Annotated in this window: 61 protein-coding genes and 5 tRNA genes (1 of these 66 cut by a window edge); 23 read left to right on the top strand and 43 right to left on the bottom strand. The window is 32.8% G+C overall.

The genetic code is table 11. The features are described 5' to 3' along the window. From cobC to ACHRV0_RS18595, 6 genes are all read right to left on the bottom strand, one after another. Positions 1–151: the beginning of an alpha-ribazole phosphatase gene (cobC, locus tag ACHRV0_RS18620; RefSeq protein ID WP_395442015.1), read on the bottom strand. 386 nt of this gene lie to the left of the window's left edge; only the first 151 of its 537 coding nucleotides appear in the window; it begins with the start codon at positions 149–151; its stop codon lies off the left edge, out of view. Next, entirely contained in the window at positions 136–927 is a 792-nt protein-coding gene (locus tag ACHRV0_RS18615; RefSeq protein ID WP_395442013.1) for an adenosylcobinamide-GDP ribazoletransferase, read from the bottom strand. Before ACHRV0_RS18615 ends, cobC begins: the two co-directional genes overlap by 16 nt. A gap of 24 nt (positions 928–951) precedes the next feature. Continuing rightward, the gene (cobT, locus tag ACHRV0_RS18610; protein ID WP_395442011.1) at positions 952–2,631 is read right to left on the bottom strand and encodes a nicotinate-nucleotide--dimethylbenzimidazole phosphoribosyltransferase; all 1,680 of its coding nucleotides are present in this window, start codon (positions 2,629–2,631) and stop codon (positions 952–954) included. Positions 2,632–2,757: 126 nt separating this feature from the next. After that, positions 2,758–3,267 carry a bifunctional adenosylcobinamide kinase/adenosylcobinamide-phosphate guanylyltransferase gene (gene cobU, locus ACHRV0_RS18605; protein ID WP_395442009.1) on the bottom strand — a complete coding sequence of 170 codons (510 nt, stop codon included), beginning with the start codon at positions 3,265–3,267 and terminating at the stop codon, positions 2,758–2,760. A 31-nt stretch (positions 3,268–3,298) separates the two neighbouring features. After that, positions 3,299–3,661: a four helix bundle protein gene (locus tag ACHRV0_RS18600; RefSeq protein WP_395442007.1), complete on the bottom strand. Its 363-nt coding sequence runs from the start codon at positions 3,659–3,661 to the stop codon at positions 3,299–3,301. Between the two features lie 23 nt (positions 3,662–3,684). Then, positions 3,685–4,047 (bottom strand): DUF5522 domain-containing protein, encoded by a 363-nt coding sequence (locus ACHRV0_RS18595; RefSeq protein WP_129023540.1) that lies wholly within the window; start codon positions 4,045–4,047, stop codon positions 3,685–3,687. A gap of 95 nt (positions 4,048–4,142) precedes the next feature. On the opposite strand from ACHRV0_RS18595, the gene ACHRV0_RS18590 reads away from it, so the two are divergent. From ACHRV0_RS18590 to ACHRV0_RS18580, 3 genes are all read left to right on the top strand, one after another. After that, on the top strand, positions 4,143–5,285 hold the full coding sequence (locus ACHRV0_RS18590; protein ID WP_395442005.1) for an ABC transporter substrate-binding protein: 1,143 nt from the start codon (positions 4,143–4,145) through the stop codon (positions 5,283–5,285). A 66-nt stretch (positions 5,286–5,351) separates the two neighbouring features. Further along, positions 5,352–6,320 carry an iron chelate uptake ABC transporter family permease subunit gene (locus ACHRV0_RS18585; RefSeq protein ID WP_395442003.1) on the top strand — a complete coding sequence of 323 codons (969 nt, stop codon included), beginning with the start codon at positions 5,352–5,354 and terminating at the stop codon, positions 6,318–6,320. 122 nt (positions 6,321–6,442) lie between these two features. After that, entirely contained in the window at positions 6,443–7,219 is a 777-nt protein-coding gene (locus tag ACHRV0_RS18580; RefSeq protein WP_395442001.1) for an ABC transporter ATP-binding protein, read from the top strand. A gap of 197 nt (positions 7,220–7,416) precedes the next feature. Here the strand turns inward: ACHRV0_RS18580 and ACHRV0_RS18575 are convergent, their stop codons facing one another. The 8 genes from ACHRV0_RS18575 to ACHRV0_RS18540 all read right to left on the bottom strand — a co-directional run bounded on the left by ACHRV0_RS18575 (position 7,417) and on the right by ACHRV0_RS18540 (position 12,908). Continuing rightward, positions 7,417–7,872 (bottom strand): tRNA (cytidine(34)-2'-O)-methyltransferase, encoded by a 456-nt coding sequence (locus ACHRV0_RS18575; RefSeq protein WP_395441999.1) that lies wholly within the window; start codon positions 7,870–7,872, stop codon positions 7,417–7,419. A gap of 62 nt (positions 7,873–7,934) precedes the next feature. Beyond that, positions 7,935–8,507, bottom strand: coding sequence for a pseudouridine synthase (locus ACHRV0_RS18570; RefSeq protein ID WP_395441997.1), 573 nt, complete (start codon positions 8,505–8,507; stop codon positions 7,935–7,937). Positions 8,508–8,561: 54 nt separating this feature from the next. Further along, on the bottom strand, positions 8,562–8,771 hold the full coding sequence (locus tag ACHRV0_RS18565) for a hypothetical protein (protein WP_395441993.1): 210 nt from the start codon (positions 8,769–8,771) through the stop codon (positions 8,562–8,564). Between the two features lie 100 nt (positions 8,772–8,871). Continuing rightward, positions 8,872–9,399, bottom strand: a complete 528-nt coding sequence (locus ACHRV0_RS18560) for a MepB family protein (RefSeq protein ID WP_395441991.1) — start codon at positions 9,397–9,399, stop codon at positions 8,872–8,874. 40 nt (positions 9,400–9,439) lie between these two features. Next, positions 9,440–11,035 carry a hypothetical protein gene (locus ACHRV0_RS18555; RefSeq protein WP_395441989.1) on the bottom strand — a complete coding sequence of 532 codons (1,596 nt, stop codon included), beginning with the start codon at positions 11,033–11,035 and terminating at the stop codon, positions 9,440–9,442. Beyond that, positions 11,032–11,508 (bottom strand): RNA polymerase sigma factor, encoded by a 477-nt coding sequence (locus ACHRV0_RS18550; RefSeq protein ID WP_256371693.1) that lies wholly within the window; start codon positions 11,506–11,508, stop codon positions 11,032–11,034. Before ACHRV0_RS18550 ends, ACHRV0_RS18555 begins: the two co-directional genes overlap by 4 nt. A 127-nt stretch (positions 11,509–11,635) precedes the next feature. Beyond that, positions 11,636–12,034, bottom strand: coding sequence for a hypothetical protein (locus ACHRV0_RS18545; RefSeq protein WP_395441987.1), 399 nt, complete (start codon positions 12,032–12,034; stop codon positions 11,636–11,638). Between the two features lie 10 nt (positions 12,035–12,044). After that, positions 12,045–12,908, bottom strand: coding sequence for a protease complex subunit PrcB family protein (locus ACHRV0_RS18540; RefSeq protein WP_395441985.1), 864 nt, complete (start codon positions 12,906–12,908; stop codon positions 12,045–12,047). A 204-nt stretch (positions 12,909–13,112) separates the two neighbouring features. Between ACHRV0_RS18540 and rmuC the strand changes: the two genes are divergently transcribed. The 4 genes from rmuC to ACHRV0_RS18520 all read left to right on the top strand — a co-directional run bounded on the left by rmuC (position 13,113) and on the right by ACHRV0_RS18520 (position 16,259). Continuing rightward, on the top strand, positions 13,113–14,486 hold the full coding sequence (rmuC, locus tag ACHRV0_RS18535; protein WP_395441984.1) for a DNA recombination protein RmuC: 1,374 nt from the start codon (positions 13,113–13,115) through the stop codon (positions 14,484–14,486). A 31-nt stretch (positions 14,487–14,517) separates the two neighbouring features. Continuing rightward, a complete protein-coding gene (locus tag ACHRV0_RS18530; protein WP_089054192.1) occupies positions 14,518–15,066 on the top strand; it encodes an acyl-CoA thioesterase in 549 nt (182 codons plus the stop codon). 30 nt (positions 15,067–15,096) lie between these two features. Further along, the gene (locus tag ACHRV0_RS18525) at positions 15,097–15,492 is read left to right on the top strand and encodes a VOC family protein (protein WP_395441982.1); all 396 of its coding nucleotides are present in this window, start codon (positions 15,097–15,099) and stop codon (positions 15,490–15,492) included. Positions 15,493–15,719: 227 nt separating this feature from the next. Continuing rightward, positions 15,720–16,259: a YceI family protein gene (locus tag ACHRV0_RS18520; RefSeq protein WP_129023525.1), complete on the top strand. Its 540-nt coding sequence runs from the start codon at positions 15,720–15,722 to the stop codon at positions 16,257–16,259. Between the two features lie 3 nt (positions 16,260–16,262). Here the strand turns inward: ACHRV0_RS18520 and ACHRV0_RS18515 are convergent, their stop codons facing one another. Then, on the bottom strand, positions 16,263–17,174 hold the full coding sequence (locus ACHRV0_RS18515) for a TIGR01777 family oxidoreductase (RefSeq protein WP_395441979.1): 912 nt from the start codon (positions 17,172–17,174) through the stop codon (positions 16,263–16,265). A 97-nt stretch (positions 17,175–17,271) separates the two neighbouring features. Between ACHRV0_RS18515 and ACHRV0_RS18510 the strand changes: the two genes are divergently transcribed. Next, positions 17,272–17,934 carry a TetR family transcriptional regulator C-terminal domain-containing protein gene (locus tag ACHRV0_RS18510; protein ID WP_129023523.1) on the top strand — a complete coding sequence of 221 codons (663 nt, stop codon included), beginning with the start codon at positions 17,272–17,274 and terminating at the stop codon, positions 17,932–17,934. Then, positions 17,931–19,235, top strand: coding sequence for an AarF/ABC1/UbiB kinase family protein (locus ACHRV0_RS18505; RefSeq protein WP_129023522.1), 1,305 nt, complete (start codon positions 17,931–17,933; stop codon positions 19,233–19,235). Before ACHRV0_RS18510 ends, ACHRV0_RS18505 begins: the two co-directional genes overlap by 4 nt. Before the next feature lie 164 nt (positions 19,236–19,399). On the opposite strand, the gene ACHRV0_RS18500 is transcribed toward ACHRV0_RS18505, so the two are convergent. From ACHRV0_RS18500 to ACHRV0_RS18475, 6 genes are all read right to left on the bottom strand, one after another. Next, the gene (locus tag ACHRV0_RS18500) at positions 19,400–20,695 is read right to left on the bottom strand and encodes a cryptochrome/photolyase family protein (RefSeq protein ID WP_395441977.1); all 1,296 of its coding nucleotides are present in this window, start codon (positions 20,693–20,695) and stop codon (positions 19,400–19,402) included. A gap of 36 nt (positions 20,696–20,731) precedes the next feature. Further along, on the bottom strand, positions 20,732–21,172 hold the full coding sequence (locus ACHRV0_RS18495) for a carotene hydroxylase (RefSeq protein WP_395441975.1): 441 nt from the start codon (positions 21,170–21,172) through the stop codon (positions 20,732–20,734). Between the two features lie 98 nt (positions 21,173–21,270). Next, the gene (locus ACHRV0_RS18490; RefSeq protein WP_129023519.1) at positions 21,271–22,110 is read right to left on the bottom strand and encodes a phytoene/squalene synthase family protein; all 840 of its coding nucleotides are present in this window, start codon (positions 22,108–22,110) and stop codon (positions 21,271–21,273) included. A 4-nt stretch (positions 22,111–22,114) separates the two neighbouring features. Next, positions 22,115–23,581: a phytoene desaturase family protein gene (locus tag ACHRV0_RS18485; protein WP_395441974.1), complete on the bottom strand. Its 1,467-nt coding sequence runs from the start codon at positions 23,579–23,581 to the stop codon at positions 22,115–22,117. 37 nt (positions 23,582–23,618) lie between these two features. Further along, positions 23,619–24,518: a MerR family transcriptional regulator gene (locus ACHRV0_RS18480; RefSeq protein WP_129023517.1), complete on the bottom strand. Its 900-nt coding sequence runs from the start codon at positions 24,516–24,518 to the stop codon at positions 23,619–23,621. A gap of 166 nt (positions 24,519–24,684) precedes the next feature. After that, entirely contained in the window at positions 24,685–25,185 is a 501-nt protein-coding gene (locus ACHRV0_RS18475; RefSeq protein WP_241687472.1) for a hypothetical protein, read from the bottom strand. Positions 25,186–25,432: 247 nt separating this feature from the next. Between ACHRV0_RS18475 and ACHRV0_RS18470 the strand changes: the two genes are divergently transcribed. Continuing rightward, positions 25,433–26,755: a serine hydrolase domain-containing protein gene (locus ACHRV0_RS18470; RefSeq protein WP_395441971.1), complete on the top strand. Its 1,323-nt coding sequence runs from the start codon at positions 25,433–25,435 to the stop codon at positions 26,753–26,755. Positions 26,756–26,767: 12 nt separating this feature from the next. Here the strand turns inward: ACHRV0_RS18470 and ACHRV0_RS18465 are convergent, their stop codons facing one another. The 6 genes from ACHRV0_RS18465 to ACHRV0_RS18440 form a co-directional block, all read right to left on the bottom strand. After that, positions 26,768–27,712, bottom strand: a complete 945-nt coding sequence (locus ACHRV0_RS18465; RefSeq protein ID WP_395441969.1) for a DUF4421 family protein — start codon at positions 27,710–27,712, stop codon at positions 26,768–26,770. Between the two features lie 115 nt (positions 27,713–27,827). After that, a tRNA-Leu gene (locus tag ACHRV0_RS18460) sits at positions 27,828–27,910 on the bottom strand. A gap of 41 nt (positions 27,911–27,951) precedes the next feature. Further along, positions 27,952–28,024: transfer RNA gene (locus ACHRV0_RS18455), tRNA-Lys, on the bottom strand. Between the two features lie 150 nt (positions 28,025–28,174). Further along, positions 28,175–28,257, bottom strand: a tRNA-Leu gene (locus ACHRV0_RS18450). A gap of 44 nt (positions 28,258–28,301) precedes the next feature. Continuing rightward, positions 28,302–28,374 (bottom strand) — tRNA-Lys (locus ACHRV0_RS18445). A gap of 40 nt (positions 28,375–28,414) precedes the next feature. After that, positions 28,415–28,487: transfer RNA gene (locus ACHRV0_RS18440), tRNA-Lys, on the bottom strand. A 127-nt stretch (positions 28,488–28,614) separates the two neighbouring features. Here ACHRV0_RS18440 and ACHRV0_RS18435 point away from each other — a divergent pair. Further along, a complete protein-coding gene (locus ACHRV0_RS18435; protein ID WP_129025728.1) occupies positions 28,615–29,133 on the top strand; it encodes a shikimate kinase in 519 nt (172 codons plus the stop codon). Here ACHRV0_RS18435 and ACHRV0_RS18430 read toward each other — a convergent pair. Beyond that, entirely contained in the window at positions 29,125–29,625 is a 501-nt protein-coding gene (locus ACHRV0_RS18430) for a phosphoribosyltransferase family protein (protein ID WP_089054206.1), read from the bottom strand. The two genes, ACHRV0_RS18435 and ACHRV0_RS18430, sit on opposite strands and share 9 nt — an antisense overlap. Before the next feature lie 73 nt (positions 29,626–29,698). Further along, positions 29,699–30,088: an RNA-binding S4 domain-containing protein gene (locus ACHRV0_RS18425; RefSeq protein ID WP_129025724.1), complete on the bottom strand. Its 390-nt coding sequence runs from the start codon at positions 30,086–30,088 to the stop codon at positions 29,699–29,701. Between the two features lie 79 nt (positions 30,089–30,167). On the opposite strand from ACHRV0_RS18425, the gene ACHRV0_RS18420 reads away from it, so the two are divergent. Together ACHRV0_RS18420 and ACHRV0_RS18415 are read left to right on the top strand one after the other, a co-directional pair. Beyond that, positions 30,168–31,337: an FKBP-type peptidyl-prolyl cis-trans isomerase gene (locus ACHRV0_RS18420; RefSeq protein ID WP_395441967.1), complete on the top strand. Its 1,170-nt coding sequence runs from the start codon at positions 30,168–30,170 to the stop codon at positions 31,335–31,337. Between the two features lie 251 nt (positions 31,338–31,588). Further along, entirely contained in the window at positions 31,589–32,539 is a 951-nt protein-coding gene (locus tag ACHRV0_RS18415; RefSeq protein ID WP_395441965.1) for a hypothetical protein, read from the top strand. Positions 32,540–32,610: 71 nt separating this feature from the next. Here ACHRV0_RS18415 and ACHRV0_RS18410 read toward each other — a convergent pair whose 3' ends face one another. The 3 genes from ACHRV0_RS18410 to ACHRV0_RS18400 all read right to left on the bottom strand — a co-directional run bounded on the left by ACHRV0_RS18410 (position 32,611) and on the right by ACHRV0_RS18400 (position 35,549). Continuing rightward, a complete protein-coding gene (locus ACHRV0_RS18410) occupies positions 32,611–33,564 on the bottom strand; it encodes a transketolase family protein (protein WP_395441963.1) in 954 nt (317 codons plus the stop codon). A 75-nt stretch (positions 33,565–33,639) separates the two neighbouring features. Further along, the gene (locus tag ACHRV0_RS18405; RefSeq protein ID WP_089054210.1) at positions 33,640–34,488 is read right to left on the bottom strand and encodes a transketolase; all 849 of its coding nucleotides are present in this window, start codon (positions 34,486–34,488) and stop codon (positions 33,640–33,642) included. Between the two features lie 200 nt (positions 34,489–34,688). Then, positions 34,689–35,549: a polysaccharide deacetylase family protein gene (locus ACHRV0_RS18400; protein ID WP_395441961.1), complete on the bottom strand. Its 861-nt coding sequence runs from the start codon at positions 35,547–35,549 to the stop codon at positions 34,689–34,691. Positions 35,550–35,696: 147 nt separating this feature from the next. On the opposite strand from ACHRV0_RS18400, the gene tgt reads away from it, so the two are divergent. From tgt to ACHRV0_RS18350, 10 genes are all read left to right on the top strand, one after another. Next, positions 35,697–36,827: a tRNA guanosine(34) transglycosylase Tgt gene (gene tgt, locus ACHRV0_RS18395; RefSeq protein ID WP_395441960.1), complete on the top strand. Its 1,131-nt coding sequence runs from the start codon at positions 35,697–35,699 to the stop codon at positions 36,825–36,827. A 104-nt stretch (positions 36,828–36,931) separates the two neighbouring features. Next, entirely contained in the window at positions 36,932–38,020 is a 1,089-nt protein-coding gene (locus ACHRV0_RS18390) for an LptF/LptG family permease (RefSeq protein ID WP_089054213.1), read from the top strand. Continuing rightward, positions 38,007–38,894, top strand: a complete 888-nt coding sequence (locus ACHRV0_RS18385) for a DMT family transporter (RefSeq protein WP_395441958.1) — start codon at positions 38,007–38,009, stop codon at positions 38,892–38,894. Before ACHRV0_RS18390 ends, ACHRV0_RS18385 begins: the two co-directional genes overlap by 14 nt. A 111-nt stretch (positions 38,895–39,005) precedes the next feature. Further along, on the top strand, positions 39,006–39,959 hold the full coding sequence (locus ACHRV0_RS18380) for an acetyl-CoA carboxylase carboxyltransferase subunit alpha (protein ID WP_089054215.1): 954 nt from the start codon (positions 39,006–39,008) through the stop codon (positions 39,957–39,959). Positions 39,960–40,099: 140 nt separating this feature from the next. Next, complete coding sequence (dnaB, locus tag ACHRV0_RS18375) at positions 40,100–41,644, top strand: replicative DNA helicase (RefSeq protein WP_089054216.1); 1,545 nt, start codon at positions 40,100–40,102, stop codon at positions 41,642–41,644. A gap of 190 nt (positions 41,645–41,834) precedes the next feature. Further along, entirely contained in the window at positions 41,835–42,197 is a 363-nt protein-coding gene (locus tag ACHRV0_RS18370) for a hypothetical protein (protein WP_129025718.1), read from the top strand. A gap of 159 nt (positions 42,198–42,356) precedes the next feature. Next, complete coding sequence (locus tag ACHRV0_RS18365; RefSeq protein WP_395441956.1) at positions 42,357–42,848, top strand: hypothetical protein; 492 nt, start codon at positions 42,357–42,359, stop codon at positions 42,846–42,848. A 31-nt stretch (positions 42,849–42,879) separates the two neighbouring features. Beyond that, positions 42,880–43,671, top strand: coding sequence for a sensor histidine kinase (locus ACHRV0_RS18360; RefSeq protein ID WP_395441954.1), 792 nt, complete (start codon positions 42,880–42,882; stop codon positions 43,669–43,671). A 110-nt stretch (positions 43,672–43,781) separates the two neighbouring features. After that, a complete protein-coding gene (locus ACHRV0_RS18355; RefSeq protein WP_129025712.1) occupies positions 43,782–44,447 on the top strand; it encodes a response regulator transcription factor in 666 nt (221 codons plus the stop codon). Positions 44,448–44,783: 336 nt separating this feature from the next. Next, a complete protein-coding gene (locus tag ACHRV0_RS18350; RefSeq protein ID WP_395441952.1) occupies positions 44,784–46,043 on the top strand; it encodes an asparagine synthetase B in 1,260 nt (419 codons plus the stop codon). On the opposite strand, the gene ACHRV0_RS18345 is transcribed toward ACHRV0_RS18350, so the two are convergent. The 11 genes from ACHRV0_RS18345 to thrS all read right to left on the bottom strand — a co-directional run bounded on the left by ACHRV0_RS18345 (position 46,040) and on the right by thrS (position 56,087). Continuing rightward, entirely contained in the window at positions 46,040–46,843 is an 804-nt protein-coding gene (locus ACHRV0_RS18345) for an endonuclease/exonuclease/phosphatase family protein (protein WP_395441950.1), read from the bottom strand. The genes ACHRV0_RS18350 and ACHRV0_RS18345 overlap by 4 nt on opposite strands. A 91-nt stretch (positions 46,844–46,934) precedes the next feature. Then, complete coding sequence (locus ACHRV0_RS18340) at positions 46,935–47,102, bottom strand: hypothetical protein (RefSeq protein WP_164975068.1); 168 nt, start codon at positions 47,100–47,102, stop codon at positions 46,935–46,937. Between the two features lie 143 nt (positions 47,103–47,245). Continuing rightward, complete coding sequence (locus tag ACHRV0_RS18335) at positions 47,246–47,914, bottom strand: response regulator transcription factor (protein ID WP_129025706.1); 669 nt, start codon at positions 47,912–47,914, stop codon at positions 47,246–47,248. Between the two features lie 11 nt (positions 47,915–47,925). Next, complete coding sequence (locus ACHRV0_RS18330) at positions 47,926–49,692, bottom strand: tetratricopeptide repeat protein (RefSeq protein ID WP_395441947.1); 1,767 nt, start codon at positions 49,690–49,692, stop codon at positions 47,926–47,928. Between the two features lie 11 nt (positions 49,693–49,703). Next, complete coding sequence (locus ACHRV0_RS18325) at positions 49,704–51,371, bottom strand: tetratricopeptide repeat protein (protein ID WP_395441945.1); 1,668 nt, start codon at positions 51,369–51,371, stop codon at positions 49,704–49,706. Between the two features lie 224 nt (positions 51,372–51,595). Beyond that, complete coding sequence (locus ACHRV0_RS18320; RefSeq protein WP_129026216.1) at positions 51,596–52,030, bottom strand: carboxymuconolactone decarboxylase family protein; 435 nt, start codon at positions 52,028–52,030, stop codon at positions 51,596–51,598. Positions 52,031–52,108: 78 nt separating this feature from the next. Further along, complete coding sequence (locus ACHRV0_RS18315; RefSeq protein WP_129026218.1) at positions 52,109–52,681, bottom strand: Crp/Fnr family transcriptional regulator; 573 nt, start codon at positions 52,679–52,681, stop codon at positions 52,109–52,111. A gap of 125 nt (positions 52,682–52,806) precedes the next feature. Beyond that, positions 52,807–53,151, bottom strand: a complete 345-nt coding sequence (gene rplT, locus ACHRV0_RS18310) for a 50S ribosomal protein L20 (RefSeq protein ID WP_007810721.1) — start codon at positions 53,149–53,151, stop codon at positions 52,807–52,809. 101 nt (positions 53,152–53,252) lie between these two features. Continuing rightward, complete coding sequence (gene rpmI, locus ACHRV0_RS18305) at positions 53,253–53,450, bottom strand: 50S ribosomal protein L35 (RefSeq protein WP_007810722.1); 198 nt, start codon at positions 53,448–53,450, stop codon at positions 53,253–53,255. A gap of 116 nt (positions 53,451–53,566) precedes the next feature. Continuing rightward, the gene (gene infC, locus ACHRV0_RS18300) at positions 53,567–54,118 is read right to left on the bottom strand and encodes a translation initiation factor IF-3 (protein WP_089054229.1); all 552 of its coding nucleotides are present in this window, start codon (positions 54,116–54,118) and stop codon (positions 53,567–53,569) included. A 22-nt stretch (positions 54,119–54,140) separates the two neighbouring features. After that, complete coding sequence (thrS, locus tag ACHRV0_RS18295) at positions 54,141–56,087, bottom strand: threonine--tRNA ligase (protein ID WP_089054230.1); 1,947 nt, start codon at positions 56,085–56,087, stop codon at positions 54,141–54,143. Between the last annotated feature and the right edge of the window lie 368 nt (positions 56,088–56,455).

Here is a 56,455-nt window from a genome sequence, read left to right as displayed (position 1 = left end):
GACTTGTAAAAATTTGAGCTTCTGAAGGTAATTGCGAGACAATGTTTTCGAATATTGTTTCAAAAGGTTCAGCAATATCAACATCAGATTGCCCGTAACAGATTCCTTTTTCGCAAACCGTTTCGGTATGACGAATTAAATAAATTTCCATATCAAAAGAAAGCTTAAGTAATAAACAACTTCACAAACTTGCTGCGTTGCGCCAAGACAGTCTCCGGTATAGCCATCTATCCATTTTTGGAAATATCTAGCGAGAAAATAACGCATAATAAAAACAGGAATTAAAGCTAAAAGGAATTTAGAATTGAAATAGGATAGTGCCAGTAAAGGAATTAATCCAAAGAAAAAAGATCCGAAAATTTCTTTCCAGCTATGTTGTTTAGCAATAGGTTTACTTTTGCTAGAAGCATCGTCTCGAGAATATTCATGCGTGAAAATAATACTAATAGCAGCCAAACGACTTACAGAATGAGCAGAAATGAATAACAGAAAAACTAATAAATAAGAATTACTGTTTGTAAAAAGCAAAATTGATTCTGTCAGCAATTTAAATTTTGCTAAAAAAAGTAAAACTAACCCAATTGCTCCATAGGCTCCAATTGCACTGTCTTTCATAATCATGAGGATTTTTTCTTTAGTCCATCCTCCGCCAAATCCATCGCAGACATCAGCAAATCCATCTTCGTGAAAAGCTCCAGTTGTCAGTACAGAAGCTATGATAGCAAAAATAACTGCCGTTTCTGTTGATAGGAAAAGTGAAAAAATATAGAAAAAAGCAAATGAAATTGTTCCTACAATCCAACCGATAAATGGAAAATATCGTGTTGCTTTATTTAAGTAATCGGGATCATGATTGATATTTTTTGGACAAGGAATTCTAGTGTAGAACATCAAACAGGTGAAGAAAATGTGTAGTTCTTTTTTCATTTAAAATAAATTTTTATTTGGAGTTTACTTGCGACTAACCCCAGCACTTTCAAAACTTGCCATTTCGTTTAAAAATGCTTCCGCCGATTTTAAAATCGGAAAAGCGACTGCGCAGCCGGTTCCTTCACCCAAGCGCAAATCTAGGTTTAAAATAGGTTTTGCATTTAGGTAATCTAGTAATTTTATATGTGCTTTTTCGGCAGAGCAATGGCAGAAAACAGCATTGTGTTTGATGTCAGGATTTATTTTTGAAGCAATTAAAAAAGCCGTGCTGCAAATAAAGCCATCAACCAGAATAAGCATTTTGTTTTCATAAGCTGCGAGCATTCCGCCGGCAATTTGTAAAATTTCAAAACCGCCAAAATAAGCCAGCTGCTGTTTTAAATCGGCTTGACCAGAATAATTTTGAATGGCACTTTTGAGCAAATTTTGTTTCTGAATTAACTTTTCGTCTTCAACACCAGTTCCTTTTCCAACACAATCTTCAATTGGTAAATTAGTTAAAAGACTCATTAATACAGATGCTGTCGAAGTATTTCCAATTCCCATTTCACCAAAACCAATACAGTTTGAACCCGTTTTGGCGATCGTATCAACAATCGATTTTCCCTTTTCAAGACACAATTGCAATTCGGTTTCACTCATTGCTGGAACATGAAGAAAAGATTGTGTTCCTTTTGCAATTTTAGCATTTATCAATTTTGCATTCGTTGGGAAATCATAATTTACACCTGAATCTACAATAGATAAATCAATATTATTTTGACTGCAGAAAACATTGATTGCGGCTCCGCCTTCTAGAAAATTAGTCACCATTTGGCGGGTAACATCTTGCGGATAAGCACTAACTCCATGATTCGCAATACCGTGATCAGCTGCAAAAACTACTATGGCAGGATTTGTTATTTTTGGATTTAAGGTTTCAAAAACGGTTGCCATTTGAAAAGCTAAAGTTTCTAAAGTCCCTAAAGCGCCAATAGGTTTTGTTTTTGAATCTATTTTATCTTGAAGAAGTGCGCTGAAATCTGTTTTGATCTCAGTACCATTTTGTTGTTTTAAATCTAAATCAAGAAAATTTGATTTTTGTATTTTATCGATTTCAGTACAAATCGGAGTTTCAGATTTTTGTTTCCAATGTAATTGCTGCAACATTGGCTGATTGTTATAATTTGTTGCTGGTTTTCCAATACAGAAATAACCAAGCGGTTCTATATTATCTGGTAAATCAAGAATTTTTTTAAATTGATAATAATTGATAATCGAAACCCAGCCCATTCCATAACCTTGTTCAGTAAGCGAAAGCCAAATGTTTTGAGCTGCACAAACTGAGCTGAATTTTACGGCTTCGTTACTTCCAATTGTTCCAATCGTAAACTGATTAAGAACGGAACGATCATAAGCTATAATAAGTCCTAGAGGAGCTTCTTCAATTGTTTCTAGTTTTAAGGATCTGTAAAGTTCTTTTTGTTCTGGATTATCCGTTAGTTCTTCCGCTTTTTTATTATAATCTAAAAAAAGTTCTTTTACTGCGGTTTTAACTTCTTTAGATTTTATGATATAATATCTTGTTGCATCGGTCAGCCCAACAGAAGGCGCCCAATGTCCAGCTTGTAAAGCTTTCTGAATTACTTCATCAGGAACTTCGTCTGTTGTAAAATGCCTTGTATCACGACGTGACTTTAAAATATCATCTAAATTGCTCATTTTTAAATTCCAGTTTTTAAACTCCAAATTCCAATACAACTGAAATTTGAATATATAAGTAAAGGTAGGGTATAGTGTTGGAATTTGGAATTTTAATTTTGGAATTCCCTTTTAAGCATTAGAATTTTATCCTTTGATTTTGACAGGAATTCCAGAAACCATTAAAACAACTTCATCAGCTTTAGATGCCAAAAATTGATTCATCCAGCCTTGCAGTTCCGTAAATTTTCGTCCAATTTCGGTAGAAGCATGAACGCCCATTCCGATCTCGTTTGTTACAATAATAAGTGATGTGTTTTTTTGTTCGGCTAACGAAAGAAATTCTTTTTTAGCTTCTTCTAAACTTAAATTGACATCATTTTTATGATCTACAAAAAAATTGGTCAGCCAAAGTGTTACGCAGTCAATTAGAGCAACTTTACCCGAAAAATCAATTTTACTTAAGTATTTTTCTTCTTCAATATTAGTCCATCGTTCGTCACGATCCTTTTGATGGCGGTCTATCCGATTTTGAAAATCTGAATCCCATTTTCGGGCTGTAGCCACATAAATAGGATTGTTTGTAAGTTGTAAAGCCAGAGATTGGGCATATCCGCTTTTTCCTGAGCGTTCGCCGCCGGTTATCAAGTAAATCATTAGTTAATTATAAATTGTTAATTATGAATTGTTAATTAGTTAGTTGTTGATTTTTGGTGGTTTTAATAATGCTCGTTATTAATTTTAAAATTTCTATCGCATCATTAGAAATATTTTCAAACTCTTTTTCATTTAGAAAATTAGTCGATTTTAATAATTCTAACCAATAAATTGTTTCATTAGCTTCTTTCTGTGCAATTGCGAATTTATGAATGAAATCACTTTTACTTTCAGCATGTTCAGCTTCACGTATCATTGCGCCAATGCTTGTTCCAGATCTTATAAGTTGTTTAGAAAGTATAAATTCCTTTTTGTCATTACTTAAATATTGATATAGTTTAACTACTCTGATTGCAAAGTCAAAAGTTTTGTTTTTCACAATATTTTCTTTCATAATTAACAATTTATAATTAACAATTAATAGGGGCAGTGTCTGCAGTCGTTTCCGCAACAGCTCCCTCTTTTGAGATGAAACCAAGGCTTGAAAACATAATTTCCATCTTCGATATAATAATCGATACCTTCAATTAGGTTTTCTGTTTTAGGCAGGGTTGCAGCTTTATTTTTAAGTGCTCTTTCAGGAGTCAATGTTTCAATATAAGCGTCGATTTTATCTTCGCATGCTTCTTTAAAACAAACTGGGCATAGACAATCTCCTCCTTCAGAAAGATTGAAAATAGGCGGAAAGTCATTGCACCAGCACTTGTTTTCAACCGAAATATCTCCACAGCTGAATTGAGTTTCACAGCTCGAGCAAACTTTTGTTTTTGTGGTATTCATAGTGTAAAGATACAGTTTGTTGAATTTTGTAGGAATAAAAATAAACAAAAAAAATAGAAAATGGTTTACCTTTGTTCCTATCCAAAACGTAAAACATGAAATATTTATTCCCTAAGTTAATTTTTATTTTCTCTTTTTTTATCCTTACAGGATGTAAGAAGTCTGAAACAGTTGAGGTTGCAAAATCTGAAAGTGCAAAAAATAGTATTGAGTTTGCTTCAGGGCTTTCGATCATTAAATATGATGGATATTCAGTTGTTACGGTTATGGAACCATGGCCTGATGCCAATAAAAATTTCAAATACATTTTAAAAGAAAAAGATGCAAAGGTTCCGGATAGTTTGGCAACTTATACAACTATAAAAGTGCCTTTAGAGTCTATTGTGGTTACCTCAACTACTAATGTACCATTTTTAGAGATGCTTGAGGTCGAAAATAAACTGGTTGGTTTTCCACACACAGATTATGTTTCGTCAGAAAAAACACGAGCCTTAATCGATAAAGGTTCAGTAAAAAATGTAGGTCAAAATGAAAAATTAAATATTGAGCAGTTAATCGAATTAGCACCAAATTTGATCGTAACGTTTGGAGTTGACAACAATAATCCGATGTTGGATAATTTAAAGAAAAGCGGCTTAAATGTTTTTATTCAAGCAGATTGGATGGAACAATCTCCACTTGGAAAAGCAGAATGGATTAAGTTGTACGGAGCTTTGTTTGGTAAAGAAGAAAAAGCCAAAGAATTGTTTGATAAAATTGTAGAGAGCTATAATCAAGCTAAAAAATTGGTAGCAGATAAACCTGCATCTGCAACAGTTTTGTATGGTTCGATGTACGAAGATGTTTGGTATGTGGCCAAAGGAAACAGCTGGGTTGCCCAATTTATGAAAGATGCTCATGCCAATTATTTATGGTCAGATTTAAAAGGAACCGGAAGCGAAGGTTTGTCTTTTGAAAAGATATTAGTAAAAGCTAAAACAGCTGATTTTTGGATCGCTTCAGGATCTTTTAAAAGCTTAGATGAAATAGCAAAAACAAATCCGCATTACAGTCAGTTTGACGCTTTTAAAAATAAAAATGTGTATTCATTCGAAGGTAAATTTGGAGCAACAGGTGGAACGGTTTATTATGAATTGGCTCCGAGCCGTCCAGATTTAGTCTTAAAAGATTATATCAAAATTTTTCATCCTGATTTATTGCCAAGTTATGAGTTTACTTTTGCATCTAAATTAAACTAAGGTCAATTGATAAATAAAACACGAAATATAACTCTGTTTTCCATACTTGGTTTAGCACTTTTGTTTATGTTTTTCCTAGACATTAGTTTAGGATCTGTTACAATTCCGTTCAAAGAAGTCTGCAGTAGCTTAACAGGAGGGCAGGCAAGTAAATCAACCTGGGAATATATTATTATTAATTACCGTCTGCCAAAAGCAATTACAGCTATTTTGGTTGGAGTTGGGTTGTCTATAAGCGGTTTGCTGATGCAGACCTTGTTTAGAAATCCGCTGGCAGGACCGGATGTATTAGGACTGAGTTCTGGAGCAATTTTGGCAGTAGCAATTGTAATTTTAGGTGCAACGATATTACCGTCTTTTTTAAGCTCAGTTTTGTTGTCTCCGTATGGAATTGTATTGGCATCTACTTTAGGAAGTGTTTCAGTTTTGCTTTTAGTTTTACTGGTTGCACAAAGATTGCGAAATACAATGGCAATTTTAATTGTTGGACTTATGTTTGCCAGTTTTACAAGTGCCATTGTTGGGGTTTTAACTTATTTTAGTTCAGCTGAACAATTGCAGAAGTTTACCTTTTGGTCTTTAGGAAGCCTCGGAAATCTTTCTTGGACATCGATTATTATTCTGGCGGTTTGTATTGGTTTTGGATTGCTTTTAAGTGCAGGAAGCATCAAGCCTTTAAATGCATTGCTTTTAGGAGAGAATTATGCTAAAAGTATGGGTTTAAATTATAAGAGAGCACGATTAGTAATTATTTTGGCAACAAGTATTTTAGCAGGAAGTGTCACTGCCTTTGCGGGACCTATTGCCTTTATAGGTTTGGCTGTTCCGCATATCGCGAAGCTGACGTTTCAAACTAGTAATCATACTGTTTTATATTGGAGTACGTTTTTTTTTGGCGGCATAATTATGCTGTTCTGTGATATGGCATCACAGATGCCGGGATTAGAGGTAACATTACCAATTAATGCAATTACATCAATTATTGGTGCACCAGTTGTAATTTGGCTGTTAATGCGAAAAAGAAATTTTCAGTAAATTATGTTCGCCACAGATTATATGGATTAAAAGGATTACCTCATGTTATTAAAATAAATTAATCTTTAGAGAAAGAAAAACTTAGATACTTAGAACCTTAGCAACTCAGAACCTTAAAATAGATGAAATCAATTTTAAAAACTTCAAATTTAAGTATTGGATATAAAGCCAAGAAAGCAACTGTGACTATTGCCGAAAATTTGAATTTGAATTTAACTTCTGGGAAACTTATTTCGTTGATTGGTGCAAACGGAATTGGGAAATCGACTTTGCTGCGAACTATTACAGGAATTCAGCAGCCTTTGTCGGGAACAGTTTTTTTGAATGATAAAAATATCAATACCTACAAACCGTTAGACTTAGCCCAAAATTTAAGTTTGGTTTTAACCGAAAAACTGCCGCCAAGTAATCTTACTGTTTTTGAATTGGTTGCATTAGGCCGACAACCGTATACCAATTGGGTTGATTCTTTAACTGAAACTGATATTGAAAAGGTTCAAGAAGCAATGGTGCTGACACAAATCGAGCATTTGGCTCAAAAAAAACATTTTGAAATAAGCGATGGTCAATTGCAAAAGGTTTTAATCGCCAGAGCTTTGGCGCAGGATACAGCGCTGATTATTTTAGATGAACCTACAACGCATCTTGATTTATTGCACAAAGTTTCTTTATTTAAATTGCTTAAAAAACTAACTCAAGAAACGCAAAAATGCATTTTATTCTCTACTCACGATATTGATTTAGCAATTCAATTAAGTGACGAAATGATTATTATGACTCCGGAAAGTGTTGTTCAGGATGAACCATGTAATTTGATTTCAAACGGAAATTTTGCCACTTTGTTCAAAGATGAACATATTGTTTTTGATGCCGAAAAAGGAAAGTTTGTGATTACTTAGAGATATTTTTAGAAGCTTTGCTGTGCGAAATTCAAGTCCCAGCGCGACGTTATATTTATAGAAATGTTAATCACATTTAGTAAAACTAGCCTAATAGGGGCAAAATATATAGCTCCTCTGGAGCTTACATGATGGTTTAATTTTAGACTATAAATATTACGCTCCTCTGGAGCTTATGATGAAAATATTTAATTAATTTAAACTTTTAACCCAATCTGTCTTTTAGCTTCACCAACCACAAAAGCAACAGAATTTGCAATGTTAAAGCTGCGAATTAGTTTTGACATTGGAATTGTTAAATGGTTTTCGAAACGAGCCAAAACTTCTTTGCTTAATCCAACGCTTTCTTTTCCAAAAACCAACCAATCTCCATCTTGAAAATCTGTTTCTAAATATGATTTTTCAGCATGAGAGCTCATTAAAAAAACCCGTGATTGATCTGGAATCTGCTTGATCCATTCCTCTACATTTTGATATTCAGTAACATCAAGATGAACCCAGTAATCCAAACCAGAACGTTTTAGATTTTTATCGTTTATTACAAATCCGAAAGGATGAATTAAGTGCAGTCTACTTTCGGTTCCTACACACAATCTTCCAATATTTCCAGTATTATTTGGTATTTCTGGTTCTACAAGAACTACGTTTAGCATTATCGTTTATTTGTTTATTCGGTTAATCGTTAATTTGAGAATTATCTAATTTTCAAATTACCTTAATTATCTAATTTAAAATCAGAAACCTCAAGAACTTCTCCAGCTTTTAGGCTTTGCAAATATACATTTCCTATTCTAACGCGAACTAAACGTAAAGTAGGAAATCCAACGGCAGCAGTCATTTTTCTAACCTGACGAAATTTTCCTTCATTTACGGTAATTGATGCCCAAGAAGTTGGTCCGTGGCGTTCATCTCGGATTTTTTTTGCTCGAGGTCCAAAATCAGGAATTTCAGTTACAATAAAAGCAGAGCAGGGTTTTGTTTTGTATTTTCCGCCATCAAAACCTATTTCTACACCTTTCTGTAATTGTTCAATTGCTTCAGGGGTAATAATGCCATCTACCTGAACATAATATTCTTTATCGACTTTTTTACTCCTTATCTGCTCGCTTACTTTTCCGTCTGTTGTTAGCAGCAATAAACCTTCAGAATCTTCATCAAGTCTTCCAATTGCCATAGTTCCTTCAGGAAAGTCATGCAATTCGCCTAAAAGTTTTTTCTTCCTTTTCAATTCATAGATAAATTGACTTAAATAGCCATAAGGTTTAAAAAGAATGAAGTGTCGATGCATGTTTTATTTTTTTGCAAAGATAGCTTTGTTTTTACAAGTAATTCGAGTTTATCCTTACTCCTTATCCCTGTTTTTCATTTTACTCAGCCATAAATAAACAGACCAAATTACTGTAATGCCAAATATGAAAATTAAAGGAGTGTAGTAATTACTGAAAAAATCATGAAAATAAGTGCCTATTAAAATGTAAGCCGAGGCAATGCAAAGTTTCAAGATAATGAATTCAGCATTTGACCAGCTGGTTTTGATTTTGAAAAAGTTCATTTAGTTTCTTTTAAATTAATAGTTTAGAAACAGCATTTTATTGCAGATTGTCTAAAGTTATAAAAAAAAGACTTTAAGAACTTGGAAACCAGATTGCGTCTTATAATGTAAAAAGCTTTTTAAAAGTATTTAAATCAGTATTTGGGCTTATTTCATAGAAATAATTCAATTGCCATTGCTGTGTTTTTTGGGCTTGTTTGCTGGTAGTTTCATCCCAAGGCGGGTAAACTCTCGTGGCTCTTATCCCTTCTTTAGTTTCAGTAGTAAATATTCCTTTTTTAAGCAGAACATCTTTAGGGAAAACAAATTGTCCTAAAAGATTTTCTTTTTGAACGCTTACTATGACAAAATCAATAGAATCAGAATAATCAAAAGGTTCAATTACGCCTGATTTATTGCGCTTCCATAAGGTTACAAACTGACCAGTTTTGGTCGGGGTAATTTTGGCGGATCTAAATTTAACAGGCCGATTATCGATTTTAAAATCGAGAGCTTCATAATCTTGACTCTCGGTTTCTGGCTGAAGTTCAGAACAGGTAAAGCCGCAGATATCATAAACTAATTCTTTGGCAATACTTAAATTTTTAGAGAGAAAAACAGAATCTTCGAGTTTCTTATTTAAAGGCATTAATTTCTTTTTTGTGCGAAATTACAACAAAGTAAAGCAATTAAAAAGAAACATTAAGTCCGAAATTCAAACCCCATTGAAACTGATTGAAAGACTGACTGTTTAATGGATTTACATAATAATTCACAGCCGGCTCAACAAATACATTTGTTTTTTTGTAAACACGATATTGAATTGTACTGCTCAAAGTAGAACCATATACATAATCGTTTGCATTTACATTTTCGCCCATAGAACTTCCATCAATAGAAACACTGTTTGAGATCAATTTACCAACAAATCCACCAGTATTTAAATTAATGCTTGCTTTGTTTTTACTAAAAATAGAATAAGAAACTTCTAGCGGCATTTCGACATAGCGCAGATTTTGATCTAAATTTCCAGTTTGTATATTCTCACTTTTCATAGCCTCTTTTGTACTGTTTGATACTAGCACATAATTTGCGTCACTTGCAATATGTGGAGCTGACGCATTTTGAGCAAAATAGTCACTTGCGCTAAAAAACGCATTGTTTTTGGCACTTAAATAAGAAACATTTGCGACACTCTGACCAAGCTCATTAATTTTAACTCCAGAAGCGACTGCCCATTTTTTATTGATTTTATATTGCGTTTTTACTCCGTACGAATTACTTTGTTTAGAGTCGTTTACGTTTCCTAAAGTTTTATTGTTTTTATAGTTTTCAGAGCTGCCCACACCTGCAAAAAGCTGCAGCGCCCATTTGTCTTGTTTTGAGAGTATTTTGTCCTCTTTTTCTTTTTTAGTTTCAGTTGCGGCAATACCTTTTTCTAAATTTTGAAGCTCTCTAAGTTGTAGAGAATCTTTTTTAGTCAAGCCGTTTGTAGTATTCAAATTGTTTTTCGAATTTTCAATTGGGCCGCTTGCAATCGATCTGTTTTCTTGAATTGCTTTATCTGTTTTTTGCTTGTATTCAGAAGTGTTTACAGCATTGTTAGAAAGACTAAGAACTGTTTTGTTTTGCGTTTTTGAAGTTGTCTTTTCTTCAAAAATAGAACTTGCAATAGCGTTGTTTAAACCAGTATTGAATTGATTTTTTTTACCTGAAGTAAAGGTTTTTTCAGCCAGAACTCTATCTGCTTTTCTTTTTTCAATATCTGATGTTTGATTTTTTGAAGATGCGTTAAAGCCATTTGCTTTTGCAGGAACATAATTTTCCTGAACCGCAACATTGTTTAACGTATTTTTTGAGGCATTTGTTTTTGGGTCTGCCTCATTTTTACCGTATTTAGATTGTGAATTTACAGCTGGATTTACAATTTTCTGATTTTGGTTTGATTGATTATGTTCGTTTTCTGATGATGAAATTTGATTGTTTATTGATTTGTTTTCTTTGTCGTTAGTGTTTTTATTAGCTTTTGACTCAAGTACAACTTTGTTATTATCTAAAGCATCATTATTGATAGTTTTGATTCCAGAGTTAGAAGTAAAATTCAAAACAGAAGGGAGCAATAAGCCTAATAATAAGCATGCTGCCGCCGACCACCAAAGAATTACTTTTTTCTTCTTTTTAGGTTTATCAAGTTTTTCTTCAATTTGTCCCCACAATTCAGGAGGCGGAACACTAGAAAAGTCTTCCATTGATGAAAAAATATCTTCTATATCCTGCTTTTTCATGCTATTTTAAAATTTTTTATGCTCAGTATTCTTTTTTGCAAAATGTGCTTTGCCCGGTTTAAATTTGATTTTGATGTGCCTTCAGAAATATTTAGTAATTCGCCAATTTCTCTATGTTTTAGTTTCTCAAAGACATAGAGATTAAAAACCGTTCGGTATTGATCTGGTAAATCTCTAATATATTCCAGTAGTTTCTCTTGTTCTATTGGTTGAATGTCTAAATCCTCTTCTTCGACAAAATCAGTGTCAGGATCAAAAACATCTAGAAAGAAACTCTCTTTTTTCTTTTTGTTTAAAGTCTCGATCAGCTTATTGATAAAAATCCGTTTCAGCCAGCCTTCGAAACTTCCTTCAAATTTATATTGGTTCATTTTTTGAAAAACAATGACAAATGCTTCCTGAAAAACATCTTTGGCGTCATCTTCATTTTTCATATATTTAAGACATATACCATATAAAACAGGAGAGAACAACTGATAAATTTTCAGTTGTGCCTCTCTGTCATTTTTAATACATTTCTTAATATATTTTTCTAAATCGTCTTTCAAAAAAAGTGGTATTGTTTGGTTTTGCAAAAATAGTTTTTAAAAGCTTATAAAACTATCTTTTAAAGATAGATCGGGAAGCATCTTTGTTATTACTTACAATTGTTAGGTTTTGATTGTCAAGCTTTTCTATGATATATGTTCTGCCTTCAAAAGTAATAAGATCGTGCTCTTCCGAGTCAAAATAGCCAATCCCTTTTTCTATTTGATATGTACTGTTTCTAATCTCTACATTGTTCTTATAAGTAATCACTCTGCCATTTGAAGTGAAAACTATTTTTTTTGCAAACCCAATGGTTTTAGGTGTCGCTGTATAAGGATTATCTTCTCCTCCAATTGACTTTTCCCAAATCCAGGTATTTACTATAGAACCTGTGTTTACGACCATCGATTCTAGCGAATAAGCCGAAGAGAAAATACACAATACAGCAAAAAATAGAAAATGTTTTTTCATATCACTAAATTTAGTTTAAACTGATGATCTTTTGTTGAATAGCTTTTTTAAACAATATTATTTCAGTGTTTTGATCTGGAGTATCATTGTTGTCAATGTAAACTTTCGTAGTAACAGTTCCTTGAGTTAACTCAAAGTAAACACCGCCTTTACCAGCTGGATCAGGAGTTCCGTAAGTTTTTGTTCCGCCTTTAAGTGCAAGAATTTCTGCAGGAACATTCTTTAAGAATTCAGTATACTCGCTTTTTTTCGTTTTTGCAGTGTATTTGTATTGCTCAAAATCATATTTTCCATCCTCAATATTTAAGAATTTCAAAATGTTAAAATCGTTTAATTGAAAGAAAGTATGAGGACTTGAAAGACCAAAATCTCCCATAACAATATTATCAGAGCTTTCGTTTGTTCTGTTAAACAAAATTGTTTTTGTTGTTTTTGGAATCAATATAAAATCTGATGGATAAGTTGGAGTCTGTGCAATAGTTTCACCAGCTAAAGGACCTTTTTCATAAAAATTAATAATAATCTGGCATTTGTTTTCTACAATAGTTGTTATTTTTATGTCATAACCACTTGTAGGTTTTGCTCCCGCAAAAATTCCTACCAAAAAATCTTTTGTAAAATCAATATTAGGATCATTGGCAACTGGACATGTGTTTTCGCGTTTTTCGAAGTAAGCTTCTAATTTCTCTTGAGAATTTAAAACAAGTGCAGTAGGGTTGTTAGGCAGGGTTTTTACACTATAAGAACATAAAAGAGGAAATCCTGTAAAAGGAAGTTCTTGAACAGGCCCGCAATCTACTGTTATATCTTCATTTCCTAATGAGCAAGCACTCAATCCAAAAGCTACAAATAAGCTCAACATTATTTTTTTCATGATAAATTTTAATATAGGTTATATTCTCATAGATGAACGTGTTTGAAAATGGTTGCGTCTTTTTTATATTTTTTTTGCATAAGAAATAGAAATTAATTTCAAATTGTTTTTTTATTTGCGAATGAATACTAATTCGTGAAATTTTACTTTATAAACCGTACTACTACGTATTATTGCGTACTTTTACTTAAAAAAAACTTAGACATGTTCGATTTTCTTCCGTATTTATTGGCTTTTGTTATTGCTTTATTTCTAGGTATATACTTAGGTAAAGTACTGTCTTCGGCTAAATTTCAGTCAGAAAAAGTGGGTTTAGAAGAAAGGCTGCATGCAAATACAAATCAGCTGCAAGCACAAAAAGAACAGCAGGAAAATGAAAAACTTGCTTTTCAAAAACAGCTTCAATTAAGCAATCAGGAAAAAGAGAGTATTCGAACTGAAAAAGACAGCCTTGCGATTCAGCTTTCTAAAAAAGAAGTCGATTTTGAGAATTTATGGGAACGTCATAAAGAGCAAAAAAACGAAATAACGGAGCTTCAGGATAAGTTTACAAAGGAGTTCGAGAACTTAGCCAATAAGATTCTCGAAGAAAAATCGGTTAAATTCACAGAACAGAACAATGTGAATATGAAAAATATCTTGCTGCCACTGCAAGATAAGATTCAAGGATTTGAGAAAAAGGTAGAACAAACCCATAAAGAAAGTATTGACTATCATGCAGCACTTCGCCAGCAGATTATTGGCCTAAGCGAAATGAATGTTCAAATGAGCAAAGAAACCCTAAATCTTACCAAAGCTTTAAAAGGCGATAGTAAAATGCAGGGAAATTGGGGCGAATTGGTTTTAGAACGTGTGCTGGAAAAATCAGGTTTAGAAAAGGGCCGTGAGTACGAAGTACAGCAAAGTTTTGTTACCAGCGAAGGTAATCGTGTTTTTCCTGATGTTGTAATAAATCTGCCCGATGGTAAAAAAATGATTGTCGATTCTAAAGTGTCTTTATCAGCTTATGAAAAGTATATTAATGAAGAATCAGACATTCTTAAAAACGAATATTTAAAAGAGCATTTAAATTCGATAAAAAGACACGTTGAACAGCTTGGTAATAAAAATTATCATGAACTGTATCAAATAGAAAGTCCCGATTTTGTATTGCTTTTTATTCCGATAGAACCTGCTTTTGCAATTGCCTTAAACGAAGATTCAACATTATACAATAAAGCTTTTGACAAAAATATTGTAATTGTTACGCCAACAACATTGTTAGCCACATTGCGCACTATTGACAGTATGTGGACAAATCAAAAACAACAGGAAAATGCGTTTGAAATCGCTAGGCAGGCAGGAGCGCTGTATGATAAATTTGAAGGTTTTGTAACTGATTTAGTCCGAATAGGGAATAAAATTAAAGATACGAAAACGGAATATGAAAGCGCCATGAATAAACTAGTCGACGGCAAAGGAAACTTGATTTCGAGTGTTGAAAGACTAAAAAAAATGGGCGCTAAAGCAAAAAAATCACTTCCAGATAATATTGTAGCCAGAGCTTCAAATACGGATGAAAGTGAGTTACTAAATTAAAACGAACCAATAATACCACAAACATAAAAATATGACTGCAGATTTTAAACCCGTTTCTTCATCAAAAATTAGTATTTCAGAATTGATGCTTCCATCACATACCAACTTTAGCGGTAAGATTCATGGAGGATATATATTGCAATTACTAGATCAAATTGCTTTTGCAGCCGCATCAAAGTTCTGCGGTAATTATTGCGTTACAGCTTCTGTTGATACCGTAAATTTTTTAAAACCAATTGAGGTTGGTGAACTTGTTACCATGAAAGCCTCTGTAAATTATGTCGGGCGAAGTTCAATGGTTGTTGGTATTCGCGTTGAAGCAGAACATATTCAAACAGGTGTTGTAAAACATTGCAACTCTTCGTATTTTACCATGGTAGCCAAAGATAAAGACGGGAAAAGTGTTCAGGTACCTGGACTTATTTTGTCTAATTTAGAAGAAGTTCGACGTTTTAGAAAAGCAATTAAACATATCGAAGTGAAAAAAGAGATCGAAGAACATGAAAAAGTCACTACGGTAAGTTCTATCGAAGATTTGGCCAGCTTAGAAAAGTATAATGTACTTTTAGAAATTAGTTAGTTTTTTTATTAAGGTTAAAAATAAGAGAAAATGGTAAAGTTTGGTTACACAATTTTGTATGTAGAGAATGTAGAAAAAGCAATTACGTTTTATGAAAATGCATTTGGTTTTTCTAGAAAATTTGTAAGTCCAGAAAATGATTACGGAGAGTTGCTTACGGGAGAAACTACTATTTCATTTGCTTCAAAAAAACTTGCAGTTCAAAATTTGAAAGAAGGTTTTATAGAAAGCGATTTAAATAATAAACCTTTTGCTTTTGAACTTGGATTTATAACAGATAATGTTGCCGAATTGGTTGAGAAAGCAATTTCTTTTGGAGCCGTTTTAGAAACAAGTCCAAAGGAAAAACCTTGGGGTCAAGTTGTCGCCTATGTGCGAGATTTAGATGGTTTTTTACTTGAAATTTGCACACCAGTCGAAATGTAAATGAGAAGCTGTTTTTAAGGGATTATTACATTTTAAAAAGAAAAAATATTCACAAATATTTAGCATTAGTTCCAGAACTATACGACGGAAAATTTCGTAACTTTAAAATAGAAAGTTAGTTGCGATTTTTTCACGGAGTACTGCCATTCCTTTTTTTAACTTACTGTAAGTTTGTTTTTCTCTATTTTAAAAAATGAAATGACATAATTGTTTAACTGCTGACGATTATGAAAAGAACTACATTATTATTTTTACTTTTTACCGCATTTTCGATAACAGCTCAGGAAAAATTTAAAACCACTTCGGCGATTATAAATTTTGAAGCTTCAGTTCCTTTCTTCGAAGAGGTAAAAGCGGTAAATAAGCTCGGAACTATTGTTCTTGAACCTCAAACAAGTACTTTAATTTGTACTGTAATAATAAAAGATTTTCGTTTTAAAATGGATTTAATGGAAGAACATTTTAACGACAATTATATCGAAAGTCATCGTTATCCTAAAGCTTATTTTAAAGGCAAAATACAAAAATTTGACATCGCACAAATTGATGAAACCTCAAGAGAGTATGATGTCAAGGGGAAATTATATATTCACGGGAAATGGAAAATGATTACGGTAAAAGCGTTGTTGAAAAGAGTTCCGGAAGGGATTCAAATTGTTTCTGCTTTTCCAATATCAATTTCTGACTTTAATATAGAAATTCCTTATGTTGTGGCTAATAAAATTTCAAAAACAGTTCAGACAGATTTAAGCGGAATAATGAAATAATGTTTAATTTGTAGTGCTGATAAGCGCTTTTTCTAAATCAGTAAATTGAAATTCAAATCCAGTTTTTTGTATTTTTTCAGATGACACCCTTTGCCCTTTTAAAATAGCTTCGCTCATTTTTCCTAAACTTATTTTAAGAATAAAAGAAGGAATTTTAGGAAGCCATATTGCATATCCGTATAATGCAGCTAGTATTTTAGAGAATCTCAAGTTTGTAGTATTATCAGTAACAGCAGCATTGTACGGGCCATGCATATGTTCGTCTAGAAGAGCTTTTAAGTAAATCTGACATAAATCGTCAATATGAATCCAGGGTAAATATTGTTTTCCAGTTCCTATAACCGCACCAAAACCAGATTTAAAAGTAGGACCGAGTTTCTTTAAAAAACCTTCATCTCTTCCCAAGACAATTCCAGTTCTAATTTTTACGGTTCTAATGCCTAAAGCCTTCAGTTTGTTTGATGCATTTTCCCATTTTTGGCAAATAGTACCTAAAAAGTCGTTTGCAGGCTCAGTCGTTTCAGTACAAATTTTATGGCTCGTAACGGCACCATAAATTCCAATTGCCGAAGCTGAAACAAAAGCATTTAATTTCTTATCGTTTTTTTCTAGAATAGAAAATATCAAATCAATTGGTTTAACCCTGCTTTCCAGAAGTTTTCTTTTTCTTCTTCGTGTCCATCTTTTTTCAACAATTCCTTCGCCGGCAAGATGAATAATGTAGTCCGCATTTAAAACAGCATTTTCATCAATATAATTGCTGTTTAAATTCCATTTATAGTAAGTGATCTCAGGAGTGTTTTCTTTGTCGGTACGGCTTAAAACAGACACAGTAAAGCCAGCTTCAATTAGAGCATTTGTCAAATGCCTGCCAATGAATCCGCTTCCACCTGTTATTAGAACATTTTCAACCATGATAGTTTATAATATATTTAACAGCGCATTCTGTTTAGGGACATGTAAAGGTACTTAAACAATGCTTACCTTTAAGGCAAATTCTAAATTTAATGAAATGGCGACTAAAAAAAAGACTATCACAAAAGAGGATATCGTTTCAAAATACATGAATGAAGTTTTAGAAAAAGGAACAAAACCAAAATCAGTTTATCATTTTACCAAAGAAAATGATTTTACAGAAGCTGAATTTTATTCTTTTTTTGGAACGTTAGAAGGTTTAGAAAAGGAAATATTCCGACTGTTTTTTGAGAATACAGTCAATTTACTGCATAAAAATGAAGACTACCTTGAGTACGACATGAAGAATAAAATGTTGAGTTTCTATTTTACCTTTTTCGAAATTTTAACCGCAAATAGAAGTTATGTGCTGCAAGTGCTTAAAATGGATAAAAACCCGCTCAAAAATTTAGTACAGCTTACTTTGCTTAGAGATAATTTTAGAAGTTATGTTTCAGAAATCTTAACTGATGATTATAGACTTGAACAAGAAAAACTGCAAAAATTTCAAGAAAAGGCAATTCAAGAATCAGCTTGGCTGCAATTAATGCTCACCATAAAATTCTGGATGGAAGATGAATCTGCAGCTTTTGAGAAAACAGATATTTTTATCGAAAAATCAGTTAATGCATCATTTGAATTGATGAATGTTGCACCAATGAATCATTTGATCGATTTTGGAAAATTTCTATTCAAAGAAAAAATATACAGCAAACAATGAAAACGATCGATTATATTCCAACCTCGAAAATAGAAAGAGCCGGAAAATTGGTTCAAACTGGAGCAAAAATTGGTGTAAATTATGTTAAGCATTATGCCGAGAAAATGGTTAATCCTGATTTAACTCGAGATAAACTGAACGAGAATAATGCCGAAGATATTTATGACGGATTAAAAAGCTTAAAAGGCAGTGCGCTCAAAGTGGCTCAAATGTTAAGCATGGACAAGAATTTTTTGCCTCAAGCTTATGTCGAGAAATTTTCATTATCGCAATTTTCAGTTCCGCCGCTTTCGGCACCATTAGTGTTAAAAACATTCAAAAGTAATTTTGGCAAAACGCCTTATGAAATTTTTGATGAATTCAATGCAAACTCTGTAAATGCAGCAAGTATTGGTCAAGTGCATCTGGCTAAAAAGAATGGTAAAAAACTGGCGGTTAAAATTCAATATCCGGGAGTTGCCAACAGTATCTCTTCAGATTTGGCTTTGGTAAAACCTATTGCGATTAGAATGTTTAATCTGCAGGGAAAAGATTCAGATAAATATTTTAAAGAAGTCGAAGATAAGCTTATCGAAGAAACAAACTATTTGTTAGAATTAAAACAAAGTCAAGAAGTTGTTGAAGCCTGCAGTAAAATCGAAAACATTATTTTTCCTAATTACTATCCAGAGTTCTCGTCAGAGAAAATTATCACGATGGATTGGATGACGGGAATTCATCTTTCAGAATTTACCGCGAAAAATAAAGATCAGAAAGTTGGCGATGAAATTGGACAGGCGCTTTGGGATTTTTATATGTACCAAATTCATGTTTTAAGAAAAGTACACGCAGATCCGCATCCTGGGAACTTTTTGGTTGACGATCAAAATCAATTAATTGCATTAGATTTTGGTTGTATGAAACAAATTCCAGATGATTTTTATACGCCGTATTTTGAATTGATTAATAAAAATGTAATCACAGATAAAGATTTATTTAATCAAAAATTGTTTGAATTAGAGATTCTTAGAAAAGATGATACGCCGGCCGAAATTGAATATTTTACTGAGATGTTTCATGATTTACTGTCGCTTTTTACAAGACCTTTTCAAAACGAAACTTTCGATTTTTCTGACGAAACGTTTTTTGACAGCATCGCAAAATTAGGAGAGCGTTTCTCTAACGATACAAATCTCAAAAAAATGAACGGAAACAGAGGTTCTAAGCACTTTATTTATATGAACCGTACTTTCTTTGGTTTGTACAATTTAATGTTTGATTTGAAAGCAAAGATTGTTGTTGAAAATTATTTGAAATATTAAGGATAAACGCAAAGTTTGTCATCCCGAGGAACGAAGGATTTCCATGAGAAACTCCATAAAGATTGATTATAAAAAGCATGGAGCAGTTTACGAAGATCCTTCGTTCCTTGGGTTGGCAAGATTGTGGGTAAACGTTCAGGAAACTTGAAACCTGAAATAAAAAACTATTTCAAAATTCCAGCTTTATAAGTTGCAATCGCTCGATCTCTAGCAAAGGCATGATCGATCATTGGTTCAGTATAACCAAAATCAAATTCAGGAATCCATTTGCGAATGTATTCACCTTTAGCATCAAATTTCTTTTGTTGAATTTCAGGATTGAATACTCTAAAATAAGGTGCGGCATCACAGCCGGTTCCTGCTGCCCATTGCCAGTTTCCTACATTTGAAGCTAATTCGAAATCTAGAAGTTTTTCGGCAAAATAAGCCTCTCCCCACTGCCAGTTGATTAATAAATGTTTGCATAAAAAACTCGCCACAACCATTCGAACGCGATTGTGCATATATCCTGTTTCGTTTAGCTGACGCATTCCTGCATCGACCATCGGGTAACCAGTTGTTCCAGAACACCAGCGCTTAAAATCATCTTCGTTATTGCGCCATTGAATTCCGTCGTAAGCTGATTTGAAATTGCTGTTTACACAATTAGGAAAGCTAAACAGAATTTGAATGAAGAATTCGCGCCAAATTAGTTCGCTTAAAAAAGTTTGATTCTTTCGATTTGCCCAATTTACCAATTTCCGAATACTCACCGTACCAAATCGTAAATGCGGCGAAAGGTAAGAAGTACTATCTAGAGCAGGAAAATCTCTAGTTTCTTTATAATTGGCAATCTGAGTTAAGTTATGCGGAAGTACTTTTATAAGGCTTCGGTCAAAACCAATTTCGGATAATTCTGGAAATGTAAATTGACTTCTTACAAAATTAGATCGAAATGAACTGGAATCATATTCAATCGCAGCTCCTGAAAAATGATATTTTTCAAGCCATTTGTTTTTATAAGGAGTGTAAATGGTATACGGAAGCCCATCAGATTTTGTGATTTCTTTCTCTTCAAAAATTACGTGATCTTTATATGAAAAACACTCTATATTGTTTTCCTTCAATAAAGAGCAAATGGAAATATCGCGTTTGATCGCAAAAGGCTCATAATCTTTATTAAAGAAAAGGTTTTGAATGTCAAACTCTTCTAAAAGTGATTTCCAAACTTCAGTAGTTTTTCCTTTTTTGACTAATAATGAAGAATCTAAAGTTTTTAATTCTGAATTTATCTTTTGAAGCGAATCGTAAATAAAACTTACTCTGGCATCATTTGCAGGAAGATTTTCCAATATATCATCATCAAAAATAAATAACGGAACGACAGGAAAGTTTGATTGCAAAGCATGAAACAAACCTGTATTGTCTTCCAGACGCAAATCACGTCTGAACCAGAAAAAAGAAACTTTTTGTTTTGTCATTGTAGTGAGAATCTATCTTGATGCTTAAAAAGGGGTTTACATTTTGTAATATTTAAACGGAACAAACAACATTCCGAAACATTCTCCTTTTTCTTTGGTTAAGTGTTTATGGTGTATTTTATGCGCCTTTCGTAATCCGATGAGGTATTTGTTTTTAGTGTTTTTAAACCATTTAAAACGCTGATGAATTAGAACATCATGAATTAAAAAGTAACAGGCTCCATAAAGTGTTACACCGCAGGCAATGAAAAACAAATAGTTGAAACTACCCTGAACGCCAAAATAGAATAAGAGAATACTTGGTATTGCAAACAGAACAAAGAAAATATCATTGCGCTCAAAAGGATGTTCGTATTTTGGCTGATGATGATCTGCATGAAAATACCACATGAAACCGTGCATCACATATTTATGAGTAAGCCATGTTACGCATTCCATGAATAAAAAAACGCCTAAAAAGATTAAAAAAGAAACCATTTTTTGTGTTTTGAATTTGTTATAATAATTGTTTTGATTTTATCATTTACTTGTTCTTGTCATTTCTCCTTTCGGTCGAAATGACAAGCGGAACAAAATTATACTAGTTTCAATTTATACGTTACAAATGACTGCGCCAAAAGTCCTGCTTTTGTATAATTAGAAACACGAATCCTTGAGTTTCCAATTTCATGATAAGGTGTGTTTTTTAATTTAGTAAGCAGTTTTTTGTAATAAACATAAGCAGTGTAAACCCCAAATTTTGCTTCAATTGGCAATTTTACAATTCCTTGATAGGCAATATTAAAATCGTCTTCGATTTCGTTGATAATTTGTGTTTTTGCAGCTTCAGTAAAATTATTCAAATTGATGCCGGGAAAATAAGTTCTGTTTAAAATCAAATTATCATCTTTTAAATCTCTAAGGAAATTTACCTTTTGAAAAGCTGATCCTAATCGCATTGCTTCATTTTTAAGCTGTTCGTATTTTGTATTATTCCCTTTTGTAAAAACCTTTAAGCACATTAAACCAACAACATCGGCAGAACCGAAAATATAGTCGGCATATTCAGTTTGTGTGTTATAACTTGATTTCGTGAGATCTTGTTTCATGCTTTTTAAGAATGCCTGAACTAAATCGTCAGTAATATTATATTCCTTTACAGTATGTTGAAAAGAGTTTAGAATTGGGTTAAGGCTTATTCCCAGATTAACAGCTTTATAATATTCTTTTTCAAAATCGTCGATAAGACTTTCTTTTTCATAATCATGAAAAGAATCGACAATTTCATCAGCAAAACGAACAAAGCCATAAATGCTGTATATCGCATCGCGAATACTTGGCGAAAGCATTTTTACAGCTATCGAAAAAGAAGAACTGTAGTTTTTAGTAACCAGTTTACTGCACTTGAAAGAAACGTCGTCGAATAGTGATTTCATTTTTTTACGATCTAAAAGATTTTTGAATTAATTCAGCTGCTAGTTTTCCTGATATTAAAGCAGGTGGAACTCCTGGGCCAGGAACGGTTAATTGTCCTGTGAAATATAAATTTTTAACTTTCTTACTTTTCAGTTTTGGACGCAGGAAAGCTGTTTGCAATAGAGTATTAGCCATTCCGTAAGCATTTCCTTTGTATGCATTATAATCTGCAACAAAATCATTTTTGCAAAATGATCTTTTAAATATAATGTTATTTCTGATCTCTTGCTGGGTAAGATTTTCAAAACGACTTATTATTTTTTCGAAATATTCTTCTCTTAATGCTTCACTATCTTCAATTCCGGGTGCAAGCGGAATTAAGAAAAAACCGCTTTCCATTCCATCTGGAGCTGCTGTTAGATCTGTTTTAGATGGAAAATTGGCATAAAATAAAGGTTCTTCAGGCCAATTTGGAGTATCGTAAATAGCACTTGCATGTTTATCGAAATCAACATCAAAAAATAAAGCATGATGTGAGATGTTTTCTATTTTTTTATTAAAACCAACAAAAAACAGGAGAGAAGAAGGAGCGAAAATTCGGTTGTCCCAATACGTGTCAGAATAAACGCGATGCTCTTTTTCGAGCAAAGTTTCAGTATGCTGATAATCGGCACCACTCAATACAACATCAGATTTTATAAATTCTCCGTTAATAACAATTCCTGCTGCTGTTTTGTTTTCAATGATTATTTTCTCAACAGCAGCATTAGTTTTAATTATTACTCCAAGTTCTAGAGCAAGACTTTCAATGCTTCGAACTACATCAAACATTCCTGTTTTAGGATGCCAGGTTCCAAGACCAAAATCAGCATAATTCATAAAATTATAGAAAGAAGGCGTTTTAGTTGGTTTTGCTCCAAGAAATAAAACAGGAAATTCTAAGATTTGAATTAGTCTTTCGTTTTTAAATTCTTTACGAATGTCAATACTTATAGAACCAAAAAACTGATTAAGTTTTAAAGCTGTTTTGGCAGTAATTAGTTCAAGAGGAGAAACTCCCGGACGATAAACCAAATCTTTTATGGCAATGTCATAATTGCTTTTAGCTTGATTAATAAAGGTTTCTAGTTTTTTTGAACTGCCTTTTTCAATGTTTTCAAAGGCATTTTTTATTTCTTCTAAATTATCGCAAATAGTAATAAAATCGTTAACTCCAAAATAAACTCGATAAGCAGGATTTAGTTTTATGAGCTCATAATAATCCGATGGTTTTTTATCAAAATCCTGAAAAAAACGTTCAAAAACATCTGGCATCCAATACCAGCTTGGTCCCATATCGAAAGTAAAACCATCTTTTTTAAACTGTCGTGCCCGCCCGCCTATAGAATGATTTTTTTCGTATACAGTAACTTGATTTCCCTGCTGAGCCAAGTAACATGAAGCAGCCAAGGAAGAAAATCCTGATCCTATGATTGTTATTGTTTTCTTCATTTGTTTAACAAATGTACAGAAAAGTTAAACAATAGAATTAAATTCTTTCGATTGTTTCTTGCATTGAATCAAAAATTTGAATTCTTTCGGGTAAAACTTTTTTATCAATATACTCAACCATATTGCCTATCAACCATATTTCATTGTTTTTCAGCAATAGTTTTTGTCCCATAGACTTTACATATTGATTGATAACGCTGCGGTCTGGCTGAATGGTCATCATTGATACAAAAGTGATGTTTTCAAAATGCTTCGTTAAATCCTGCAGGTTTTCTATCGGCATACTTTCGCCAAGATAAATGGTTTTATATCCTTTTGATAAAATTTCGTATTGAAGATAGAGCAATCCTATATTGTGCACTTCATTTAAAGGCAGTGAAAGCACAAAGATTCTATCTGTTTTTGTTGGTTTTCGAATTTGAAGACTTTCTGTGTATATCAATATTTTTTGCTTAATCAAATGACTCATAAAATGTTCATTTGCCGGCGTGATGGTTTCTGACTGCCACAATAATCCTAGTTCTTTCAACAAAGGAAGAAAATGTTCTTTGAAAACTTCTTTGAATGTTTTTTCGGCAATAAGCCAATCGAAAGTATTGAAGAATAATTCCTGATCAAAATTCATCATTGCCATTTTAAAAGAAGTTATGGCATAGTTTTGAGAATTTTTCTTCGATATAATTTCGCGAACTAGTTCTGGTATCCTTTCCTCAGGATAAGTTGCAATTTTAGAAATTTTATAACCATACTCATGCAGTAAAGTTATATTTAGTAGTTTTTGCAGATTCTGCAGATTGTAAAATCTTATATTAGTATCTGTACGCATTGGTTCTAGAATATTATATCTCTTTTCCCAAATACGAATCGTATGCGCTTTTATTCCAGATAAATTCTCTAGATCTTTAATACTGAAAACAGTTTTTATGTTGTTTACCATTTTTTACAATTAGATAAACAAAAATAGAAGAAAATCTTAGAAAATCTCTTAGCTGACAATGAAAATCATAGATTATTAGTGCTTTACGCTTGTTTTTGTCTAAACAAAAAAGCAATCTGTAAAAAAATATTTACAGATTGCTTTTTTGCTTTTCAAAGCTTGTTTTTTATTTACAAAATGTAGCTTTATTTTTTATAGCGCTTTGACTTCCAAGTTCTATGGCTTTTGAAAAATCTTTACAGGCATTTTTTTTGTCGTCAATTTTATTATAAGCCAATCCTCGTAGATTGTATGCAATATAATCTTTTGGGTTTAAACCGAGAGATGAGGTGCAGTCTTCGATTGTGCCTTTAAAATTCATTAATTTATAGTTTACGTTTGCTCTGCCTGTAAAAGCATCTGCATTCATGCTGTCAAGTTCAATTGTTTTGCTAAAATCGGCCAAGGCCCCTTTTAGATCATTAAGTTTGAGTTTTGCTACGCCTCGGTTTTGGTAAGCTTCAGCAAATTTCGAATTCATGCTGATTGCTTTAGTGTAGTCAGCGATCGCACCTTTTGTGTTGCCAGCTTCGGCTTTTTTCATGGCTTTGTCAAAATAACTGGTTGCCGATTGTGCCGATAATGAGCAGGTAATCATAATAAAGAATAATACTAATAGGTTTTTCATAAACTAATTTGGGATTAGTGGTTAATTATTTTGAAACGAATTTAAGAAAGTTTTGTTTTGTAAGAGAAGTTCTTTTTATTAAATAATGATTATTTTTCTTTTTTGGCAGAAGTATTATAGCGTACATGGTAAAGTGTTTTAAATTAAGTTCTTAACTTAGCGTAAATTCCTATAATTAATATTACTAAGATTTTATTACCTCCCCATTTTTAATCTTTTAGTGCTCATTCCTAATAAATTAGAAAATATGAAACCAGTTCATTTTTGTTCTCAGTTATTGTTTTTCGTTCTGATGTTTTTCTGTATGGGTATTTCAACAGCTCAAGAAAAAACAAAATATTTAGATGCGCTGCAAAGTGATCCTGCAAGAATGGGGTGGATGATTGGTTCGCCGCCGCCGGCTGACCGTATTCCTCGATTTGATGATGGAAGTTTTTTTCAGTTTCCAGCTCTTAGGTGGAGCGTTGCGCATATGCGTCAGTTTATGCCGACTGTAAATGTTTCTCGCGGATTAGGAGCTTCAATTCCTATAACAACAAATTTTGACAGAGATATTGATAAAGTAAAATTTGTGCCTCTTGGAGAAACAAAGCAGATGACATGGGAAGAGTCGCTGGAAAAGGTTTATGCAGATGGAGTGATTGTTATGCATCACGGAAAAATTGTTTATGAAAAGTATTTTGGTGCTTTGACGATTGACGGGCAGCATGCAGCAATGTCAGTTACCAAATCGTTTACGGGAACTCTTGGGATTATATTAGCTAAAGAGGGTTTGATAGATACTGAAAAAATGGTTTCTTATTATATTCCAGAGCTTAAAAATTCTGCTTTTGGAGATGCAACGGTAAGGCAGGTTATGGATATGACAACGGCGTTGCAGTTTAGTGAAGACTATGCAGATCCTAATGCTGAAATTTGGAAATTCTCTGCGGCAGGGAATCCACTCCCAAAACCTAAAGATTATGATGGACCAAGAACTTATTATGAATATTTGCCTACAGTGAAGAAAAATGGTATTCACGGAGATGCTTTTGGATATAAAACGGTTAATTCAGATGTTTTGGGCTGGATTATAGCCCGCGTGACTGGTAAATCTGTTGCTGAGGTTTTGTCTGAGCGCATATGGAGAAAAATTGGGGCTGAACAAGACGGGTATTTTTCGGTAGATGCAATAGGAACACCTTTTGCGGGTGGTGGTTTTAATCTTGGTTTACGAGATATGGCTCGCTTTGGTCAGTTGATTTTAAATGATGGTAAAGTAGGACAGGAGCAAATTATTCCTAAAACTGCTATTGATGATATTAAAAAAGGCGGTGATAAAAAAGCATTTGAAAAAGCTGGATATTCGCTCTTGAAAGGTTGGAGTTATAGAAATATGTGGTGGATAACAAATAATGATCACGGTGCGTTTTGTGCTCGAGGTGTACATGGACAGGTTATTTATGTTGATCCAAAAGCAGATATGGTTATTGTGCGTTTTGCTTCAAATCCTATAGCGGGAAATACAGCAAACGATCCGTATTCTCTGCCTGCTTATGATGCTGTTGCAAAATATCTTCTAACGAAGTAAAAAAGGAATGCTTTATTCTGATTTTTTCTTGCTGAAGAAAGGATTCGAGTCTAATCTCCAGATGTATCCAATTTGGAAATTTCCTGAAGATAAGCCAATGTTACTGTTGTTATTTTCTGAGAAAGAAGAAAAGATAAAATTATTAACGTATGATAATCCAAGTGACCATTTCTCTTTGTTGTATCCAACGGAAATTCGCGGGAAAAATGTAGGGTAGATTTCTATTTTTTGTTTGCCAAAATCATTTATTCTTTCAGTGCCAAAGTTAACTCCCGTTGTTGCTGAACCGCTGGCGAACCATCTTTTATTGATTGCCCAAGTATAAGCGTAACCGCCGCTGAATCCAAATTGAAAATTACGCAGTGAATTTTTTGATTTGTGTACAAAGGAACTGTCTGAGTTTATCTTTGAGAAGTAAATTCCTCCGCCTGCTAAAAAGCTTCCTGCTGATTTTAATTGTTTTTCATTTTGATTGAAAGCGGCTTTATAAGAGAACTTCTTATTATTAAAAACATATTGTCCGAAAGCTCCATATTGCTGAATTTTTAAATCGGGATACAATTGTATATTTTTATCTGCATTGTCAGAAGTGTAAAAACCATGATACTTTTGGACAAAGAGATCTATTATGAATTTTCTTCCATAGTTATGAATTTGAAAGTCTAGTGCTTTCGTTCTTCCTTTCTTGTCATCTTTCATGAAGTTTAACCCGTAACCTAAACTCAGATTGATTATTGTGTTGTTTATAGAGACTCCTGCGCCTAAGCTCATGGGGCTATTTGGCATAAATTTTTTAATCTCACCATCTACTTCTTGTTCCATTGATATAAATTTCATAGATAAATAAATTCTCAGGGAAAGTTTATTGTCAAAAGGTTTAATATAGGTGGTGTCAATCTGTGCTTTGCAGAAATAAGGAAGTGCTAAAAGAAACAAAAAAGAAAAGTATGCTTTCATTGAGTTGTAAAACGAATTATAATTACTCTTAGTACGTACGGAAAAGATTAACGAGGAAAAATACAAAGCATAAAAAAAAGGAAAAACATAAAAATATACTTTTCCTTGTTTTTAGTGACCATGGAGGGATTTGAACCCTCACGCCCTTGCGAGCACCACCCCCTCAAGATGGCGAGTCTACCGTTTCTCCACATGGCCTAAAATAAAAAAGGCCGAGTAAATTAATACTCGACCTTTTGTGACCCGACTGGGGCTCGAACCCAGGACCCCATCATTAAAAGTGATGTGCTCTACCGACTGAGCTATCGAGTCATTGCATTCTCTGAACGCGGGTGCAAATATAAGAAGTTATTTTTGATATATCAAAGCCTTTTCTTAAGTAAATTTAATAAATAATTAAAGCAGGTGTTGTAAACAAAAAAATAAGGAAAAATGTGTAAAATTATGCTTTTTCCTTTTTAGTGACCATGGAGGGATTTGAACCCTCACGCCCTTGCGAGCACCACCCCCTCAAGATGGCGAGTCTACCGTTTCTCCACATGGCCTAAAATGAAAAAAGGTCGAGTAAATTAATACTCGACCTTTTTTGTGACCCGACTGGGGCTCGAACCCAGGACCCCATCATTAAAAGTGATGTGCTCTACCGACTGAGCTATCGAGTCATTGCTATCAAGGAAAGTGTTTGTTAAATCACAAAATTTGTGACCCGACTGGGGCTCGAACCCAGGACCCCATCATTAAAAGTGATGTGCTCTACCGACTGAGCTATCGAGTCATATTCTTTCCTTGAATGCGGGTGCAAATATAAGGAGTTTATTTTATTATTTGCAAGCATTTTTATTATAAATTTGTCTTTTTTTAATCAAAATTTACAACGCCTTAATTTATAGGTTATTATTAAAATGAAAAAGATTGTATTATTAGGATATATGGGTTGCGGAAAGTCAACAATTGCCCAAAACTTATCAAAAATTACTGAAATTCCGTTTTTAGATTTGGATGTTTGCATCGAAAAAAAAGCAAATTTGTCTATAAAAGACATTTTTGAGCAGCATGGAGAAATTTATTTTCGAAAATTAGAGCATGAAATGTTCTTAGAATTGCTGCAATCTCCAGAAAATTATATTATAGGTTTGGGTGGAGGGACTCCATGTTATGCTAATAATCATTTATTATTGCAAAATGAGGATCTTGTTTCAGTTTATTTAAAGGCGTCTATTGATACTTTATATAATAGATTAGTACATAATAAAAGTAAACGCCCTTTGATAGCTGATATGAATGAGGAAGAAATGAAAGAGTTTATCGCAAAACATTTGTTCGACAGAAGTTTTTACTACAACCACGCGCAATTTAAGGTTGTGGTTGATGATAAAACTGTCGACGAAACTGTTGAGGATATTTTGAAGATTCTAGCTTAAAAAGGCTGAATCGCCATTGCTTTCATCAAAAACCACCTGAACGTGCTCTAATAAAGAAGTAGATAGTGATATGCCTTTGAAGTCTGCTTTTACAGGATACTTTTTGTGATTACGATCAACTAAGACCGCTGTTTTGAATTTTTTTAATGGAACGTCTAAAAAGTGGCGAACAGCATAGATTAAAGTTGTGCCTGAATTTAAAACGTCATCAACTAATACCAGTCCTTTGTTTTCGTAATCTTCTTTTGGTAAAGAAGTATGAATAGGTAATTGCGGATTTTGTTTATTGATCTTAACTTCGCAAAGAGAAACTTTTAGTGTTGAAATTTCACTTAAAGCCGAAGCAATTTTTTGAGCAAAAATAGATCCGTTTGATGCGATTCCAGCAATAACAACTTCGTTCTCATCGACAAATGTCTCGTAGATTTGATAAGCGATACGTTTTATTTTGTGTTCGATTTCCTGATTGGTTAAGATGATGTTGTTGCTCATGATTTAATTTTTTGGCTAAATTACAAATTTTAAATTCCAATGTTGAGGTTTTGATTTTTTGATGATTTAGAATTTAATTTTCATCGTCTTCATCAATAATGTCATTTCCATATTCGTCAATATCTCTTCGGTCTTTTTTGGTTGGTCTTCCAGTACCGCTTTTTCGATAATGCTCTTTCGAAAGTTTTAATAATTCAAGATGAGCATAAGCTTCGGGCGGAGTTTCGTTTTTACGATATATATCGACTAGTTTTGCTCCAACACGATTTTCAGGAATATCAAGTACGGTTATAATTTGAGTAATTTGATCCTTTCTAAAGGTAATTCGGTCAGTAGGAAAAACCTCTTTAGAAGGCTTTGCAACCTGCCCATTTACAGTAATATGGTTCTTTTTGCAGGCTTCGGTTACCATATTTCTGGTTTTGTAATACCGAACACACCACAGGTATTTATCTATTCGCATAATTTTTCTAAAATCAAAGTTAAATTCTTTACAAAAATAAATCAATATTGTATCTTGCGCACCTAAAAAAAGGACAATAATGAACAAATTTAAATATTATTTTATTTTATTGCTTGCAGGTATTTCTTTGGTTTCCTGTTCTAAAAAGGACGATGATGAGGATGTAGTGGTGGTGCCGGTAAGAGATTATGCAGAACAGTATAAAGCAGATAATGATTCTATTATTAAATATTTAAAGACTAATTATATCAAGGAAGTAACTCCTAATTTTGATGTTGTTATTGAAAAAATTCCTGCAGGAGGAACTGAAACTTCTATTTGGGATCAAAAGGTATATCCGTTAGAGACTAGAAATGTCTATAGTAATAATATCACCTATAATGTTTATTATTTAACTTTAAGAAAAGGATCGGGGCAATCCCCTACTAATACTGATAAAATTGTAGCTGCTTATAAAGGTAATTTATTAAATGGGAAGGTTTTTGACCAGTCTTATGGGGTTGGAAGAAAATTTTTATTGTTTCCATATGCTATTTCAACTGCAGAAGAGGTTACTGTGATTGAGGGGTGGTCAGAAATGTTTCCAAAGTTTAAAACGGGTGTTTCTACAACAGCGCCAGATGGAAGTGTAACGTATCAAGATTTTGGAGCTGGGATTATATTTTTGCCGTCTGGATTAGGGTATTATGAACAGGTGAAAAATGATATTCCGTCATATTCTCCTTTAGTGTTTACGATTAAATTGTACGATCTTCAGAGAATGGATAACGAGTATACTTTTAATTCTAGTACGGGAGCGCGAGTGTTTATGGGAGACGGTGTTCCAGATTATTTAGAAGATGTTAATGGTGATGGTTATCTTTATGATTTTAGAAATACAACTAAGTATCCAAATCCACCAGCTAGCTTAATTGATGATACGGATGGTGATGGAATTGCAGACTTTTTGGATTTTGATGATGATGGTGACGGTTTTAGTACTAGGTTTGAAGTAACAAAACCAGCTGATGCTCCTAATACAGGTATAAGTAAATATTACCCTTGGGATCCAATTGGAGATAATCCTGCTACTCCAAATATAGATGAGACTGAGTTGTATGGTATTCCTAGAAGACCTACTGGAGCGCTTATAGATCCTTCGAAACCGGAATCAATTAATAATCCTAGAAAGTTTATTGAAGACGATTATAAAGCAAATCCAAGATTAAGAATTTATTTAGATAAAACATATCCTTATCAAAAGAATTAACTTTGTATAAGTTGTAAAAGGAAAACCTCGAAATTTATGTTTCGAGGTTTTTTTTTGTATCATTTGTAGATCTCTTTAGTCGTTGAAAAGATTTAATTATGTTAAAATGTTGAAGTTGAAGAATGGCTAATTTGCTGATTATTTGATGGTTTTGTTTTTTGTTTAGAAAAAACTTTCGTTTTACGGTTTTACGTAATGTATATCTTAAGTAAAAATGTATGTTTGTAAGATTAATATTTAAATTTTTAAAAATGAAAAAATTACTTACATTGTTTTTAGGGTTTACTATTTTGTCATGTAGTAGCGAAGATCAGGTAAATCAAGAAGTTTCTGCTTTAGAAAATTCAGGTTCAGTTTTGGATGGTAAAATGTTATCATTTCAAAGTGAAGAATCTTTTGTTAGGGAATATTCCTATTTGGCGACATTGAATAAAGAAGAACTTCAAAAATGGATTTCTTCTAAGGGATTGGTGTCGATGTTGAATACTTCAGATAATTCAATAGGTATTGAAGAAGATGTTATTTCTGAATCAAGATTGGTTTATTCGGCAGCATTAGAATCGATTCTAAATGCGGAATCAAAGTTGAAAATCGCGGGTAAAGTCTTTTGGCTAAATGAGCGTAGTTTTTATCTGTTATCAGAAAATGAAATAAATTTAAGTGTAAAAGAGCTAGTTGAGCACAAATCTGAATTAGAAAAATTCGGTGAGTTATTGAGTATTTCAGGTGCTTCTAAGAGTTTAACGGGTAGAATGGTTTTGCCAAATGAAAATAGAGTAAAGACATTTGCAAGTGCAGAAATGAATGTGTCAGGTAGTAGGCTTAGGCATGTTGTTGATTTGTATAATGAAACAATTCTTTTGAATGGATCGATTTTGACTAGTGAAATGTTTTTAAGATCAACATTGCAATATAGGTCATGTTCTACTTTAGGTGGTTGCAAGTGGAAAGAAGCTTTTAATCCTCGATATTTAAGGAGTAATTTTATTGGTTTGGTTGGAGATACAGTAGGTGTTTGGACTGTGGGGAATATTTACACCTCTTCTACAGTGACGGGTACGCAGACCTATCACGTAGGGCACTGGGCCTTTAAAACTCCTACCCATTCAAATTCTAATTTTGTGATCTCTGGTCCAATAACTTGTAGTCTCGATATTCCGTTCCCAACACCTGAGGTTTCTATAGATATATCTTGGTATTAGTTGGAGTTGTAAGATAAAAAACCTCGAAATGTAAATTTCGAGGTTTTTTTTATAAAGTAAGAAAATTGAAATTATTTTCTTTTGATAACTCTTTCTACAGCTTCAACAATTGCTTGGTTGTTTAGTTTGTATTTTTCCATTAATTGTTCTGGAGTTCCAGATTCACCGAAACTATCTTGTACCGCTACAAACTCTTGTGGAGTAGGATTGTTCAAAGCTAATGCTCCTGAAATGCTTTCTCCAAGACCTCCAAGGTAGTTGTGTTCTTCTGCAGTAACTATACATTTTGTTTTAGCAACCGATTTAAGGATTGCTTCTTCGTCAAGAGGTTTGATTGTATGGATGTTGATTACTTCAGCAGAGATTCCTTTTGCTTCTAAAGCTTCAGCAGCAATAAGAGCTTCCCAAACTAAATGTCCTGTTGCAACGATTGTTACATCAGTTCCTTCGTTTAATAAAATTGCTTTTCCAATTACGAATGGTTCGTCAGCAGGAGTAAAGTTAGCTACAACTGGGCGACCGAAACGTAAGTAAGCTGGGCCGTGGTGATCTGCTAATGCAATAGTAGCGGCTTTAGTCTGGTTGTAATCGCAAGTATTGATTACAGTCATTCCTGGCAGCATTTTCATTAATCCAATATCTTCTAAAATTTGGTGAGTTGCACCGTCTTCTCCTAATGTTAAACCAGCATGAGATGCACAGATTTTTACATTTTTATCAGAGTAAGCAACAGATTGACGAATTTGATCGTAAACTCTTCCTGTTGAGAAGTTAGCGAAAGTTCCTGTAAATGGAATTTTACCTCCAATTGTTAAACCAGCAGCGATACCAATCATGTTAGCTTCTGCGATTCCAATTTGGAAAAAACGCTCAGGGTGATTTTTCTTGAAATCATCAAATTTTAATGATCCAATTAAATCAGCACATAGTGCTACAACGTTCTCGTTTTTCTGACCTAATTCAGTCATTCCCGCTCCAAAACCAGAACGAGTATCTTTACTTCCTGTATTTTCGTATTTTTTCATTTTTGTTTTTTTGCTGTACGCAATAGGCTATAGGCAATAGGCGTAAAGCTTACTGCTTAAAGCTTAAAGCTTTTTTTAATAGTCTGCTAAAGTTGAAATGTTTTGAGCTAAAGCACTTGCCAATTGATCATTGTTTGGTGCTTTTCCATGCCATGCATGAGTGTGCATCATAAAGTCAACCCCGTTACCCATTTCTGTATGTAATAAAATACAAACTGGTTTTCCTTTTCCTGTTCTAGATTTAGCATCAGTTAAACCAGCGATAATTGCGTCAATATTGTTTCCTTCTTTGATTTCAAGAACGTCCCAGTCAAAAGCTTCGAATTTAGCACGAAGACTTCCCATTGCTAGAACTTCATCAGTTGTTCCGTCAATTTGTTTTCCGTTAACGTCGATTGTTGCAATAAGGTTGTCTACTTTTTTAGCAGAAGCATACATGATAGCTTCCCAGTTTTGACCTTCTTGTAATTCTCCGTCTCCGTGAAGAGTATAGATTAAATGATTGTCGTTATTTAATTTTTTAGCCTGAGCAGCACCAAGAGCTACAGATAAACCTTGTCCTAATGATCCAGAAGCCATACGAACTCCAGGTAATCCTTCGTGCGTCGTTGGGTGTCCTTGTAAACGAGAGTTTAATAATCTGAAAGTAGCAAGTTCTGAAACAGGGAAATAACCGCTTCGAGCTAAAACGCTGTAAAATACTGGCGAAATGTGACCGTTTGATAAAAAGAAGATGTCTTCTCCAATTCCATCCATGTCAAAACCTTCTTTACGATCCATAATGTTTTGGTATAGTGTTACCAAAAATTCAGTACAACCTAATGAACCACCTGGGTGACCTGAGTTGACAGCATGTACCATTCTAAGAATGTCTCTTCTTACTTGGATCGTTAAATCGCTTAATTGTTGTGTGTTAGGCTTCATTTTATATGTAAAAGTTAAACTGGAGCAAAAGTAATTTTTATTTTGCGGGCTGACAAATGATTTTTTGCTTTAGTTTGTCGCAATTGTTAAATTATGCCGCTTTTCTCCAGATATTGTATGAAATAGAAAATTCCTGCAGATATTGCATCAAATTATCAATGCAGATTGAAATGTTTTTATAAGGAGTAAAAGTTGATAGACTATATGGTTCGACTAATCTCTTTCCATGTGACTAATTGAATGTTGTTTTCTTTAAGCTTTAATTTGCATGCATCACTGGTAAAAAAATCAAAATCAATTTGGCGCCACTCTGATCCAAAATTGGGATGATTAATTGTAATGCCTTGCATTTCAAAATCATCAAAAGCGGGGTGAAGCAAGAAAACATTGAATCCTGGAATTACATTGTCTAAAGCTTTTTCATATGATTTTTTAAGTTCTCCTTTTTCGAAATCCGTATAATATCCAATTAGAAGATTGTCGGCTAAAAGAGTATTTGTGAAATCATATTTTTCATCAGACAGACTAATGGATTCAACAAAACCTTTATTAATGAAAACTGGTAAATTGTATGTTCTTCCCAGCTCTTTATAAATTTCTAAAATTTCTGGAGTTACACCAATACTGCACATGTGTGAATCGAGATGCGTTGGTTGAATATTAAATTGCAAAGCTCTTTCGATTTGGGCAGTAAGCTCCTTTTTAATTTCAGAAGGTTTTGCATTGTTCTTGAAATCTTTTCTTGTTTTGTAGAAATAACCGTTTTGATCGACTAAACTTGAAACTTCTGATACAGGAAGTATTGGGCCGAATTTGTAATTTTCCCATTCGCAAGTCAAAGTCAAATGAATTCCGCAGTCGTAATTTGGATTTTCTTTAGCGAAAGCTGCTATTTCAAAAAACCACGGACAAGGAACCATTATGCTATATGAGTTTACAGATCCGTTTTGAAGAGCTTTTATTGTTGCTTGATTTTCTGAATGTGATAATCCGGCATCATCGGCGTGAATAATTAATAGTTTGGCGTTTTCTGGATATCCAAGTTTTTGAGCTAGGTTCATTTAATTGATTTTATTCAAATTTAAAAATTTCTGGAGTTTAGGTTTTATATTGTTTTGGAATTAACTCAATTTTATAATTGACAAATTACCGAATTAATTAAATTTCCCTGAAATTAGCTTATCTTTGCCGACTGAAAAAAGAAACAAATGAAGTTCGATTTATTACAAAAAGATCCGCAGTCTAAAGCAAGAGCGGGAAGTATAACTACTGATCACGGCGTAATCGAAACGCCTATTTTTATGCCTGTTGGAACGGTGGCTTCTGTAAAAGGAGTGCATCAGCGTGAATTGAAAGATGATATTAATCCAGATATTATTCTTGGAAATACATATCATTTGTATTTACGTCCGCAGACAGAAATTCTTGAAAAAGCTGGTGGATTACATAAATTCATGAATTGGGATCGTAATATTTTGACTGATTCTGGCGGGTATCAAGTGTATTCTCTTTCTTCAAATAGAAAAATTAAGGAAGAAGGAGTAAAGTTTAAATCGCATATAGATGGTTCGTATCACTTTTTTACGCCAGAAAATGTAATGGAAATTCAGCGTACAATTGGAGCCGATATTATTATGGCTTTTGACGAGTGTACGCCATATCCTTGTGACTACAGATATGCACAGCGTTCTATGCACATGACGCACCGTTGGTTAGATCGTTGTATCAATCATTTAGAAAAAGTTCCTTACAAATACGGTTACGAACAAACGTTTTTTCCAATTGTTCAAGGAAGTACATATAAAGATTTACGTCGCCAGTCAGCTGAATATATTGCAAACGCAGGACAGCAAGGAAATGCAATTGGAGGATTGTCAGTTGGAGAACCTGCTGAGGAAATGTACGCAATGACTGAAGTAGTTTGCGAAATTCTTCCAGAAGATAAACCACGATATTTAATGGGTGTTGGAACTCCTATAAATATATTAGAAAATATTGCATTGGGTATTGATATGTTTGATTGTGTTATGCCAACGCGTAATGCAAGAAACGGAATGTTGTTTACTGTAAATGGAACAATCAATATTAAAAACAAAAAGTGGGAGGCTGATTTTTCTCCTATTGACGAAATGGGACATACTTTTGTAGATACAGAATACTCAAAAGCATATTTACGTCACTTATTTGCAGCCAACGAGTATTTAGGGAAACAAATTGCAACGATTCATAATCTTGGTTTTTATATGTGGTTGGTTCGTGAAGCTAGAAAACATATCTTAGCTGGCGATTTTAGACCATGGAAAGAAATGATGGTTAAAAATATGAGTCAAAGACTATAAAAAAAGAGCTTCAAGTTTTATTAGTTTTAAGTTTCAAGTTGCCAATAGTAATCTGAAACTTAAAACGTGAAACCTGAAGTTTTTAAATTTGAAACAAAATTTATATGTTAACAATAATAGATAAATACATCTTAAAAAGATACCTTGGAACTTTTTCTGTGATGCTGCTTTTGTTTGCGCCAATCGGAATCGTAATTGATGTATCTGAGAAAGTTAATAAGATGCTGGAAAACAAGATTCCATTTATGGATATTGCGCTCTATTATTACAATTTTACTATTTATTTTATAAATTCCTTATTTCCGATATTCCTGTTTTTGTCAGTAATTTGGTTTACATCAAAACTGGCAAATAATACAGAAATTATCGCGATTTTAAGTTCGGGTATTTCGTATACGAGATTCTTGCGTCCTTATATTATTGGCGCTACAATTGTTTCTATTTTTGTTTTATTAATGGGGTTTTTCATTGTTCCGGCGGCGAGTGAAGGCTATAATAATTTTAGATATACGTATCTTAAAGGAAATGGTAAAGAACTTATGCGGGGTGAAAATACAAATGTTTACAGACAGATAAATGATCATGATTTTATCTTTGTAAATAGTTTTAATGAGGAAACAAAAACAGCATTTAATTTTACATTAGAACATTTTGAAAAAGAGAAGTTAACCTATAAAATTACTGCAAGTCGTATTAAGTGGGATCCAAAATTGAAAACGTATATTTTGTATGATTATACAAAAAGAACTTTAGGCGAATTGAATGATGTAATCGAAAAGGTTCCCGAAAAGAATGTCAAGTTTAAATTTGAACTAGCTGATTTAACTCCTGTTGTATACATAGCGGAAACACTTACTTTGGGCAAGTTAATCGACTTTATCGATAAAGAGAAAAAGAGAGGTTCAGGTAATATTAATACTTATTTAGTAGTTCTTTATAAAAAATATAGTGTGCCGGTTTCGGCTTTTATCTTAACCATTATTGCGGTTGCGGTTTCTTCTATGAAACGTCGAGGCGGTATGGGAACAAATTTAGCGATTGGAATTGCGATTGCCTTTTCATTTGTGTTTTTTGATAAAATATTTGGTACACTTGCCGAAAAATCTACTTTCTCACCATTTTTAGCTGTTTGGTTTCCAAATATTGTTTTTGGAATTCTAGCGGTTTACTTATTACGTAATGCGAAACGATAATTTAAAAAGTTACTTAAATCTTCATTTAATTGTTTTTATCTGGGGTTTTACGGCTATTTTGGGTGCTTTAATTACAATTGACGCCGAAAATTTAGTTTGGTTTAGAATGTTGATAGCTGGAATTTTTCTTGGCGTATTTATTGTTTACAAAAAACAGTCTTTTGCTATATCTGCACAATCTTTTGCTAAACTCATTTTTGTTGGATTATTGATAGCGCTTCACTGGATTTTTTTCTTCAAAGCAATTCATGTCTCTAATGTTTCAATAACATTGTCTATTTTTTCGCTCGGAGCTTTTTTTGCTTCTTTATTAGAGCCTCTGTTTTATGGGCGCAAAATTCTGTGGTATGAGGTTTTCTTTGGATTAGTTATTATTGCAGGTTTAGCCTTGATACTTCAAGTAGAAATAAAGTACCTGACGGGAGTTTATTACGCTTTAATATCAATAATTTTAGGAGTTTTATTCACTTTAATGAATGGTAAACTTATATCAGATCATGAACCATCCTTAATTACATTTTATGAATTTGGAGCAGGAGTTTTTTTTATCACAATTTATTTTTTGGTTTTAGGAAAATTCAATGCAGACTTTTTTGTGATGTCATTAAATAATTGGGTTTTGTTATTGGTTTTAGCTTCTGTCTGCACGGCTTATGCATTTACAGCTTCGGTGAAAGTGATGCAGCGATTAACGCCTTATACAGTAATGTTAACGACTAATTTAGAGCCTGTTTACGGAATTATGCTGGCTTATTTTATTCTTGGCGGAAAAGAAAAAATGAGTACAGAATTTTATATTGGCGCTTTAATAATTGTGATTACAGTTATTTTAAACGGCGTTTTTAAACATTACCAAAACAAGAAAAAACTGTAAAGTTTTACTTATTTTTAAATTACAATTTGATACTTTAATAACAATTAACTACGCCAATGATATAATATTTTTATATTTGCGGTTCGATTTAAAAACAAAATTCAAAAATCCATGGAATATTTAGATTTTGAGCTTCCAATAAAAGAACTTGAAGAACAGTTAGAAAAGTGCGTTATAATTGGAAAAGAATCTGATGTTGATGTTACGCCTACTTGTAAAGAAATCAACAAGAAATTAGTAGAGACTAAGAAAGAAATATACAAAAACCTTACGGCTTGGCAGCGTGTACAATTGTCAAGACATCCAAATAGGCCATATACTTTAGATTATATCAGAGCAATTTGTGGTGATACTTTTTTAGAGCTTCATGGAGACAGAAACTTTAAAGATGATAAAGCAATGGTTGGCGGTCTTGGTAAGATAAATGGACAGTCGTATATGATCATTGGTCAGCAAAAAGGAACAAATACTAAAACACGTCAGTATCGTAATTTTGGTATGGCAAACCCTGAAGGATACCGTAAAGCTTTGCGTTTAATGAAAATGGCAGAGAAATTTGGGATTCCAGTTGTAACTTTAGTAGATACTCCGGGTGCTTATCCAGGACTTGAAGCTGAAGAACGCGGGCAAGGAGAAGCTATCGCTAGAAATATTTTCGAAATGGTTCGTTTACAAGTGCCGATTATCACAATTATTGTTGGTGAAGGGGCTTCTGGAGGTGCTTTAGGAATTGGTGTTGGAGACAAAGTTTATATGTTAGAAAATACATGGTATTCTGTAATTTCACCAGAATCATGTTCTTCTATTTTATGGAAAAGCTGGGAGTACAAAGAACGTGCTGCTGAAGCTTTGAAATTGACTTCATCTGATATGAAAAAACAAAAATTAGTTGATGATGTTATTCCTGAACCACTTGGTGGAGCACACTACGACAGAGAAACTACTTTTAAAACAGTTGCGGAATATATTACCAAAGGATATAACGAATTGAAAGACTTATCAACAGCTGAGCTAATTGCCCAAAGAATGGACAAATACAGCAATATGGGCGAGTTTAAAGAGTAAATTCATAAAATATTATTTTAAATCCGAAGCCCTGCGGTTTCGGATTTTTTTTTGGTTATCAACAAAAAAAACTTATTTATAAACACACAATAGTTATAACTCGATAACAATTTTTTTTTAAATTTTGTTACTTTCGCTATATGGAAAATTTCAAAAACGTAAACCCTATAAAAGTCGATAAAACCACTATTATTAATCTGGAGAAAGGTAAATTACCTCCACAAGTAATAGAGATGGAAGAGGCTGTTCTTGGGGCAATGATGATCGATAAAAAAGGGGTTGATGATGTAATTGATATTTTGCAGCCTGATGCTTTTTACAAAGAATCACACAAACATATTTTTGAGGCAATTTTACAGCTTTTTACAGAAACGCAACCAATAGATTTGTTGACAGTTTCAAGTCAATTAAAGAAAAATGGAAAATTAGAAATAGCAGGCGGAGATTTTTATTTAATTCAGCTTACTCAAAAGATTGCGTCTTCTGCCCATATCGAATTTCACTCTCGTATTATTCTTCAAAAATTTATTCAAAGAAGTTTGATTCGAATTTCGTCTGAAATTATCGAAGAATCATATGACGAAAGTACAGACGTATTTGATTTGCTGGATAAAGCCGAGTCAAAATTATACGAAGTAACACAAGGAAATATTAAACGTAGTTCTGAAACTGCTCAGAGTTTAGTTTTACAAGCAAAGAAAAAAATTGAGGAAATTGCCGGTAAAGAAGGTTTGAGTGGTGTTGAAACTGGTTTTCATAATCTAGATAAATTAACTTCTGGATGGCAGCCCAGCGATTTAATTATTATTGCAGCGAGACCTGCGATGGGAAAAACAGCCTTTGTACTTTCAATGGCAAGAAATATCGCAATTCAATATGGACATGGGGTAGCTTTGTTCTCTTTGGAGATGGCATCAGTTCAGTTGATTACGAGGCTTATTTCTTCAGAAACAGGATTGTCTTCTGAAAAATTAAGAACAGGAAAATTAGAAAAACACGAATGGGAACAGCTGAGTACTAAAGTAAAAGATTTAGAAAAAGCCCCATTGTTTATTGACGATACACCATCACTTTCGATATTCGATTTACGTGCAAAATGCCGTCGTTTAGTTTCGCAGCATAGTATCAAAATTATAATCATTGATTATTTGCAGTTGATGACTGCTGGAGGAAATAATAAGGGAGGAGGAAATCGTGAGCAGGAAATTTCGACAATTTCCCGAAACTTAAAAGCCTTAGCAAAAGAGTTAAATGTTCCAGTAATTGCACTTTCGCAGTTGTCGCGTGCCGTTGAAACACGTGGATCAAGTAAGCGTCCGTTACTATCGGATCTTCGTGAATCTGGAGCTATTGAGCAGGATGCGGATATTGTTTCGTTTTTATACCGACCAGAATATTACAAAATCGAAGAATGGGATGATGATGAAGCTTCGCCAACAGCAGGTCAGGCCGAAATTATGATCGCGAAACACCGTAATGGTGGTATTGAAAACATTCGATTGAAATTTATAGGACACTTAGGAAAATTTGATAATCTTGATGATTTTTCAGGTGGTTATGATGATTTACCATCAAAAATGAACCATGATGATAATCCGTTTATTACGAAGAATTTACCTTCGGCAAATGAAGCTTTTGGCAGTAATTTGAATGACGATGATGATGATAGTGATGTTCCTTTTTAATTGTAAAAAAGAGATAGTAAAATAAATAAATCTTTGTAAGTTAAATACTTACGAAGATTTTTTTTTGTTCAGCAGTTCCTTAACTATCTGCAATTTTGCGTAATAATATTTCTTATATAAAATTAATTCGGTAGTTTAGCAAATCCAATTAACAAATTAAATACTATTAACCAATTTAAATCAAAAAACCATGAAAGAAGAAGACTTTCCAGGACCTATTAAAATTACAAAAGCGACTGCTGTAAAATGGGAGGAAAAATATCAAAAAGATACCACAATTGAAGACAGTACTAAAAAAGTAAAAGCTTTTTTAATACCAAGAGAAAGTTTAGAAATGGTATTAAAGCTTAATACTGTTGCTGTTCGTGCACATATTGGAATTAATGACCAAAACGAAAGAACGTTAATTTTTGTTGGAGCAAGATATGATAAAGAAACAGATACTTATGTAGATGTTTATGGGCCGCCTGTTCAGCCAAAAAATGCTGAAGATGCAGATCCGGGTGAAGATGAAGATGCTTATGATGGTGCTCGTCCTTGTCCTCCATATTGATTTTAAAAAAACTACAAAGTGGATGATTTTTTAATTTATTCAGCTTATTTGATTTTATTATTAAATCTTATATTATATTCATATAGCTTTTTCCGAAAGGAAAAAGCTAATGTTTTTTTTGTTTCTTACTTAGCTTTTTCCTTTTTACTGCAGATCTATATGGAGATTATTTATTTCCTAAGAGGTAATAATTTGCTGGCTATTAATATATTCTTTGTAGGACAAATGATTTTATTAGGGTTGTTCTATAATTCATTGATGCACATAAAAGGCCAAAAGTTATTTGTAAAAACCAGTGTGATAATTGCTTTAATGGTTTTAGGAGCACAGTGTATTATGGATCCAAATCAATTTTTTAAATTTAATTTATTTGAAATTACATTAACATCCTTGTTGATTGTTGTTTTTGCTCTAATTCATTTCTATAATATGCTTACAGAAAATAAAGAATACTATTATATAAGCATTGGCATTGTTTTTTATTTGCTAACCAGTACGGTGCTGTTTTTAGTAGGTAATCTTTCGCCCGAATTAAGTGCTGATCTAAAATACGTAACGTGGATGTTGAATGCTTTTTTAATCGTAGTGTATCAGCTTTTTATTTTATACGATTGGATTAAAAGCAATCCCAAAAAAGGTTCATTAGTTTAATTGAAAAATTTGCGATAAAGATTAACTTAATATGAGAACGAACTCAATTCCTGAAAAAGAACTTGTTGCCATAATTTTATATATTTCACTTTTTTTTATTGTAGTAGCAGTTGTTTTAATAATATTCTTTTATTTCTCTAGAAAGAAAATAATTCAAAAGGAAATTGAGAATAAAAATCTTGAAATTCAGCATCAAAAGGATCAGCTTCATGCTATAATTGTTACTCAAGAAGAAGAGCGAAAGCGAATTGCTCAGGATTTGCATGACGATATTAGTTCTAAGCTGAATATAGTTTCACTAAATAGTCATTTGCTGACTTCTCCAAATTTAACTGAACAGGAAATAAGTGAAATAACCGAAAATATTATTTCACTTACTGCAAAAGCACTTGAGAATTCAAGAAAAATTGCACATAATTTGTTGCCGCCAGTTTTTGAAAAATTTGGACTTAATGCAGGAATCGAAGAGTTATGTGAAGAATTTGAAAGCGGAAAATCGGTGCAGACACATTATGAAAATGAGCTTGATTTTGACGAGAATGATATTGATCGTCATTTGCATGTTTTTAGAATTCTTCAAGAGTTGATGAACAATTCTGTTCGCCACGGAAAAGCTGCTGAAATTTGGATTAGTTTTAGGTTAGTTGATGAAACTCCAACTTGTTATTATGAAGATAATGGAGTAGGGTTTGACAGTAAAAATGCCGAAAATCAAAAAGGACTTGGTTGGAAAAATATTGATTCTCGAATATCTTTCTTGAACGGAACAATTAAGTTAAAGTCTGAAATTGGCAAAGGACTTGCTGTTGTTTTTACTTTTTAGCAGAGTATAGTGTTTAAAAACTAGATTTTAACCAATTTAACAGGAGTTTCGAGGTTTTTTTGGTTCAAATTTCGTAATTTCGGGAAACCAAATGACCAAAAACATAAAAAATGAATCCCGTTATAAAAATTGCTTTAGTCGATGACGAAGTATTGTTTCGAAAAGGAATAGCTTTTTTATTGCAAAGAGAAGCTAATATTGAAATTGTTTTTGAATCCTCAAATGGCGAAGAATTAGTTTCAAAGCTGCAAGAAAATGATAATATACCAGATATTATTATCATGGATTTGAAAATGCCTGTTTTAAATGGTGTTGAAGCAACAAAAATTATTCGAAAATCTTTCCCTCAAATAAAAATTATTGCACTTACTAGTTACGACTCTAAATCATTTATTGCAAATATGATTCAAGTTGGAGCCGTTGCTTATTTAATTAAAAATACAACTCCAAAAGATTTAATTAAAACCATTAATGAAGTTTATACAAAGGGGTTTTATTATAACGAAAGTGTTTTAAAAACAATTCAAGAAACCATTGTATCTTCAAAAAACTCTAAAGGAAGTTTAGAAACGAGTTTTCTTTCGCCTCGTGAAATTGAAATTCTTCAGCTTATTTGTCAGCAAAAAACAACTACAGAAATTGCAGAGCATCTTTTTTTAAGTCCGAGAACAGTCGAAGGGCATCGCAATAATTTACTGCTAAAAACAGAATCTAGAAATATTGCTGGTTTAGTAGTATATGCTATTCAAAACGAAATCGCAGTTTTGACCCTATAAATTTAGCTGGTTAAAAAATGAATAGATAATACGTAATATAGTATTATCGTAAATACAAGTAAGCAAAGACCTATTTTTTGTATTACATTAAGACCTTTTGGTTGGTTGTTACTATCATTAAACTTCATGGCTATGGTTTTACATTGATTAGTTTGATGATTTGGGATTTCAAATGTAAGTAGTTTTTTCATTTAAAGAGTACGTGTTTATACGTGTTTTTCTATTACCGTGATTCATTTATGTGTATTGACTTTTAACGTTTTATTTAATTATAAAACATTTATATCTTTTGTGTTTTTGCAGGTATCCTTATATCTTTACTAAAATAATTTTCTGATGAAAAAAAACTTCCTATATATATTTATTGTATTGCTGTCATTTCAAGCTAAAGCTTCGTTTATACTGCTTCCAATGGATGAGACCACTCAGCAGAATCATTTAAAGGCATACGGGATAACATATTGGTGTTTAAGTAAAGATTATAAAGCAAGCTGGCTGCTTAATTATCGCGGCGGTTCATTTTTACTGCCTGATGCTGAGGAAATTCGCAAAGAATGTAAAATTAGAGGAGTAAGTTTTGAGATACTTTCTGATAGTGAAGAAGCTTCTTTATTAAACGATATTTCCAGCCCGTCTCAAAATATGGAATCTGTTATTCTTGAAAAAGCGCCAAAAATTGCAGTTTATACTCCAAAAGGGAAGCAACCATGGGATGATGCTGTAACGCTGGTTTTGACTTATGCCGAAATTCCATTTACACCAATTTATGACGAGGAAGTTTTAGGTGATCAATTATTGCTTTATGATTGGCTTCATTTACATCATGAAGATTTTACTGGACAATATGGAAAATTTTATACCGCTTATAAAAATACCCCATGGTATATTGAACAAAAGAAAGATGCCGAAGCTTTAGCTTCGAAATTGGGTTATCCTAAAGTTTCAATAGAAAAAGGAGCAGTTGCAAAAAAAATTAGAGATTTTGTAGTTGGCGGCGGCTTTATGTTTGCAATGTGTTCAGCTACTGATAGTTTTGATATTGCTCTTGCCGCTGACGGCGTTGATATTTGTGAAACCATGTTTGATGGAGATCCAAGTGAATCTAATTATCAGTCAAAATTGAATTATGGAAATTCATTTGCGTTTAAAAACTTTATTTTGGAACGAAGACCAGAAGTTTATGAGTTTTCAGATATTGATATGACCTCTGTACGTCGAGTTCCTATGGATAAAGATTATTTTACTTTAATGGAGTTTTCTGCAAAGTGGGATCCAATTCCAAGTATGTTATGTCAGAATCATACTCAATTGGTAAAAGGATTTATGGGACAGACAACTTCGTTTAATGAAACTTTGGTAAAATCAAATGTTCTTGTAATGGGAACTTGCGAAATAAATGGCGAAGCCAGGTACATTCATGGTGAAAAGGGAAAAGGGATGTTTACTTTTTTTGGAGGTCATGATCCAGAGGATTATCAGCATCAAGTTGGTGATCCGCCTACTGTTTTAGATTTACATCCAAATTCTCCGGGTTATCGTTTAATTTTAAATAATGTTTTATTTCCTGCTGCAAAAAAGAAAAAACTGAAAACTTAATTGAGTGAAAATTCAAACCAAATAGGGATGTGATCTGATATTTTTCTAGCTTCTTGAAGAGAATCAAATTTTTTGTAAAATAAAATTACTCCAGATCGAGTATTTTTAAACTTAGCAGGATTGTAGAAAATATTGTCAAATTCAGACGATAAACATTCGTCATATTTGCATTTTTGCTTTAAAGTGGTTTTTTGTTTTTGCAGTATAGATATATATCCAACTTTTTTTAGCGGATTGAAAACAGTATGCGATTCTGGACAATTAAAATCACCTGCAAAAACTAAGTTTAAATCTGGATATTCTTGAGGAAGAAATTTAAAGTACTTAATTTCAGTTTCAGGCTGTTTCTTTTTTGTAATGGCGTGAAAATTAACTAGAGTTACCGTTTTTTTATCAATTTCAAATGTTGCAAAATAAGGCTCTCGGTCAATTTCTAACGAATATTTTTTTTCAAGCCAAGGTTTTCCTTTTAGTTTAGCTTTGCTGGTTTTCCAGAGAAAAGCATAACGTTCTGTTTTGTAGCTCGTACCGCTGGTTGGTTCACTAATGGTATAATCCCATTTTGATCCTTTTTCATTTAACAATTGTGAAAGTTTTGCAACAGTTTGTGCGCCGCCATATCCTGCTACAATTTCTTGAATCGCAACAATATCGTAGTCTTGAACAGTAGCAGCTATAAAATTTAAGCTGGATTGAGTTTTTGATTTGCCAAAATTTTCCAAATTCCAAGAAAGAAATTTGGTTTGTGAAAATGAATGAGCTGTAAATAGTAAGAGAACGTAAATTATAGTGTTTTTCATCTGCTTATAAAAAAAAATCAAAGATAAGCAATTGGGTTTTTCTCTCTCTTTTTATAACTTCATTGTTAGATGCTATTTTGTTCTAATCAGCTTAGTGTTTTTTATATCTGTTTTTCAATGCTGTTCCAATAATAATAATTTGTAAAACAAGAAGAGCAGGAATAAAAACAATTTTCCAATCAACTTCAAGCCATCCTGTTTTCTCAGAAACTAGAGCAAAAGTCAGGGAAAGAAATAGGCACAAGATCATAGTTTTCATAATAATTTTATTATTGGTTGTATTTATTTTTGCAAATAAATTGAATTTGTATTTTAACTTCATTAGGTAGATTCGTAGGTTATAGCAAACTTATGTCTATAAATGTGCATTTCCTTACGGGAATCCGTAAAAGAATAGAAAAATTAAACCAGTCCAAAATCCTTTGCAATAGCAATTAAATGCACATTGTTATTCGCTTTGAAGTAGATTTTTAATTTATTTATTCGTTTTTCTATGCTGCTCGTTCCATTAGGAGTTATTGCATTTACTTTAAACTCATTTGAAATACTTTCTAATATATGACCTTGAGCTAGAAGTTTTAAAATTGAAATGTCATAAGACTCAATTTCTATCAACGATTTATCATTAAAACTAAAATTTAAATCTGATGATAGTATTTTCTCCTCTTCATTATAGGTCTTCTCAATTGCATTTCTTAATTCATGAATGCTATTTCTTCCTTTTGAAACATAAGCATTAATCCCTAAATCATTAAAAAGGGTTTTAATTCTGTATGGTTTATCTTCTATTGAGAATACAATCTTTTTTATGCTGGGTTGTATTGCATTAATTGCTTCTATCAGATCATCTCCGCTTTCTAGAATAGTTTCGCGATGATCTATTTTAAAAGATAAATCAGTAATTAGTAAATCATAAGGTTCTTTATCTTTTAAACCTTTCTTTATTTTTAATAATCCGTCATCACAGTATTTTACATGATGAATTATAGGTATTTGTAAATCTTCAAGCGCTTGAATAACCGCTATGCTTATACTATCTAGATCTTCTGCTACTAAAACTTTTTTAAACATAATACTTTACTTTATAAAGGGAAAGTGAAATTTATCTTGAAACCTTTTTCTGAATTATGGTCAAAATTAATAGTTCCATTTATTGTTTTAATACGGTTTTCCACATTTTGCACTGTATTTTTTAAAAATGTTTTTTTGTTTTCAGTTCCAACCCTGTTGTCACTATAGGTGACAGTGATATTTTTTTGAACTATTTTGAAAGAAACTATTACTAGAGAGGCATTGCTGGCATTTTTCATAATTTGAAATAATTCTTGCAGCACTCGATAGATAATTATTTTTTTGTTTTTATCTATTTTATTCCAATGAATATCATTCAGGCCGTTTGTTAAAATGCTTATTTGTGCTGTTTTAAAACCTGAAATCATTTCTTTAAGACCAGATTCGTATCTTTCATTTGTGTCAATACTGCTGTTTTCTCTCGAAATAGTACGTGTTTGAGAATAAATTTTTTCAAGATTATTTAATAGTTCAGTTTTATTTTCGACAGTTTCTAGATCGTTTCTTTTAACAAAAGACAAAGCATTGTATACTTGAAGAGTAAGCTCATTGTGTAGTTTTCCTGAAATTCTTTTTTCACTTTCAAATACAGCTTCTTTTTTTTCTTTTTTCCCCTTTAGAGATAAGTAAAATAATAGAATTATAAAAAATCCAATTATGAAAATGATTATAATATATGAAATGATATTTCGATTTTTATGTCGTTCTAATTGCAGTTCATTTTCTATCTTTTCTGCTTTGAGCTGTAGATTTTGCTCTTTATCTACCTTAGACTCGTATCTCATTGTAGAAAATTGATTCTTACTCATTTTTCCTGCTTTTGCAATACTGTCTGTAAGATGAATGTACCTTTCAGTTTGTTTTTTAAGTTCATTTCCTTCACTAGATTCGATCACGACATAAAGGCTGAGAATAATTTCTGTTGCAGATTTCATTTTTTCAGCTGTTTTTAGTGCTTCTGCGGCATATTTTTTTGCTAATCTAGGATCTCTTTTTTGAAAATATGTAGATAGATGGCGGTAACTGTTTACTAAACCTTCGCTGCTTTGTGGCTGCAGACGAATTTCTAGAGCTTTGTAATAACATTTTAAAGCTTCATCATAATTTCCTTTTTGATAATAGCAGTATCCCATATTGTCTAGTACAAAAGCATAATTGCTATCGTCTAAATGTTTATGGTTAGAAGCGTGGACATTAGAAGCAAGGATTTGATAAATCTCTATTGCTTTGTCATATTCATTTTTGTTTTTATAAGTAGCCGCGATATTATTTAAAGCAACACGTTTTCTCCATAAACTTGTTTTTAGTCTTAGCGCCTTTTTAAAATAAAGTTCCGCATTAGTAAAGTCATAAGTACTTAAGTAATTTTGTCCTTGTACATTGTAAATAAGCCAAGAATATCTAGGGTTCTTAATTAACTTTAAATACGGTAATGCTTTTGTAGCTGCAATTTCGCTGGAAATATAATCCGAGCTTGAGTAGTGTAGATCTGCGATACAATACAGTGCATATACATAATCTGTTGTATTGATTTCTGGATCACAAAGTTTTATAGCCTTATTATATGTTAGAATTGCCAGTTCTCTATTGTCATCGTCAAAGTACAGATCTGCTTTATCTATTAATCTTTTAATTTCGATAGAGTTATCCTTAGCCTTTTGCTGTATTATTGCGTTTTTATTTCTCTGAAATTGTAACAGAAATATTGCCCCAACTATTAATATTGTTAAGAATATTAAAAAGTACTTTAAGAAAAATCTATTCTTAATAAACTTCATTGTTTTTATAATCAAATTGAGAATTTAAAGATAACCTTAAACCCATTACTAGGAGTGGAATCAAATTTAATTTCTCCTTTTACAGAATTAATTCTGTTCTCTACATTGTAAAGACCATTTTTAAAAGTCATAGAATTTAAATTGATGCCTTTTCCATTGTCCGTATAAGTGACCGTAATATTTTTATTGCTTTTTTTAAAGTTAATACCAACTAGTGTAGCGTTACTATGCTTTTTCATGTTTACGAGTAATTCTTGTAGTACCCTATAAGTGGTTATTTTTTTGTTTTTTTCAACTTCATTCCAAGGGATGTTTTCAATACCATTAAGTAGAAGATTAATTTCGGGAGTATTGAAACCTGCAATCATCTCTTTTAAAAATAAGATGTATTTTTCAGACGTTATAATTGGACTGTTTTCTTTTGATATATCTCTAGTTCGAGAATATATTACATCTAGATTTTTTATTAATTGTTCTTTATTTTCAGATACAGAAAGGTTTTTGTTCTCGGCAAAAGCCATAGTATGGTAAATGTCATTTGCTAATTCATCATGCAGTTTTTTAGCAATTCTTGTTTCGCTTTTGTAGGTTGCTTCAATTTTTTCTTTATTAGCTTTAGATGTTAAATGAAAGTACAACGCTAATATTAAGCTTAAACTTAATATAATAATGATATAAGAAATTATATTTCGATTTTTTTGTCTTTCTAATTGCAGTTCGTTTTCAATTTTATCGGTTTTCAGTTTAAGGTTTTCGTTTCTCTCTTTTTTTGAGTCATACTTAATTCGAGCAAATTGATTTTTTGCTTTCTGTCGTATTTCGGTTAGACTATCATTAAGTTTAATGTATAAGAGAGAGTATTTTTTTAGTTCATTGCTTGCAGAGCAGTTTACTAATAACTTTAGAGCAGACATTCTGCCTTCGGAGTACTTTACAAGAGCCGCGTTTTCATAACTAAGCTGTGCATATTTTTTTGATAGCGAAGGATTTTTGAGCTGGTAAAATTCAGCCAAATGCAGATAAATTTTAGAAGTCGAAAGATAATCTTTTGTTTCGGCTGCCGCTTTTAGTGCTTTTTCAAAGTATGAAAGTGCTCGTGGATCCTCAATTTTAAAATAGCAAAAACCTATATTGTCTAGTACTTTTACATGGTTTTCGGGGTTTTCAAGAATTTCTTTTTTCTCAATCAAAGAAGTAAAAATGTCTAAAGCTTCATTGTATTTGCCCTGTTCTAATAAAACGACCGCTATATTGTTTGTCGTACTTAGTTTTCTCCATTCACTTATATTTAAACTTAATGCTTTTTTATAGTAGGATAATGCATTGTTGTAATCATAAGTAAAGAGGTAGTTGTTGCCCAATTCTATATAAGTGTTCCAAATATGTTTAGGATTTTTTATGTGTTTAAGATGAGGCAAAGCTTCGGTAAGAGTTGATTCACTGCCAGTATAATCTCCTTGATATCTTTGGATTTCAGCCATAGAATTTAATGTGCTGACAAAGCTTTCTGTTTCTGTTTTTGGGTTGCAAATAAATTTCGCCTTATTGTAGTAAAAAAAAGCACTGTCAAAATTTTGATCATCATAAAAGCGATCTCCTATTGCGATCAGTTTTTCTGCTTTTTCTTTTGTGTTGGTTGCCGCAACTTTTAAAGATTCCTCTTTTTGACATGAAAACAAAATAACAAATATTAGAATTATGTATAGGGATATTATCTTGTGTTTTTGTTTCATGCGCCAAAAGTAAAAAAAATAAATCCCCTTGAAAGAGTATATATACGGTATTTTTAAAACTTAGAATAAAACTATTTTTTCTATTTCTCATTAGCAATTAGATACGAAAAAGCCCTCTAGATAGAGGGCTTCTGAATTTCGTAAGCTTGTAAAATTTATCTTTATAAAAATTAAACAGCTCTAAGTCCTGTTGTAATTGCTAATCTATTCCAAGAGTTAATTGTGATGATTGCAAGGATGATTTCTGCTAAATATTTTTCATCAAATAAGTTTGCAGCATTTTGATAAACTTCATCAGAAACATGATTTCCAATTAAAGTTACAGCTTCAGTTAAAGCCAAAATTGCTTTTTCTTCTTCAGTATAAACATCAGCTTCGCGCCAAGCGCTGGTTAAATAAATGCGTTGCTCTGTTTCGCCTTGTTTTCTTGCATCTGCAGTATGCATATTAATACAAAAGGCACAACCATTTATTTGTGAAGCACGAATTTTAATTAGTTCTTTATGAGTTGGTGTTAATGAAGTTGTTGAGATGTATTTTTCTAAATTCATTAATGCTTGATATGCTTGCGGGGCAACTTCCGGGATAACGATTCTTGATTTCATTTTATATGTTTTAAAAGTTCTATACAAAGGTCAGTAATGAATGCTTTAAAAAACTTGAACTACTTCAAGAAATGCAGCTTATACTTTTCCTGCCCTGATTTTACTCATAAATTCAGCCGAAAAATCTAAGTAAGAAGCAAGCATGTACTGAGGAACGCGTTGTACAAAGTCGGGATTTAGATTATTAAAATGATGATATCTCTCTTCTGCCGACATTGTGAACAGAAATTTAATTCTCATTTGAGCAGCTCCAAATGATTTTTGAGAAACAATTCGAAAGTATCGTTCTAACTTCGGAATCTCAATTAATAGAGATTCTAGAGTGTTTTTTTCAATTGCTATCAATTCACAGTTTTCAACTGTCTGAATATAGAAATGTGATGGAGTAGTATTGTGATAACTTAAATAATCAGTAATCCACCAATTTTCAATCGCAAATTGCAAGGTTTGTTCTGTTCCTTTCGAGTTAATTATATACTGCCTTGCGCAGCCTTTTGTTATAAAATATATTGTATTACAAACTTGTCCTTCTTGCAATAGATGTTCTTTCTTTTTTATTTTCGCGAGTTTCAAACATGATTGAAGTAAGTCAATTTCTGAAGGCTCAAGTGTTACAAATTTCTGAATGTGATCAAAAAGAGGAGTAAACATTTTGTGGTTGTTTTTTTAAAGAGTCTTAAAGGTAAAGCAGATTGTTGTAAAAACAAAAAACCATCCGAATTAACGAATGGTTTTTTTATGATAAGTAAGTAATCTAAATTGAGTTTATAAAACGTTTATTTTACTTTATTAAGTATTGCTTTGAAAGCTTCAGGGTGGTTCATAGCTAAATCTGCAAGAACTTTACGGTTCAATTCGATTCCGTTAGCTTTTACTTTCCCCATGAATTGAGAATAAGACATTCCTTCTAATCTAGCTCCAGCGTTGATACGTTGAATCCATAAAGCACGGAAATTTCTTTTGTTTTGTTTTCTATCGCGGTAAGCGTAGCACATTGCTTTCTCTACTGCATTCTTAGCAACTGTCCAAACGTTTTTACGTCTACCAAAGAAACCTTTGGCTTGCTTCATTATTTTTTTTCTTCTTGCTCTTTTAGCAACTGAATTTACCGATCTTGGCATAATTTTAATGTGTTTTTGTAGCAGGCGTCCTGAATTAAATCAAAGGAACTTAAAAGCCGTACTCCAAGGTTATATAAATAATTTTTTAACCTAAAGAATTATTAGATAATTCTTAATTGTTGTTTGATGCTTTTCATATCTGTTGAGTGAACTAGCGCTGAGTGAGTCAAAGCTAATTTACGTTTTTTAGATTTTTTAGTCAAGATGTGACTTTTAAAAGCATGCTTTCTTTTAATCTTTCCAGAACCAGTAACTTTAAAACGTTTCTTAGCGCTAGATTTAGTTTTCATTTTAGGCATTTTTCCTAGTGTTTTAATTTATTCTTACTTACTTATATCTTGAGTCAGAAAGTTCAAAAGTCAAAAGTCAAAAGTCAGTTTATGACTTTCGACTTTAAGACTTTAAGCTTTAAGACTTATTTCTTTTTCTTAGGAGCAATGAACATAATCATTCTCTTTCCTTCAAGAACAGGCATAGCTTCAACTTTACCATGTTCTTCTAGATCTGTAGCCAAACGCAACAATAAAATTTGTCCTTGATCTTTATAGATGATTGAACGTCCTTTAAAGAAAACGAATGCTTTTAATTTAGAACCTTCTTTTAAGAATTTCTCAGCATTTTTTCTTTTAAATTCATAATCATGCTCATCTGTTTGAGGACCAAAACGAATCTCTTTTACAACAACTTGTGAAGACTTAGCTTTTAATGCTTTATCACGTTTCTTTTGTTCGTAAACAAATTTCTTGTAATCCATGATTTTACAAACCGGCGGCTCAGCATTTGGCGAAATTTCAACCAAGTCTAATTCAAACTGATCTGCTAGACGTAAAGCTTCTGCAAGCTTAAATACACCTGGTTCGATGTTCTCGCCTACTAACCTCACTTCTTGTACACCACGAATATTGTTGTTTATTCTGTGTGCATCTTTTTTTTCTACTCGAGGTTGAAAACCTCTGTTACTTTTTATTGCTATGACTTTCTAATTTAAGTTAAACTGTAAATACTTTTAATGTCTTTTTTATTTCTTCGTCTACAATCGAAGCAAATTCTTCGATAGAAACTGTGATATTGCCTTTTCCTTCTTGTCCATGGCGGCGTATAGAAATTGTGCCGTTTTTCTCTTCTTCCTCGCCTACAATCAGCATAAACGGGATTTTTTGCATTTCGGCATCTCTAATTTTCTTACCGATGGTTTCGTTTCGGTTGTCAATTAGGGCGCGAATTTCGTGATTTTCTAGCAAATCTAAAACTTTTTTAGCATAATTTTCGTATTTCTCGCTCAAAGACAAGATAATAGCCTGTTCTGGCATAAGCCAAAGCGGGAAATTTCCTGCAGTGTGTTCTAGTAAAATTGCTATAAAACGTTCCATAGATCCAAAAGGAGCTCTGTGAATCATAACTGGGCGATGTAATTCATTATCAGCGCCTTTGTATGTCAAATCAAAACGCTCAGGTAAGTTGTAATCTACCTGAATAGTTCCTAATTGCCATTGTCTACCTAAAGCATCTTTAACCATAAAGTCAAGCTTAGGTCCATAGAATGCAGCTTCGCCATATTCAACAACAGTATTTAAACCTTTATCGGCAGCTGCATTGATGATAGCGTTTTCAGCTTTCTCCCAGTTTTCATCTGTACCAATATATTTTTCTCTGTCTTCTTGGTCTCTTAATGAGATTTGAGCAGTAAAGTTTTCAAAACCTAATGAACCAAATACATATAATACTAAGTCGATTACCTTTTTGAATTCCTCATCTAATTGCTCTGGAGTACAAAAGATATGTGCATCATCCTGAGTAAAACCACGTACACGAGTTAAGCCGTGTAATTCGCCAGACTGCTCGTATCTATATACAGTGCCAAATTCAGCATAACGCTTAGGTAGATCTTTATATGACCAAGGTCTTACATTGTAAATCTCACAGTGGTGAGGGCAGTTCATTGGTTTCAATAAAAACTCTTCACCTTCGGCAGGAGTATGTATTGGCTGAAAACTATCTGCACCATATTTAGCATAGTGACCAGAAGTAACATAAAGTTCTTTTTGTCCAATATGTGGACTCACAACTTGTTCGTAACCTGCTTTCTTTTGAGCTTTCTTTAAAAATTGCTCTAAACGTTCTCTTAACGCTGCTCCTTTTGGCAGCCATAAAGGTAAGCCTTGACCAACTTTCTGAGAGAAAGCAAACAATTCTAATTCTTTTCCTAATTTACGGTGATCGCGACGTTTCGCTTCTTCAAGAAGTTCAAGGTACTCTGTTAAATCTTTTTGTTTAGGGAAAGAAGTTCCATAAACACGAGTTAACTGCTTGTTTTTCTCGTCACCTCTCCAGTAAGCGCCAGCAACACTCATTACTTTCATGGCTTTAATAATTCCGGTATTCGGAATATGTCCACCACGACATAAATCTGTAAAAGTTGAGTGATCACAAAAAGTGATAGTTCCATCTTCAAGATTAGAAATCAATTCAGTCTTGTAAACGTTGTCTTTGTACATTTCTAATGCGTCAGCTTTGCTAACCGGACGCATTTTGAATTCATGCTTTCCTCTTGAAATTTCAAGAACACGATCTTCGATCTTTTTAAAATCAGCCTCAGAGATCTTTTGGTCTTCAAAATCAACATCATAATAAAAACCATTAGCAATTGCTGGTCCAAGAGTTAATTTAATTCCTGGGTACAATTCCTCTAGGGCTTGTGCCATTACGTGTGAAGTCGAATGCCAGAAAGCTTTTTTACCCTCAGCATCATTCCAAGTATATAATATAAGATTACCATCGGTCGTTAATGGAGTCTCGGTTTCAATAGTTGTACCATTAAAAGATGCAGAAATAACATTTCGTGCAAAACCTTCGCTAATGTTTTTAGCGACCTCCATTGGAGTTACGCCTTGAGCGAACTCTCTAATTGACCCATCGGGTAAAGTAATCTTGATCATTGTTTATAATTTTGTGAATGCAAATATAAGTGATTACAAAAATACATACAATATATATATGTATAAGATTGATGTTATATAATAAGAAGGATGTGGTGTTGTATTGTGTAAATGGAAAGTTCTACTATAATATAATAGGAGTGAAGGTTTGTTTGATTTGAGAAAGTTGAAGTTCTTTTAAGTTTAAAAAAGGAGCTTAATCCCGCTATCCGTTACAATCTTTTTACGGCAAACCCTGCCATAAAAAGGATTTTCACTTCTATCGGGGCTATTGCAGCGGTTTTCAGAAGAAAATATCAGGAAAAAACGAAATCAGAGAAGTAAAACCAGACTCCTGGGGATTAAGAAGGGTATACGAACTTTGATTT

It is taken from the genome of Flavobacterium sp. FlaQc-30 (assembly GCF_044005885.1).
Lineage (GTDB): Bacteria > Bacteroidota > Bacteroidia > Flavobacteriales > Flavobacteriaceae > Flavobacterium.
The sequence above is the reverse complement of the archived record's forward strand: the minus strand, read 5'-3'. Positions and strand labels throughout refer to the sequence as shown.

Bases quoted from the DNA above. Each gene is read 5' to 3' on its own strand.
- ACHRV0_RS18615 (WP_395442013.1), bottom strand. From the start codon at position 927: ATGAAAAAAGAACTACACATTTTCTTCACCTGTTTGATGTTCTACACT.
- cobT (WP_395442011.1), bottom strand. From the start codon at position 2,631: ATGAGCAATTTAGATGATATTTTAAAGTCACGTCGTGATACAAGGCAT.
- cobU (WP_395442009.1), bottom strand. From the start codon at position 3,267: ATGATTTACTTGATAACCGGCGGCGAACGCTCAGGAAAAAGCGGATAT.
- ACHRV0_RS18600 (WP_395442007.1), bottom strand. From the start codon at position 3,661: ATGAAAGAAAATATTGTGAAAAACAAAACTTTTGACTTTGCAATCAGA.
- ACHRV0_RS18595 (WP_129023540.1), bottom strand. From the start codon at position 4,047: ATGAATACCACAAAAACAAAAGTTTGCTCGAGCTGTGAAACTCAATTC.
- ACHRV0_RS18590 (WP_395442005.1), top strand. From the start codon at position 4,143: ATGAAATATTTATTCCCTAAGTTAATTTTTATTTTCTCTTTTTTTATC.
- ACHRV0_RS18585 (WP_395442003.1), top strand. From the start codon at position 5,352: ATGTTTTTCCTAGACATTAGTTTAGGATCTGTTACAATTCCGTTCAAA.
- ACHRV0_RS18580 (WP_395442001.1), top strand. From the start codon at position 6,443: ATGAAATCAATTTTAAAAACTTCAAATTTAAGTATTGGATATAAAGCC.
- ACHRV0_RS18575 (WP_395441999.1), bottom strand. From the start codon at position 7,872: ATGCTAAACGTAGTTCTTGTAGAACCAGAAATACCAAATAATACTGGA.
- ACHRV0_RS18570 (WP_395441997.1), bottom strand. From the start codon at position 8,507: ATGCATCGACACTTCATTCTTTTTAAACCTTATGGCTATTTAAGTCAA.
- ACHRV0_RS18565 (WP_395441993.1), bottom strand. From the start codon at position 8,771: ATGAACTTTTTCAAAATCAAAACCAGCTGGTCAAATGCTGAATTCATT.
- ACHRV0_RS18560 (WP_395441991.1), bottom strand. From the start codon at position 9,399: ATGCCTTTAAATAAGAAACTCGAAGATTCTGTTTTTCTCTCTAAAAAT.
- ACHRV0_RS18555 (WP_395441989.1), bottom strand. From the start codon at position 11,035: ATGAAAAAGCAGGATATAGAAGATATTTTTTCATCAATGGAAGACTTT.
- ACHRV0_RS18545 (WP_395441987.1), bottom strand. From the start codon at position 12,034: ATGAAAAAACATTTTCTATTTTTTGCTGTATTGTGTATTTTCTCTTCG.
- ACHRV0_RS18540 (WP_395441985.1), bottom strand. From the start codon at position 12,908: ATGAAAAAAATAATGTTGAGCTTATTTGTAGCTTTTGGATTGAGTGCT.
- rmuC (WP_395441984.1), top strand. From the start codon at position 13,113: ATGTTCGATTTTCTTCCGTATTTATTGGCTTTTGTTATTGCTTTATTT.
- ACHRV0_RS18530 (WP_089054192.1), top strand. From the start codon at position 14,518: ATGACTGCAGATTTTAAACCCGTTTCTTCATCAAAAATTAGTATTTCA.
- ACHRV0_RS18525 (WP_395441982.1), top strand. From the start codon at position 15,097: ATGGTAAAGTTTGGTTACACAATTTTGTATGTAGAGAATGTAGAAAAA.
- ACHRV0_RS18520 (WP_129023525.1), top strand. From the start codon at position 15,720: ATGAAAAGAACTACATTATTATTTTTACTTTTTACCGCATTTTCGATA.
- ACHRV0_RS18515 (WP_395441979.1), bottom strand. From the start codon at position 17,174: ATGGTTGAAAATGTTCTAATAACAGGTGGAAGCGGATTCATTGGCAGG.
- ACHRV0_RS18510 (WP_129023523.1), top strand. From the start codon at position 17,272: ATGGCGACTAAAAAAAAGACTATCACAAAAGAGGATATCGTTTCAAAA.
- ACHRV0_RS18505 (WP_129023522.1), top strand. From the start codon at position 17,931: ATGAAAACGATCGATTATATTCCAACCTCGAAAATAGAAAGAGCCGGA.
- ACHRV0_RS18500 (WP_395441977.1), bottom strand. From the start codon at position 20,695: ATGACAAAACAAAAAGTTTCTTTTTTCTGGTTCAGACGTGATTTGCGT.
- ACHRV0_RS18495 (WP_395441975.1), bottom strand. From the start codon at position 21,172: ATGGTTTCTTTTTTAATCTTTTTAGGCGTTTTTTTATTCATGGAATGC.
- ACHRV0_RS18490 (WP_129023519.1), bottom strand. From the start codon at position 22,110: ATGAAATCACTATTCGACGACGTTTCTTTCAAGTGCAGTAAACTGGTT.
- ACHRV0_RS18485 (WP_395441974.1), bottom strand. From the start codon at position 23,581: ATGAAGAAAACAATAACAATCATAGGATCAGGATTTTCTTCCTTGGCT.
- ACHRV0_RS18480 (WP_129023517.1), bottom strand. From the start codon at position 24,518: ATGGTAAACAACATAAAAACTGTTTTCAGTATTAAAGATCTAGAGAAT.
- ACHRV0_RS18475 (WP_241687472.1), bottom strand. From the start codon at position 25,185: ATGAAAAACCTATTAGTATTATTCTTTATTATGATTACCTGCTCATTA.
- ACHRV0_RS18470 (WP_395441971.1), top strand. From the start codon at position 25,433: ATGAAACCAGTTCATTTTTGTTCTCAGTTATTGTTTTTCGTTCTGATG.
- ACHRV0_RS18465 (WP_395441969.1), bottom strand. From the start codon at position 27,712: ATGAAAGCATACTTTTCTTTTTTGTTTCTTTTAGCACTTCCTTATTTC.
- ACHRV0_RS18435 (WP_129025728.1), top strand. From the start codon at position 28,615: ATGAAAAAGATTGTATTATTAGGATATATGGGTTGCGGAAAGTCAACA.
- ACHRV0_RS18430 (WP_089054206.1), bottom strand. From the start codon at position 29,625: ATGAGCAACAACATCATCTTAACCAATCAGGAAATCGAACACAAAATA.
- ACHRV0_RS18425 (WP_129025724.1), bottom strand. From the start codon at position 30,088: ATGCGAATAGATAAATACCTGTGGTGTGTTCGGTATTACAAAACCAGA.
- ACHRV0_RS18420 (WP_395441967.1), top strand. From the start codon at position 30,168: ATGAACAAATTTAAATATTATTTTATTTTATTGCTTGCAGGTATTTCT.
- ACHRV0_RS18415 (WP_395441965.1), top strand. From the start codon at position 31,589: ATGAAAAAATTACTTACATTGTTTTTAGGGTTTACTATTTTGTCATGT.
- ACHRV0_RS18410 (WP_395441963.1), bottom strand. From the start codon at position 33,564: ATGAAAAAATACGAAAATACAGGAAGTAAAGATACTCGTTCTGGTTTT.
- ACHRV0_RS18405 (WP_089054210.1), bottom strand. From the start codon at position 34,488: ATGAAGCCTAACACACAACAATTAAGCGATTTAACGATCCAAGTAAGA.
- ACHRV0_RS18400 (WP_395441961.1), bottom strand. From the start codon at position 35,549: ATGAACCTAGCTCAAAAACTTGGATATCCAGAAAACGCCAAACTATTA.
- tgt (WP_395441960.1), top strand. From the start codon at position 35,697: ATGAAGTTCGATTTATTACAAAAAGATCCGCAGTCTAAAGCAAGAGCG.
- ACHRV0_RS18390 (WP_089054213.1), top strand. From the start codon at position 36,932: ATGTTAACAATAATAGATAAATACATCTTAAAAAGATACCTTGGAACT.
- ACHRV0_RS18385 (WP_395441958.1), top strand. From the start codon at position 38,007: ATGCGAAACGATAATTTAAAAAGTTACTTAAATCTTCATTTAATTGTT.
- ACHRV0_RS18380 (WP_089054215.1), top strand. From the start codon at position 39,006: ATGGAATATTTAGATTTTGAGCTTCCAATAAAAGAACTTGAAGAACAG.
- dnaB (WP_089054216.1), top strand. From the start codon at position 40,100: ATGGAAAATTTCAAAAACGTAAACCCTATAAAAGTCGATAAAACCACT.
- ACHRV0_RS18370 (WP_129025718.1), top strand. From the start codon at position 41,835: ATGAAAGAAGAAGACTTTCCAGGACCTATTAAAATTACAAAAGCGACT.
- ACHRV0_RS18365 (WP_395441956.1), top strand. From the start codon at position 42,357: ATGGAGATTATTTATTTCCTAAGAGGTAATAATTTGCTGGCTATTAAT.
- ACHRV0_RS18360 (WP_395441954.1), top strand. From the start codon at position 42,880: ATGAGAACGAACTCAATTCCTGAAAAAGAACTTGTTGCCATAATTTTA.
- ACHRV0_RS18355 (WP_129025712.1), top strand. From the start codon at position 43,782: ATGAATCCCGTTATAAAAATTGCTTTAGTCGATGACGAAGTATTGTTT.
- ACHRV0_RS18350 (WP_395441952.1), top strand. From the start codon at position 44,784: ATGAAAAAAAACTTCCTATATATATTTATTGTATTGCTGTCATTTCAA.
- ACHRV0_RS18345 (WP_395441950.1), bottom strand. From the start codon at position 46,843: ATGAAAAACACTATAATTTACGTTCTCTTACTATTTACAGCTCATTCA.
- ACHRV0_RS18340 (WP_164975068.1), bottom strand. From the start codon at position 47,102: ATGAAAACTATGATCTTGTGCCTATTTCTTTCCCTGACTTTTGCTCTA.
- ACHRV0_RS18335 (WP_129025706.1), bottom strand. From the start codon at position 47,914: ATGTTTAAAAAAGTTTTAGTAGCAGAAGATCTAGATAGTATAAGCATA.
- ACHRV0_RS18330 (WP_395441947.1), bottom strand. From the start codon at position 49,692: ATGAAGTTTATTAAGAATAGATTTTTCTTAAAGTACTTTTTAATATTC.
- ACHRV0_RS18320 (WP_129026216.1), bottom strand. From the start codon at position 52,030: ATGAAATCAAGAATCGTTATCCCGGAAGTTGCCCCGCAAGCATATCAA.
- ACHRV0_RS18315 (WP_129026218.1), bottom strand. From the start codon at position 52,681: ATGTTTACTCCTCTTTTTGATCACATTCAGAAATTTGTAACACTTGAG.
- rplT (WP_007810721.1), bottom strand. From the start codon at position 53,151: ATGCCAAGATCGGTAAATTCAGTTGCTAAAAGAGCAAGAAGAAAAAAA.
- rpmI (WP_007810722.1), bottom strand. From the start codon at position 53,450: ATGCCTAAAATGAAAACTAAATCTAGCGCTAAGAAACGTTTTAAAGTT.
- thrS (WP_089054230.1), bottom strand. From the start codon at position 56,087: ATGATCAAGATTACTTTACCCGATGGGTCAATTAGAGAGTTCGCTCAA.